Source organism: Amycolatopsis sp. NPDC004772 (genome assembly GCF_053601215.1).
On record NZ_JBSGBK010000024.1, the window covers coordinates 1 to 55,339 of the forward strand.

The window sequence follows — 55,339 nt, forward strand, 5'->3', positions numbered from 1 at the left end:
CGCCCGCGCCCGCGCCCGCGCCCGCGCCCGCGCCCGCGCCCGCGCCCGCGCCCGCGCCCGCGCCCGCGCCCGCGCCCGCGCCCGCGCCCGCGCCCCAGCGCCGCGCGGCCTCGCCTCGCTTCCGGGCAACATCGCCCAGTGCCGTGCAGCCTCGCGCATCGCCGCGCAACTTCGCCCCATCGCCGCGCAGCCTCGCCCGTCGCCGCGCGGCCCCGTCGCCTCCGGGGCCGCCCCGGCCCTCAACCTCGCAGCAAGACCCCCGATGTCCGCTCCCGCTCGAAGAACGTCTCCGGCCACTCGATCGAATCCGGCGGCGCATCGATCGCCGCGGCTCGGCGGCGGAGTTCCGCCAAGTACTCCGTGTCCAGCACCGCGCGGGCCGACAACGGCTCGCGCAGCAACAGATCCGCCGGGCCCTCGTACAAATACGCGTCCACCCCCGGATACCCCCGCGTTCCCGGCGGATACTCCCGATTGACCGGGAAGTACGTCGTCTCCAGTGCACCCAGCCACGAACCCTTCACCGGCACCAAAGCCGGCCACGCACCCAGCTGCCGCTCCAGTCGAGCGTTGTCCGTCGTGAACCCACGGTGGTCCGCAATGACATACGCCGCCCCCGGGTAGGCGCGTTCCAGTTGGGCTACCGCTGCGCTGCCTCCGTCGTGGGTCAGGTGACCCAAGCCGAACAGCATCAAGGCCTTTCGGTTCTTCTGCAACACCTGGGTTTTCACCACCGACACGATCGACGCGTCGCGGTCCAGGAACGGGTCGAGGTCCGCCGGTGACCGCACTCGGCTCCAGTCGATCGGGGGATCGGTGGCCAGCACCCGGATCTTGCGGGCCGCCGGCAACGTCGTGTTGACCTGGCGGACCAACGCGAACAGCTGCTCGTAGAACGTCGAGAAGCCGCAGCTCGGCTGCGTCGTGTCGCGCCACACCTGGCTGATCTCCGGGACCTCGGCTCCGAAGATGTACGCGTCCAGCATCGGCTGGAGACGCGCGTTGCCGCACTCCACCGCTATGTCGTTCACCCGGCCCGGAAGCCTGGGGTCGCGGATCAGGTCGAACGCGAACGTTCCGACGTCGGGGCTGGACTTTGCCACGATCGGGTGGCTGTCGAACGCTGCCAGCAGCCCTGTCGCCGGGTCGGGGCGCTGCTGGCCCGCGTCCGCCGGGGCAGCCAGCAGAACGCCGGCCAGGAGAACGGCGGCCGTCAGCACGGCCAAGAAGAGTCGCATGCGGGTTCCTCGGGTAGTTCCCCCACTGTCTTACGACTGTAAGACAACTCGGCCAGCATCCCGGCGCCCACGTCCCCTGTCAAGGGTGGGTCAGTGGCGGAACGCCTCCGCCAGCCACCAGGATCCGCCGTCGTCGGCGATCTTGGCGTCGATCACCAACGGACCCGGCCGCGGCCCCGCGAGCCAGTCGCGCACCGGGGACAGGTCCTCCGCCGCCCGGACCGTGATACCCGTGCAGCCGAAGCCGCGGGCGAGGGCCGCCAGGTCGGAATCCGGGAAGCGGACCGTCGCCATGTCCGCGTCGCCGAAGTGGTGGACCTCCGCTCCGTACGCCGCGTCGTTGTAGACGATCACCACCAGCGGCAGGCCCAGGCGGACCGCCGTGTCCAATTCGGACAGTGCCATGTGGAACCCGCCGTCGCCCGTGCCCAGGACCGGCAGGCGGTCCGGGCGGGCCAGCGCCGCTCCGATGGCCGTTCCCAGACCCAGGCCGATGCTCTGGAACGCCTGCGTGAAGCAGAACCCCTGCTCATCGGGCACCGACAGGTACGCGCTCGGGTAGCCCATGAAATTGCCCGAGTCGATCGAGACGATCCGCTCGGCGGGCAGCAGCTCGTCCAGGAGCCTGCTCAACGTCCGGGGGTCGATGCGGCCGTCGCCGGACAGGTCCTCGTGCACGACGTCGTTCCAGCGGCCCGCCGCGATCCGGGCCGCCACCTCGTCCGTGCGGTAGCCCGGGCTCGAACAGGCCAGGGCGAGGACGTCCGACGCCGTGCACCCGACGTCGCCGACGACGCCCAGGTCGATCGGGCGGTGCGCGCCGAGCGCCGCCTGCTCGAGGTCGACCTGCGCCAGCTTCGCGTGCGGGCTCAGCAGCTTGCCGTGGCGGGTGGTCCACATGTTCAGCGCGCAGCCCCAGCCGACGACCAGGTCGGCACCCACGATCAGCTCGGCCGCCGCCGGGGAGGCGAAGCCGCCCGAGATGCCCAAGGCGAACGGGTCGTCGTGGAACAGGCCGTGCGCCACGGCCGACGTCGCCAGCAGCGCGCCGCACCGCGCGGCCAGTTCCCGCAGCACGTCCCCGCTCGAACGGGCGCCGCGGCCGGCGATGAACACCGGGCGCTCGGCCGCCGCCAGGAGGTTCGCCAGCGCCGCCACCGCGGCGGCGTCCGGCCGCACCGGCGCGGGGCCGGTCGGCACCGGCGGTGGGGGCGACTCCGGCGCCGGCTGGGCCTGGACGTCGAGGGGCAGGTTCAGCACCACCGTCCGGCGCTGCTGCCGGGCCGTCCGAAACGCCCGCACCGTGTCGGCCACCGCGCTCTCGGGTGAGTGCACGCGCTCCGGCACCGCGCCGACCGCCGCGGCCAGGCCGTCCTGGTCGATGCGGAAGTTCGACAGCACCGACGCGCCCGCGGAGCCCGCCGTGAGCACGAGCATCGGCGTCCGGCTCTTGGCCGCCTCCGTGATGCCGGTGACCGCGTTGGTCAGGCCGCAGCCCTGGTGCAGCGACAGCACCGACACCTCGCCGCTCATCCGGGCGTACGCGTCGGCCATGCTCGCCGCGCCGCCCTCGTGGCGGGCGGCGACGAACCGGACGCCGCCCGCCCGCAGCGCGTTGGTCACCTCGAAGTTCCCGCTGCCCACCACCCCGAACGCCGTGCCGACGCCGAGGCCGGCCAGGGTCCGGCCGACCAGTTCGGCGACGTTCACCGCTCCACCAGGGCCAGCACGCGGGCCGGGCTGCCCGAGCCGCCGACGATCGGCAGCGGGGAGACCAGCAGCAGCACGCCGGTCGGCGGCAGCGTCGCGAGGTTCTGCAGCTGGGTCAGGCCGTGCTTGCCCGCGCCCAGCAGCAGCTCGTGGCAGGGGAACATCGGCTCGAGGCCGGGCGCCTGGCCCGCGTCGGTGCCGACCGTCTCCACGCCGAGGCCGGTGATCGGTGCTTCCTCGGCGAGCCACCGCGCGCACTCGGGGGAGACGCCGGGGGTGTGCGAACCGGCCTCGTCGGCGTTGAGGAACTCCTCCTGGTCGCCGCTGCGGGTGTCCCAGCCCGTGCGGTAGAGCAGCCAGCCGCCGTCCGGCAGCGGCCCGTGCTCCGCCGTCCACGCGCGGACGTCGTCGATCGACAGCAGGAAGTCCGGATTTTCTGCGGCCCGCGCGGAGAAGTCGAGCACGACCGCGGGCGCCACCAGCGTCTTCAGCGGCACCTGCGAGACGTCATGACCGTCCTTTCCGGACACCCAGTGCACCGGGACGTCCAGGTGGGTGCCGGTGTGCTCGCCGGTGTGGATGTCGTTCCAGTACCACCGCGGCCCGCGCTCGTCGTAGCGGCTGATCTCCTCCAGCCGGAACGGGATCGTGTTGGCGAACGGCTCGGGCAACCGCAGAATCGGCGTGCTGGAGCTCAGGGGAGCGGTCAGGTCGACGATCTCGACCCCTCCGCCCGCGATCGCCTTGCCGAGCTCGTCCAACAACGACATGCCTGCCTCCCGGTGCCGGTGTGCGCGTCCGATCGAGACCCTATGCCTTGACAGCCGTGCACCGGGAGGTGTTGTCTTAATGTCGTAAGACAATAGGAGGGTGGGCAGGTGATCGAGTTCGTGCTCGACGGCCGTTCCCGGGTCGCCACGTACATGCAGCTCGTCGTCCAGGCGAAGCAGGCGCTGCGCGTCGGCCTCCTGCGGCCCGGCGACCAGCTGCCGAAGGTGCGGGACGTGGCCGAGGCGCTGGCGATCAACCCGAACACCGTGCTCAAGGCCTATCGCGAACTGGTCCTGGAAGGCCTGGCCGAAGGCCGCCCGGGGGTGGGCACGTTCATCACCGGCAGCCTGGCCGGACCGTCGCTGGGGAGCCAGGGGCAGCTGCGTGACGAGCTGGTGGCCTGGCTGGATCGCGCCGAAGCCGCCGGGATGTCGCCGGACGACATCGCCGCCCTCATCGAGACCACGATCCGCGGCACCCGGGTGCCGCACGACCTGTCGTAGGGAGTCCGGAATGGAACTGGCGGTGGAAGCCGCGGCGCTGGGCAAGCGCTACGGCCGCTCCTGGGCGTTGCGCGACTGCGCGCTGGAGGTGCCTGCCGGGCGGATCGCCGCGCTGGTCGGCCCGAACGGCGCGGGCAAGACGACACTGCTGCACCTGGTCGTCGGCCTCCTGAAACCCGACGCAGGCGAGGTGCGCGTCTTCGGTCGGGCTCCCCACGAGGCACTGACGGACATCGGGTTCGTCGCGCAGGACACCCCGCTCTACCGCGACTTCACCGCGGCGGAGCTGGTCACCATGGGCGGCAAGCTCAACCGCCGCCGCTGGGACGCCGCGCTGGCCCGCGACCGGCTCGCCATGCTCGGCATCCCGCCGCACCAGGCCGTGGGGAAGCTCTCCGGCGGCCAGCGCGCCCAGGTCGCCCTGGCCCTGGCACTGGCCAAACGCCCCCGGCTGCTGCTGCTCGACGAGCCCATCGCCAGCCTCGACCCCCTGGCCCGCCGCGAATTCATGCAGACGCTGATGGGCGCGGTGGCCGAGAGCGAGACGACCGTGCTGCTGTCTTCGCACCTGCTCGCCGACCTGGAACGCAGCTGCGACCACCTGATCGTCCTGCAGCGGTCCCACGTCCGGCTGGCGGGTCCGGTCGACGAGCTGCTCGCCGGCCACTGCACGCTCACCGGCCCGCGGGCCGGCAGCGAATCCATCGCCGGGGTCGCCGAGGTGGTCCGCGCGAGCCACACCGAACGCCAGTCGACCATGCTCGTCCGCCGGGGCGACGGCCCGATCGATCCACTGTGGACGGAGCACGAAGTGACCCTGGAAGACGTGGTGCTCGCGCACCTCGCCGAGGCGGAGACCCGCGTTCCGGCGTCCGCGTGGGAGGTGCCGGCGTGATCTGGCTGGTCTGGCGGCAACACCGCAAGCAGGCGTTGTTCACCCTCGCCGCGCTGGCCGCGCTCGGCGCGCTGATGGTGCCCACGGGCCTGGCGATGCACGCGAAGTACGACAACCTCGGCCTGGGTGCCTGCCGCGCCGCGCTCGGCAGCGCGTCGCTGATCACGCAGACCGAAGCCGTTTCGCGGTGCGAAAGCCTCGGCCACCAGTTCCAGCAGGAGTTCGGCGGCATGGTGTTCATCGCCGTGCTGTTCGTGGTCCTGCCGGTGCTCGTCGGCGTGTTCTTCGGCGCACCGCTGGTGGCCCGCGAGGTCGAGCAGGGCACCCACCGTCTGGTGTGGACGCAGGGGGTGACCCGCCTGCAGTGGGCGCTGGCCAAGTTCGGCCTGGTCGGGGCGATGACCACCGTGCTGTCCGTCGGGTACGCGCTGGGCGTGTCGTGGTGGTTCCGGCCGCTGGTCAGCGCGAGCACCGGCCGGCTGAACTACCTTTCGTTCGACGTGCAGGGGATCGTCCCGATCGCGTACACGCTGTTCGCGCTGGCGCTGGGCGTCTTCGCCGGGACACAGTGGCGAAAGGTCCTGCCCGCCATGGGGATCGCGCTGGTCGGGTTCGCGGCGGTCCGCGTCGCGATCGAGGTCCTCGCCCGGCCGCGGTACCTGCCCGCCCCAAGCCTCACCTTCTCGCCGACCGGCGGGCAGACGCCGAACCCGGCGTCCGGCAACTGGGTGATGGACGTCGGGGTCCGCAACGCGGCCGGGGACCTGGTCCTGCCGAACGCCCAGCTCGGCCCGTGCCCGCCCGGCGGCTGCGGCGACGACTCGGTCGGCCCCGGCGCGATGAACTGGCTGCAGTACCAGCCGGGGGACCGGTTCTGGCTCTTCCAGGGCATCGAGACCGGGATCTTCGTGCTCCTGGCGGCCGCGCTGGTGTTCTTCGCCCTCCGCCGGCTGCGCACGATCGCCTGAGATCACGCACCGGCCGCCGGCGCGGGTTCGTGAGTTTTCCACGGCCACCCGGCGTTCGGCGGCCGATCGGGTGATCTGCGGGGGTAAGCGGGCGAACCCGCCCCGGACTGTCGGTGCGGGGTCGTAAGGTCGCACCCGGTGAGGGAGCACAACGGTTCTGCCGAGGGGCGCGCGGGGGATCCGGAACCGTGGCGAGTGTGCTTGGTGAACTCGTCGGGCCGGGCACTGGGCGCCGGCATGCTGCTGGGCGAATCCACGGTGCTCACCTGCGCGCACGTCGTGCAGGCCGCGGGGGAGGAAGCGCTTTCGGGGGCGTCCGTGCTGGTGCGGTTCGTCGGGCTCGACGGTATGCCGGAGACGCTCGCCGCGGTGCGGCCCGGCTGCTGGGTGCCGCCGTCGGAAGACGGCCGCGGCGACATCGCGCTGCTGGACCTCGCCGAAGCGTTCCCGCACGTGCCGGGCGCGCCCTTGGTCCGGCTCGGCGCGGTGCGTGACCGGGTGGTCCACACCTACGGCTTTCCGGCGCCGCACCGCTACGGCGTGTGGGTGAACAACGCCCAGCTGGCCGGCCCGGCCGGCGCCGCGGGAGAGTGGATCCAGCTCAATTCGCCGTTGCCCGGCGAGCGCGTGCGGCGCGGGTTCAGCGGCGCCGGCGTGATCGACAAGGCCACCGGTGCGGTGCTCGGCATGGTGGTCACCGAATACACCGACGAACGCGCGGGGCTCGCCTACCTGATCCCGGTCGAGGTGATCGTCCGGCACGTGCCCGACGTCGCTCGGTGGGTGGGCGAGCCGCCGCGGCCGTCGGCCGGCCCGCTGATCGTCGTCATCGGGGACCGCGACTCCGCCGTCCGGGACGGTTTCCTGGCCCAGGTGCGGCGCGAGCGCCGGGGCTCCGGCGAGCGGCTCGCCGCGATCGTGGACGCGACCGGCAAGACCACCGGAGAGGTGGCCGAACACGTCAGCGCCGGCATCAGCACCGGCGAGGTGCTCACCGTGCTGGAGACCAATCCCGAGGACGTCGCGGTGGCGGTGACCGGCGTCGAAGACGCGCGGGCGCCGGAGGAAGTGCTCACCGACGTGGTGCGGCCGCTGGTCGACAAGGGCGCCACCGTGCTGGTCCAGTTCAGCGGGCCCGACTCGCCCGGCGTGCGCCTGGCCCGGCGCTGGGAGAACGAGCGCAACGCGCGACGCCTGGCTCGGCTGGCGCTGCTGGTCGAAATGGTGGAGCACGAGGAGGACCGCACGCGGGAGCGAGCCGCCCGGATCGGTGCGCGCACGGCGGTGCCCGGCAGCTCCGCGGATCTGCGGCTGCGGCTGGCGGCGCTGCGCTCGGCGGGCGAGCGGATCGAACCGGGCCGGGTGCGGCGAGCGCTGGCGGCGACCGAACGCGACGCGGAAGCGGCCCGGTGGGCGCTGGTCCGGTTGTACGCCGAGCTCGACGCGCTGGCCGCCCGGCACGACGAACTGCACGGACGGCTGCGCGGCTACAACGCCAAGGCGACCGACGCGGGCCTGATGGAGGACGAGGAACTGGCCGAGCTGTACCGGCCGGCCATGGCGGCGCTGACCCTGCGGCCCGGCGAGCCGGAAGCCGCCGCCAGGCTGGTCGAACGGTACGTACGGGCGGTCCGCCGCCGGCTGGAGGGCGCGTGACGACCGAAACCGCGTGGTGCCACGGCCGTCCGGTCGGCCCGATCGGGTTCTGCGAGGTGTGCGGCCGCCGCCGGGTGCCGGCCGAGCCGCCGCCGACGTCGGTGCCGGCCCCGGAAAGCACCCGCCGCAGTGTCGAGCTCTGGAGCGGCGAGGCGGACTTCCAGTCGCTGCCCGCGATCGAGGTGCCGGACCCGGAGAAACTCGTCCTCGCCGACCCGGAATACCCCGAGCAGCACCGGTTCTGCGGGCACTGCGGGGAACCCGTCGGCCGCGCGTACGCCGGCGAACCCGCGTTCGCCGAAGGGTACTGCGAAAACTGCGGTGAGCGCTTTTCCTTCCTGCCCAAGCTGAACCGCGGCGAGCGGGTCGGCGACCGCTACGACGTCCTCGGCTGCTTCGCCCGGGGCGGGCTCGGCTGGGTGTACCTGGCCGCCGACACCGCGCTGGCCGGTCAGCACGTCGCGCTCAAGGGCGTGATCAACAGCGGCAACGCCGTGCTGAAGGCGATGGCGCGGGTCGAACGCGACGTGCTGGTCCGGCTCGACCACCCGAACATCGTGCGGATCAGCGACTTCGTCGAACACCCCGCGCCCGGCGGTGGCGAACCGGACACCTACCTGGTGATGGAGTACGTCGGCGGGCGGTCGCTGCGGGACCTGCTCAAGCAGGGGCCGCCGCCGCGGGTGGAGCACGTGATCGTCTACGGCCGGGCGATCCTCGGCGCGCTCGACTACCTCCACGGCGAAGGCCTGCTGTACTGCGACATGAAGCCGGAGAACGTGATCCACGGCGACAAGCGGGTCAAGGTCATCGACCTCGGCGCGGCCCGCGCGCTCGACGACCCGGCCGGGCCGAGCGTCGGCACCGAAGGGTTCCAGGCGCCGGCGCACGAGCTCGCGCGGCACGGCCTGACCGTGCGTTCGGACCTGCACACCGTCGGCCGGACGCTGCAGGTGCTGCTCGAAGCCGCGAGCGAAGACATCGACCCGGACCGGGTCGCCGGCGGCCTGGACTCGCTGCACCGGGTGCTCGAACGGGCCGTCGCGCCGTTCGAGCGGCGGTTCGCCACGGCGGCGGAAATGGCCGAGCAGCTCGACGGCGTGCGCCGGGAAATCCTTTCGCTGCGCGACGAACGGCCGCGGCCGGTGCCGTCGGCGCTGTTCGAGGACACCGCGGAACTGCTCGACGACGGCCTCGGCGCGGTACCCGGCCTCGACCACTGGGCCGGCGGCGAACGCGGCGACGGCCCGCTGGACCTCGGCCTGCCGAGCGCCGCCGACGGGGCCGGCCGGCTGCCGATCCCGCGGGTCGCCCCCGAAGACGCCGCGGCCGAGTTCATCGCCATCGCGGGCGCGCCGGGGCCGCACCGCTGGCTGGGCAAGCTCGCGATGTTCGGCGAGCCCTCGGCCGAAATCGCGTTCGCCCAGACGCGCGCGCAGGTCGCGCTGAGGGATTCCGACGCCGCGGCCGCGGCGCTGTCCCGAGCCGAACAGCTGCTCGGCGCCGAAGCCGCCCGCGACTGGCGGGCGGCCTGGCACCACGGCCTGCTCGCGCTGGCCCGCGACGACGCCGAGCAGGCGGCGGCCGCGTTCGACCGGGTGCACCGCAGCTGGCCCGGTGAGATCGCCCCGAAGCTGGCGCTCGGGTTCTGCGCCGAGCTGCGCCGCGACACCGAGCAGGCCGAGCGCTGCTACCGCTCGGTGTGGCACCGCGACCACGGCCAGGTCAGCGCCGCCTTCGGCCTGGCCCGCTGCGCCCTGCGCAGCCACGGCCGCGACACCGCGGTCGCCCTGCTCGACGCCGTGCCGCCGATCTCGCGCCACTACGACGCCGCGCGGATCGCCGCCGTGCGGATCCGGGCCGGGCGCCTGCCGTCCGGGCCGCCGGGCCGGGACGACTTCGCCGACGCGGCGCGGCGGCTGCCCGAGCTCTACCTCGACCGGGAGGCCCACGACCGGCTGGAGGCACTGGTCCGCACCGCCGCGCTGAGGGGGCTGGACGGCGGCGAGGGCTGGAACGGTGGCGCACTCCTCGGCGAGCGCGTCACCGAACGCGGCCTGCGGTCGCTGCTGGAGCTGTCCCTGCGCCGGCTCGCCGAGCGGGCGCGCGACCGGAACGAACACGGCGTCCTGGTCGATCTCGCGAACTCCGTCCGGCCGAAGACGAGAAGGTGACCCGATGCCCGACCCGTCGTTCACCCTCCAGCTGAGCCAGAACAAGTACCTGGCGCCGAGCGACGACCGGATGGACGTCGTGCTCACCGTGCGGGTGGGCGAGGCCGGCGTCCCCGCGGCCGGGCCGCCGGCGACCGCCGAGCTGCTGCTGGTGGACTGCTCCAGCTCGATGGACTGGCCGCCGACGAAGATCGAGGCCGCGCGGCACGCCTGCCGGGCGGCCGTCGGCTCGCTGCGGGACGGCGTGCTGTTCGGGGTCGTCGAATGCACCGGACGCGCCCGGCTCGTCTACCCGGCCGAGCCGCCGCTGGCGGTGGCGAACGAGCGGACCCGCCACGAGGCGAAGGCGGCGGCGTCCGAACTCATCGCCGGCGGCGGCACGGCGATGAGCACGTGGCTGGACCTGGCCCGGGACCTGTTCGCGAAGACCCCGGCCGCCATCCGGCACGCGGTGCTGCTCACCGACGGCAAGAACGAGTCCGACCGCGCGGGGGCCCTCGAAGCCGCCCTCGACCGCTCCAAGGGCCGGTTCGCCTGCGACGCCCGGGGCATCGGCGACGACTGGGAACCGCGGGACCTGCAGCGCATCGCGTCGGTCCTGCGCGGCAGCGCGGACGCCGTCCTGGAGGACGCCGAACTCGCCGGGGACTTCCGGCGCCTGGTCGAACGGGCGATGGGCCGGACCGTGCCGGACGTCCGGCTGCGGCTGACCACGATGCCCTACAGCCGGTTGCGGTTCGTCAAGCAGGTCTTCCCGACCGAGGTCGAGCTCACCGCGCAGTGCCATCCCCAGGAGGGGAACGCGATCGAGCTGCCGACGGGCGCGTGGGGCGACGAGCTGCGCGAGTACCACCTCTGCCTCGACGTCGAGACCGGAGAGCTGACGCGGTACGAAGATCGGTTGCTGGGCACGGTCACGCTCCTCGCCGGCGCGGATCAGGCCGTCGGCGAACAACAGGCCGTCGTCGGCTACCTGACCGACGACCTGGCGCTGTCCAGCGTGCCGGACGACAACGTCGCTCGCGTCACGGGCCAGGCCGAGCTGGGCCGCGCGGTCCGGGCGGGCTGGGACGCCTTCGAGCGCGAAGACCGGGTGGCGGCGGCGCGCGAATGGGGGACCGCGGTCCGGCTGGCGACCGAGCTGGGCAACGCGGAGATCCTCAAGCGCCTGGGCCGGTTGATCGACGTGCGCGACGACGGCACGGTCGCGATCAAGGACGGCGTGCGCCCGCGGGACGGCTTTTCCCTGGTGCTCGGGTCGACGATCTCCACCTACACCGGTGCGGCGGAACCCGTCGCCGTCGCGCCCGAAGCCGGCGGCGCCCCGCGCGAATGCGTCCACTGTGGACACAAGGCGCGGCCGACCGCGAAGCGGTGCGGGCACTGTGGCGAACCGTTCGCGGCGGGAGCGCCGTCGTGACGGCGATCAGCACCACCCGGCAGACCCTGTGGTGGCTGCGGCTCGGGCTCGTCGCCGGCAGCGTGCTGGTGCTGGGGACGGCGCTGGCGACCTTCCTCGGCGTGCGGGCCAGCCTCGCCGAGGTGCGGGAGCGGACCGCGCCCGCGGTGCTCGAAGTGTCGCTCGCCAAGGGGGCGCTCGTGGCCGCGCACCGCGCCGCGATGTCGGCCTTCGAACGCAACCAGGTGCAGCTCACCGGGCCCAGCGAGCAGTACGAGGACGGGATCGCCCTGGCCAGCCAGCAGCTCGCCCGGGTCGCCGAGCACAACGCGGCCGGGGACCAGGGCAGCCAGACGCTCCGGCTGATCGAAGGGCTGCTGCCGGCCTACAACAGCGTCATCGGCCAGGCCGACGCCCACTACCGGCAGGACGGCGGTGGCGCGCTCGCCGCGAGCGACCTGCTGTCGGCGTCCGATCTGCTGACCGCACCGGAGAACGGCATCCTCGCGCGGCTCGACACGCTCGAAGCCGCCCAGCGGGCCGCGCTCGACCGCCAGCTGGACACCGAATGGCTGGACCCGGCGATCACGCTGCTGTGGGCGCTCCCGCTGGTCGTCCTGCTCGGCACGCTCGGGTGGGCCCAGCGGTTCCTCGCCCGGCGGTTCCGGCGCACGGTGAACACCGCCCTGCTGGCGGCCACGGCGGCGTGCGTGCTGCTGGGAGCGGGAACCGCGCTCCTGCTGGGGGTCCAGTCGGCCGCGCGGGACAGCGGTGCCGCGCTGGAACGGACCGTGGACACCCAGTCCGCCGGCACCACGGCGGCGGCCGCCGGGGCCCGGGCGGCGCTCGTCCGGGTGGTGGTCGCCCAGTGCGGGCCGGGCGGGGCGGCCGCGTGCGGCGACACCGTGGCCGCGCTGGCCGCCACGACGACCACCCCGCCCGGCGCCGCGGTCGCGCCGCCGGACGAGGTCGACGAGGCCGCGCTGCTCGGGCCGGGGCTCACCGAACCGGGCTGGACCGGCGCGCTCGGCTACGGGATTCCCGTGCTGGCCGCCGGGATCGGCGTTCTGGCGGTGAGCGGCCTGCAACCCCGGCTCGACGAATACCGGTTCCGCGCGAGGAGGGCGTCGTGAAGCGCTGCGCCGCTCTGGTGCTGGCCGTCGTCCTGCTGCTGTCCGGGTGCTCCGCCGGGAGCGGCCCGGAGCCGGTGACGGTGCTGGGGCCGTGGACCGGCGACGAGCAGAAGGCGTTCCGGCAGGTGCTCGACGGGTTCACCCAGGCGACCGGGATCCCGGTGGACTACCAGGGCACCCGCGCGCAGAACCAGGTCCTGCGCGGCGACCTGCAGCAGGGCACCCCGCCCCACGTGGCGGTGCTGTCGAACCCGGCCGAGCTCGCCGGGTACGTGCGCTCCGGGGACGTGAAGCCGCTCGACGCCGTCCTCGGTGCGGAGGCGGCCGCCGCGTACAGCCCGCAGTGGCGGAAGCTGCAACAGCTCGGCGAGAACGCCGTGTACGCGGTCGTGGTGAAGGCCGACCTGAAGAGCATCGTCTGGTACACGCCGAAGTCGTTCCCCGGGCCGATACCGTCCACATGGGACGAACTCGTCACGACGTCCCGGCGGCTGGCCGCGGCCGGGCAGCGGCCGTGGTGCCTCGGCATGGGCGCCCCGCCGAACTCCGGGTTCCCCGGCACGGACTGGCTGGAGGACATCCTGCTGCACCGCGCCGGACCGGACGTCTACCGCAGCTGGACCGCGGGCCGGCTGCCCTGGACCGACGCGGCGATGGTGGACGCCTGGCGCAGCTGGGGCACGCTGGTCCTCGCGCCGGGCGCGGTCCGCGGCGGCAGCACGGCGGCGCTGCTGACGTCGTTCGCCGACGCCGGCCGCGCGATGTTCGCCGACCCGCCCGGGTGCGCGCTGGAGCACCTCGGCTCGTTCGCGATCGGCGGGTACACCGCGATCCGGCGCGCGAGCGGGCCGCCGGTCCCCGACCGGGACTTCCGGTTCTTCCCGTTCCCCGGCGCCGGCCCGTCCGAGGTCTCGGCCGACCTCGCCGGGATGTTCCGCGACACCCCGGCGGCGCGCCGGCTCATGGCCTACCTGGCCGGGGCGGAGGGCCAGCGGATCTGGCCGTCCGGCGGGACGACGTTCTCGGTGCACCAGCACCTGGCCGGGCCGGACGTCTACCGCAGCGAGGTGAGCCGGCGGATCGCGGCGACCCTCGCCGGCGACGGCGACCTGTGCTTCGACGCGTCGGACCTGATGCCCTCGGCGATGACCAGCGCGTTCTACCAGGCGGTGCTGGAGTACCTGGCCCGTCCCGACCGGCTGCCCTTCCTGCTCGACAAGCTCGAGCAGGTGCGCCAGGGCATCGGTGAGGACCAGTGGCTCGACCTGCCGTGCTAGTCCGTTGAGGAGAAGGAGATCCGGTGCAGGAGTTCGTGCGGTTCCCGCTGGACGGCGGCGGTTCGGTGGTCGTCGAGGTCGAAGGGGAGCCGGGCCTGGAACAGGCGTCGGTGCCGTCGGGGGTGCTCCGCAAGGCGACCACGACCTTCGAGCACGCGCTGAGCGAGGTCCGCGCGGCCGCGTCCGCCGCGCTGGCGCAGTTCCGCGACCTGGGCCCGGACGAGGTCGAGCTCAAGTTCGGCGTCAAGCTGGACGCCCAGGCCGGGGCCGTGATCGCGCGGACCGGGCTGCAGGGCCAGTTCGAGGTCAAGCTGAAGTGGGTGCGCGGCGAGGCGGCCCCGGCCGAAGAGCCGGCCGAGGAGGGGTGAGGCGCTACCGCTTGTAGCCGACGATCCCGGCGACGCACTTGGCCGAGTCGCTCAGCGGCGTGAGCCGGGGGCCGTCCGGCCACCACTCGTCGCAGACCGCCATGCCCGGCGCGGACGTCGCGTTCGGCTGCACGATCTCGAGGCCGGCCAGCATCGCTTCGATCTCCGCGCGGGTGCGGAAGCGCCCGGCGCCGAGCGGGCCCTGCACGAGGATCTGCTCGATCCGCTTCGCGATCTCGGTCAGCTCCGGCACTTCGGGGTCGAAGAAGTGCGACAGCACCACGTACGAGCCGGGTGCCAGCGCGTCGATGTACTCGCGCATGATGTCGAAGACGCCGTCGCCTTCGTAGTGGTGCATCGTGCCCACCTGCAGCAGGGCGACCGGCTCGGAGAAGTCGACGTGCGCCAGGACTTCCTTGTGGCCCAGCACTTCCTGCGGCTGGAAGATGTCCGCCTCGACCATGTGCGTGAAGTCGTTCTCGACGAGCAGCGCGCGGCCGTGGGCGAGGACCACCGGGTCGTTGTCGATGTAGACGACCGTGTTGTCCTTGTCGATGCGCTGCACGATCTGGTGGGTGTTCTCGGCCGTCGGCAGCCCGGAGCCGCAGTCGACGAACTGGCTGATCTTCGTCTGGCCGGCCAGCATTCGCAGCGCGCGGTTGTGGAACCCGCGGTTGCCGCGGGCGATGTCGACCGCTTCCGGGACCGCCGTGCGGATCTTCTCCATCACCATGCGGTCGACTTCGTAGAAGTTGTTGCCGCCGAGGAACCCGTCGTAGATCCGCGCGATGCTCGGCCGGGCCGGGTCGACGCCCACCGGCGTCTGGCTCGGGGACAGCGCGGACGGCGTGTCGGACATGGCGACCTCGCAGGACTGTGGGGTGCGGCGTGGCGTGCGGCGTTGGGCCACCCAGCGTAGTAGGTCGCGTCCGCGGGGTGAACCCGAGGTGACTCCCTCAGCCGCTCGGACGGAGTCGCTGGCCGGGGATGTCCGCGGCGCGCTGGGCGCGTTCGCGGCGCAGCCGCTCGAGGTGCTGCTCTATCCGCCGGTCGAGGTCGCGCGCGGCTTCGGACAGGTCCGTCAGGTCGCGACGGGACGACGGGCGCCCGACGGCGGCCGCGGTGTCCCTTTCGTCCCCTGCCCTGTCCACTTGCCGGCACCTCCCGGGATCGACCTGGCTTCCTGCTCTCGGCGTTACTGCCCCATCGGGCGCTTGCCAAAACCCCGTCCGGCGTGAGCCGCCGCACGCGGCCGTCCGGTTGACAGCCCCTGGTGGCAATTTTGACCAGGTGGTAGAAATTGAGAAGCCGTGGCGGACGGCCGCCACGGGGAAGTGGAGGAGCCGGTGATGAGCGAGCCTTCCGTGCAGCTGTATTCGGTCCGAGACGCGTTCGCGGCCGATCCCGCCGACACCCTGCGGCGGCTCGCCGCGATCGGCTTCACGCAGGTGGAGCCGTACGGCGTCCTCGAAAACGCCGAGGCCCTGCGGGCCGGGCTGCCCGCCAACGGCCTGACCGCCCCGACCGCCCACGCGCAGCTGCTCGGCGCCGACCAGCACGCCGTCTTCGCCGCCGCGGCCGAGCTGGGCATCGGCCTGGTGATCGACCCCTTCGTGCCGGCCGAGCGGTGGCAGGAGCCCGCCGACATCGCGGCCACGGCGGAGGGGCTCAACGCCGCCGCGAAGCTCGCGGCCGAGCACGGCGTCGCCGTCGGCTACCACAACCACTGGTGGGAACTGGAATCCCGGATCGACGGCCGCAGCGCCTTCGAGGTGTTCGCCGAGCAGCTCGACCCGGCGGTCGCCCTCGAGGTCGACACCTACTGGGCCACCGCGGGCGGCGAGGACGCGCCCGCCCTGCTGCGGCGCCTCGGCGACCGGGTGCGGGCCATCCACGTCAAGGACGGCGGCCTCGCCACCGACGCCACCGGCCAGGTCCCGGCCGGCCAGGGCCGGGTGCCGGTCGCCGACGTGCTCGCCGCCGCGCCGGACGCGCTGCGCGTGGTCGAGTTCGACGCCTACAGTGGCCCGGCCGGCGACCTCTTCGAGGCCATCGCGGCCAGCCACGCCTTCCTGAGCGGCGCGGACCGGTGACCGGCGGGCCGGTCGGTGTCGGGATCATCGGCACCGGCGTCATCAGCGGCACCTACCTCGAAAACCTCACCGCCTTCCCGGACGTCCGCGTGGTGCGGGTCGCCGACCTCGACACCGCCCGCGCGGCGGCGCGCGCGGCCGAACACGGCGTGCCGCGCGCGGGCACGGTGGCGGAACTGCTGGCCGACCCGGACGTCGAACTGGTCGTCAACCTGACCGTCCCGGCCGCGCACGTCGAGGTCGGGCTCGCCGCGCTGGAAGCGGGCAAGCACGTGTGGACGGAGAAACCCCTGGCGCTGGACCGCCAGACCGGCCGCAAGCTCCTCGATCGCGCGCGGGAGAAGAACCTGCGCCTGGCGAGCGCGCCCGACACCGTGCTCGGCGCCGCGCTGCAGACCGCGCGCCACGCCGTCGACGCGGGCCGGATCGGCCGTCCCCTCACCGCGCTGGCGTTGTTCCAGGTGCCGGGGCCGGAGCTGTGGCACCCGGCGCCGGAGTTCTACTTCCAGCCCGGCGGCGGCCCGCTGCTCGACATGGGCCCGTACTACCTGACGATGCTGGTGCACCTGCTCGGCCCGATCCGGCGCGTCACCGGGGCCGGCGGGCGGGCGCGGGACACCCGGGTCGTCGGATCCGGGCCGCGGGCCGGCACCGAGTTCCCGGTGCTGGTGCCGACGACGGTCACCGCGCTCGTCGAGTTCGAAAGCGCTTCCGCGCAGCTGGTCCTGAGCTTTGATTCGGCGCTCAAGCGGCCCGCGCTGGCCGAGCTGACCGGCACGCTCGGCACGGCCGTGCTGCCGGACCCCAACCGGTTCGACGAGCCGACCCGGCTGCACCTGCTCGACCGCGACGAGCCGGAAGAGCTGGCGCCGCAGGGACACGCGGCTTCGCGCGGCACCGGCGCGCTGGAACTGGCCCGGGCCATCCGCGCGGGCGTGCCGGAACGCGCGTCCGGCGAACTGGCCTACCACGTGCTCGACGCGATGCTGGCCATCGACGAATCCATGACGCGCGGGCAGAGCGTGGAGGTCGAGAGCACCATCGAGGTCCCGCCGCTGCTGCCGGCGGGGTGGGACCCGTACGCGAAGACCCTCTAGAGCGGGACGGTGAGCAGGTTCTGCAGGTAGAAACGCAGCGAGCCGACCAGGTCGACGTCGCCGGGCACGGTCAGCCACTGCACCTGCAGGCCGTCCATCAGGGCGATGAAGGTCAGCGCCGCCGGCCCGGGCTCGACGCCGTCCCGCAGCTCGCCGCGGGCGGCGAGGGCCTCGAACGACTCGTGCACGCCGTCGCGGGCGGCCCGGTAGTGCCGCACGAAGTACTCGTGCGCCGGGTGGTCCGGGGCGACCGCTTCGGCGGCGAGCCGCGAGTAGAGGTCGACGATCCCGGGGTGGCGGACGTTGTGCTCGGCGAGCGCGACGAAGTGGCGCAGGACCTCGAGCCCGGGCGGCACGGTGAGCCGTTCGCGCTCGGAGTCGTCGGCGTCCCGGCGTTCGAGCACCGCGGCGAGCAGGGCTTCCTTGGTGGGGAAGTAGTAGAGGAGGCCGGCGTGCGAGATCCCGACGCGCTTGGCGATCTCCCGCAGCGACGAGCCGTGGTAGCCGAGCTCGCCGTACGCCGCGGCCGCCGCCGTGATGATGTCTTCGCGGCGGATCCGGCCCTTCAGGTAGCCCCCGGTCACGGGGTCGCGGTGGTCTCGGCGGCGTGCACGCCGACCATCATGCCCCAGTGGTGGTTCGCACATGCACGGTGAGCGAGTGAACAAACCGGTTGTGCGAGCGTGCCCGGATTGCGAATATCGCGAGGTGAAGAGCGCGGAGCGGCAGCAGGTGATCGTGGAGCGCCTGCGCGGCGCTGCTCAGGTGGGCGTCGCCGAGCTGGCCGAAGCGACCGGGGCGTCGGAGATGACCGTCCGCCGCGATCTTGACCACCTGGCGTCCCGGGGCGTGCTGCGCCGGGTGCACGGTGGCGCGGTGCCGGCGGCGCCGTCGGGGACGGAGCCGCCGTTCGCGGCCCGCGCGACGGCCGGGCTCGCGGCGAAGCGCGCCATCGCCACCGCGGCGGCCGAGCTGATCCGCGACGGCGAGACCGTCGTCCTCGACCGCGGCACGACGGCCTTCGAGCTCGCGCGGCTGCTGCGCGGGCGTCCGATCACCGTGATGCCGCTGTCGCTGCACGCCGCCCGCGAGCTGGCCGAGGTGCCCGGCGTCCGGCTGCTGCTGCCCGGTGGCGAAGCGCGGCCGGGGGAGCAGGCCCTGGTCGGCCCGCTGACGCTGGCGTCGCTGCGGGCCCTGCGGTTCGACGTCGCTGTGCTGAGCCCCTGCGCGCTCGGCGTCGATGCCGGGCTCACCGCCTTCGACCTGGACGACGCCGAGGTCAAGCGGACCGCGCTCGAGGTCGCGGCCCGGACGATCGTGCTCGCCGACAGCGCCAAATGGGGCCGCCGCGCGCTCGCCTGCATCTGCCCCGCCGACCGCGCCGGCGTGGTGATCACCGACCCCGGCGCGCCCGAAGACCAGCGTGCCGCGCTGACCGAGCGCGGCGTGCTCGTGCACGTAGCCGTCCCCTTGGAGAACCGATGACCGTCCCGCCCCGCCCGCGCGCCGCCCGGTTCGCGACCTTCATGTTCTTCGGCCTCAACGGGTTCGCGATGGGCATGTGGGTGGTGCACATCCCGAACGTCGAGCGCGCGACCGGCATTTCGCACAGCACGCTGGGTGCGCTGCTGCTGGTGCTCGGCGGCGCCGCGTTCGCCGGCATGCAGGTGGCCGGGCCGCTCGTCGACCGGCTCGGGCACCGGCGGCTGGTCCCGGCCGCCGGGATCCTGATGGGCCTCGCGGTGTGCGCGCCCGGGTTCGCGAACTCGTGGTGGGCACTGGGTCTGTCGCTGGCCTTCTTCGGCTTCGGCAACGGCTCGATCGACGTCGGGATGAACTCCCACGCGGTCGTGGTGGAACGCGCCTACCCGCGCCCGATCATGGCGGCGTTCCACGCGATGTGGTCGATCGGCGGCGCGATCGCCGCGGTCATCGGCGCGGCGACGCTCGGCGCGGGCGTGCCCACCGGCGTGACGCTCACCGGCACCGGCCTGGTCTGCGTGCTGCTTTCCGTGCTGTCGGCGCGGTTCCTGATGGAGCCGGCCGACGCGCCCGCCGCCGCCTCTCCCGAGGTGGCCGGGCCGGTCGTCACGCGCCGGACGCCGGGCCGCACGGTCTGGCTGCTCGGCCTGCTGGCGCTCGCGCTGATGCTCTCGGAGGGCGTCGCGAACGACTGGGCCGCGCTCCACATGGAGAAGGTGCTCGGCACGTCGGCATCCACGGCGGCCCTGGCGTACGGCGCGTTCGCGGTGGCGATGACGACCGGCCGCTTCCTGACCGACCGCGTCGCGGCTTGGGCCGGCCCGGCGGCGATCGTCCGCTACGGAGCCACGTTGGCGGCGGTCGGCCTGACGATCGCCGCGGCGGCCCCGTGGGTGCCGGTGTCCCTGGTGGGCTGGGCGCTGTTCGGTCTGGGCCTCTCGGGAGGTGTCCCGCAGCTGTTCACCGCGGCGGGCAACCTGGACACGCGGGCATCGGGCGCGCTGATGGCCCGCGTGGTCGGCCTCGGGTACGTCGGCCTGCTGGCCGGCCCGGCACTCATCGGCGGGCTGACGCGCTGGATGCCGCTGAACGTGACGTTCGCGGTGCCGGTGGTCCTGTGCGTGCTGGCGGCGGTGTTCGCCGGGGTGCTGAGCCCGAAGCCTCAGCCGGCGGAGCAGCCCGTCGGGTGCTAGCGGTGGTGGGCGACGGTCTCGTGCGCCCGGTCCGCGCCGGTGGCCGGTTCGGTGTGGACCACGACCGCGGTCAGGCGCGGGATCGTGTGCAGCAGCCGGTGTTCCACCTCGTGCGCGAGCCGGTGGGCGGCCTCGACGGTCAGGTCCGCCGCCACCCTCACGGCGAGCTCGGCCCGCAATTGGTGCCCGATCCAGCGCATCCGGAGCTCCCAGGCGCCGAGCACGCCCTCGACGTCCCGTGCCGTCCGTTCGGCCAGCTCGACCGATGCGGGGTCGACGGCGTCCAGGAGCCGCCGGAAGACCTCCTTCGCGGCGTCGCGCAGGACGAACAGAATCGCGACGGTGATGACGAGCCCGACGATCGGATCCGCGGCGAGGAAGCCGAAGCCGACGCCGGCCGCCCCGGCGACGACGGCCAGTGACGTGAACCCGTCGGTGCGCCCGTGCAGCCCGTCGGCGACCAGGGCGGCCGAACCGATTGCCCGGCCGATCTTGATCCGGTACCGGGCCACGAGTTCGTTGCCGGCGAAGCCGATCACCCCGGCCGCGGCGACCACCCAGGGGTGGGCGATCGGCCGGGGATCGAGCAGCCGCGCCACCGATTCGTACCCGGCGACCGCGGCCGAAGCCGCGACGACGAGCACGACGACCACACCGGCGAGGTCTTCGGCGCGTCCGAATCCGTAGGTGTAGCGGCGGGTCGCGGCGCGCCGGCCGAGCAAGAACGCCACGCCGAGCGGGACGGCGGTCAACGCGTCGGCGAAGTTGTGCACGGTGTCGCCGAGAAGCGCCACCGATCCGGTGACGAGCACGAGCGCAAGCTGCGCGACGGCGGTGACGGACAGCGCAGCGAACGACCACCCCAGCGCGCGCACCCCGCGCCGGCTGGTCTCGAGGGCATGGTCGACGCGGTCGGCGCTGTCGTGGCGGTGCGGTCGCCACTTCGAGTGTCCGTGCATGATCCTACTCTATCTGCGCAAGCACGCAGATACGCAAGTAGTAAGGTTACGGTCATGCACGCGTCGCTGCCGGAGTTCGACATGCCCACCGAAGAGCAGGTCCACCTGGCCGCGGAGTCGTTTCGCCTGCTGGCCGACCCGACCCGGATCAAGGTGCTGTGGGCGTTGCTGCAGGGCGAATCCTCGGTGGCCTGCCTGGCCGAACTGGCCGGCGCCGCCCCCACGGCGGTGAGCCAGCACTTGGCCAAGTTGCGGCTGGCGGGCCTGGTGAAGGGCCGCCGGGAGGGAACGTTCGTGTACTACTCGGCGGCGGACAACCACGTCCGCGGCCTCCTGGCCCAGGCCCTGCACCACGCGGACCACGTGGACCGCGACATCCCCTCGGGCGACCACGCCCACCGCCCGCGGCCGAGCTGATCACCGCTTGAGGGCGACGACGAGCCGGGCGGCCAGCTCCTCGGCGACGTCCTGGGCCGAGCTTCGAAGTTCCTCGACGAGGAAGGCCTCTTCGGTGTCGACCCTGATGCGCTCGCGACCAACGAAGGGCAGTGATGCGCTGCGCGCGTCGGCTTCGGAAAGGTGCCCGAGCCGAGTCGTGCTCACCGGGTCCAACGCGATCGCCGGCGCGAAGCTGTCCGGAAGTGGAAGGCTGATCTGCAAGAGCAATTCCAGCACCTCGGTAAGCTTCCCAGTCAGATCGGCTCGGTCGAGGATCCAGCCGACCTTCGCGCTCGGCAGAGCGAACCAGCACATGCGCTGGCCGCCGCGGAGCACCCCGAGCGCGGAACACCGGTCCGAGGAAACCGCCCACGCCGCGTCGGCCGTGGAGCCGGCGGACATGTGCCGTGACTGCGAAAAGAGCCGCGCGGCGCGCCCCGAGGTTGCCAGCTCGTCGCCGATCCTTTCGAGCTGGAGCACGCCGTAGCGCGGGAAGGGCGAAGCCGGGACGAGGTGCAGTTCGACCAGCGGCGGTTCCTGCGGCACCTGGAGTAGCTCCGAACGCCAAACGACCGGAAGTCCGCGCGCGACCGTGGTCCGGGCCGGTGCGGAACCGGACCGCGGCGGCAGGATCGGCCGAGGTCCGAGCGCGGGTGGGACATCCCGCGGCTGCCGGGTGAGCACGCGCAGCAGGGACTCCGCCGCCTCCGGGGTGTTGGCCGGCACCTCGTACCAGTCCGCCGCGTTGGGCAGGAGGAAGTGCGGGATCTCGTGTTTTCCGTGGCCGGGCAGGAGCACCGGGAGGATCTTGGCCGTCCAGGTCGCGCGGTCGCCCTGGAGGCGGTCGCGCAGCAGCGCGGCTTCCGCCTGGCCGCCCAGGTTCAGGTGGTTCGGCCCGATCCCGTCGCCCATCCGCCGGTAGCCCTCGGACGCGATGACCAGGACGTAGTCCGACTCGGTGATGTTCCGGGTCATCCAGGCCTGCCAGTCCCGCCGCCGGTCGGTGGCCCAGCGGTCCAGCACCACGTCGATTCCGTTGCGCACCAGGAAATCGGCGAACGCCAGCACGGCTTCCCGGTGTTTTTCGCTGTCGTGGGTGTAGGAGACGAAGACCTTGGGGTGGTCGCCGGGCTGGTGGCTGTCGTACCGGTTCGCCATCGGAAGTCCTCAGCGGGAAAACAGGACAAATATCGGACAGTTACCGCGTTCGGCTCTGCCCCGTTCGCGATCATGAGAGGGTACAAGCCGCCGTGATCTTGCGGGGGGAAGGGTCAGAAGTGGGGACAGCCGGCACTTCGCCGCGGATCTACGTGTCCTACGCCCACGATTCGGCCGAACACGATCGCGCGGTCCGGGAGTTCGCGACCTTCCTGCGCGAAAAAGCCGGCGTCGATGCGCAGCTGGACGTCTGGTACACCGATCGGCGGCGGGACTGGACGGCGTGGACCATCGGCCAGCTCCGGCAGGCCGAGTTCGTGCTGGCCATCGCTTCCCCGCAGTACAAACACATCGTGGACGGCCGCGTGCCGTCGGCGGCCGGGAGCGCGAAAGTGCTCGAAGCCGCGATGCTCCGCGACAACCTCGCCCGTGATCTGCCCGGGGAGACGCGCCGGATTCTGCCGGTCGTGCTGCCCGGGCACGACGCCGGCGAAATCCCGGAGTGCCTGTGCGCCCATTCGACGACCCATTACGCGGTCGAGGAACTGACGCTTCCCGGCGTCCGGAATCTGCTGGCGGCACTGGCGGGCACCCCGCTCTACGAAATGCCGCCGCTCGTTCCCTTCGTCGTACCGGAACACGGCGTCGACCCGGTCGTCGTGGGCGTCCGGCCCGCGCCGAGCCGGCCGGCCGGGCTCCTGACCGCGGCGGCGGAGGTCGAGATCGGCGGGGTGCGGTACCTCGTCCACGGTGACCCGCTCGAAGACGGGGCCGTCCGCCAGGCGCGGGCGCTGCGGCTGGGGCCGCCGCACGAGGACGTCTGGCTGCGGCAGGTCGACGTCCGGCGGGAGACGCCGGCCGCGCTGGCGGCGTCGGCGGCGCTGACCCGCGAGCGCGACCTCCTGACCGCCCTTCGCGGCCACGGTTTCCCGGCGGTCCGGGAGCTGGTCCGGGAGAACGGCGTGGTGACGCTCGTGACCGCGTGGCCCGGCTCGAAGTCCGCCACCTTGGCCGACTTCGTCCCGCAGCCCGGCGAGGTGATCGACGCCTGGCGCAGCCGCCGGACGCTGTCCGGACTGGCCGGCCTCGGCCGCACATTGACGCTCCTGCACGCCCGGGGCGCCACCCACCGGCTGCTCACCCCGGCGGGGCTCGTCCGCTTCGACGACGGGCGAGTCGTGCCGCGGGACCTCGGCCTCGCCGGGACGGACTTCCGGCCCGGCGAGGGAACACCGCCCTACCAGGCTCCCGAACAGCGGGTCCGCAGCGCCGGCCGGGTGGGGCCGTGGACCGACGTCCGCCAGCTCGCGGCCGTCGCCTACCACGTCGTCACCGGGTTCGCGCCGGACCCGGCCGTCCCCGTCCCCGTCCGTCAGTTCGCCACCGCGCTGCCCGAACGCGCGGCCGTCGCCATCGACGCCGCCCTGGCCGCCGACCCGGCGAGCCGCCCCGCCATGCGGTTCCTGGCGGCCGCGCTCGATCACCGCCGATGAGGAGTTCCGGTTGCTGGAGATTGTCGATCTTCCCCGCTGGGTCGTGCTCGTCCCGGCGAAGTCGCTGGACGGGCGGCTGGAGCGGCAGCGCCGGGACCACCCCGACCTGCCCGCGGGGATCGGCCGGGTCGCGGCGGATCTGGCCGCCCGGTCCGAGGGCGTGCCGGCCACGCTGAGCCCGCCGCAGCGCCCGGATGGCGACCCGAGCCTGCTGCTGCACACCCACACCTACCTGGTGCGGCTCTTCGTCACCCAGTACGGCGACGCCTACACGATCGCGGGGATCACCCCGATCCGGCTGCAGGACCACGATCGGCTGGCTCGGGGCTGCCTGCTCCTGCGCACGGCGTGGCACACCGTCTTCGAACGCCGCGAGATCCCGCCCGGGTCGTCCGCGCACTGGCCGCGGATCGAACAGGCCTGGGCCGGGCTGCACCTGAACCGGGAGCGGCCGGTCCGGGAGGTGCCCGAGCACACGCGGTTCCTCGACCGGCTGGACGAGGTGATCGACACCGACCAGCAGCTGGCCGCGAACCGGACCCGTTCGGCGCCGGCCTACCCGTACCGGGCCGTGGAAACGGTGGGGGAGCGGCGGTACACCGGTTCGTCGGTCTACGTCTTCCGGGTCGTCGGCGGCCGGGTTCCGGACCGCGACAGGTTCGTGCAGGTGCGCGGCGAACCGGAACAGCGCGGCCAGGTCACCCGGACCGCCGGCGACCGGGTGACGGTCCGCTTCGACCAGCCGATCAGCTGGGAACGACTGGCGCAGCAGGGAGAACTGGAACTCAGCTCCAGCGACGTCGTCTACGCCAAGCAGCGCGAGGCGGTCGCCCTCCTGCGGACCGGGCGGACCCGCAACCGGTCCCTGCTCCCGGTGCTCGTCGACCACCGGGTGCAGCCGTACCGGCCGGTTCCGGCGCAGCCGGGCGAAGAACTCGACGAAGACCAGCTCGCCGCGTTCCGGAACGCGCTCGGCGTGCCCGACCTGCTGGTGGTCCTCGGGCCACCGGGCACGGGCAAGACGCGGACGATCAGCCAGATCGCGCGGGCGTGCGCGCTGGCTCCCGAGCGAGGACCCGTGCTCGTGGCCTCCCACACGAACCGGGCGGTGGACAACGTCCTGGCCAAGCTGCCCGCGGACGTCGTGGTCGTCCGGGTCGGCAACGAGGGCAAGGTCGATGCGTCCGGCCGCCCGTTCCTGCTGGAACGGCTGGCCGCCGAGCTGCGGGCCGAGGTGCTGGCCACCACCGCGGCGGCCCGCCCGAAGTACGCGGGCCTGCCGAACGCCGGACGCTGGGCCCAGGAGCTCGGCCGCCGGATCGGGGAACTCGGCAAGACGCTCGGTGCGCTCCGCGCCGCCGCGGACCACCTGGGACAGGTGCGACGCCACTTCGGCGGACCGGCCCAGGAGCAGTTCGCGGCCGCGGTCGCCTCGCTCACCCGCCGGCAGGCGAAGGCCGCCAAGCGGCAGGACAAGGTGAACCGTCTCGCGCAGCGCGATCAGCAGGCGCGCGCCCGGCCGCCGTGGCCCGGCTTTCTCGCCAGGGCCCTGGCTCAGCGGCGAGCACGTCTGCTGGCCGCCGGGAACACCGAACTCGCCGGGCTCCGGCAGGCCGCCGACCGGCTGCGCAGTGCCGTGGACGCGGCCGGGCACGCGCTCGACCTGGCCACCAGGGACGTCCCCGAGGTCCAGCTCGCCCGGCAGGCCCTCGGAGAAGCCGGTCGCCGGACCGACGAACGCCGAGCGGAGGCGATGGCGGCCGCGCACGCCGTCCGGGCCGCCGTGGGGCCGGCGGACGCCTTGCCGGTGCTCCACGACGACGGCGACGCCGAAGCGGCCATGGCCGGGCTCATCCGGTTCCACCAGTGGCTCGGTCCGCGGCTGGCGTTGCTGGAAGCCCGGGCGAAGCTGCTCGACGAATGGCACGAGGAGGCCTCCGGTGCGGTCGAGCAGCTCTACCCGGAGCTGATCCGCTACGCCGACGTGATCGGTGCGACGTGCATCGGCGCGGCGTCGCGTTCGGAGATCGCCGAGGTGGAGTTCGACCTCGCCATCGTCGACGAAGCCGGCCAGATCAGCGTCAACAACCTGCTGGTGCCGCTCGTGCGGGCCGAGCGGACGGTGCTGGTGGGCGACGACCGTCAGTTGCCGCCGTTCGTCGACGACGAGGTCGAAGCCTGGGCGGACCGCAGCGGTGACCCCGCCGTCCGCGACCTCGTCACGAAGAGCGCTTTGGAGGTGCTCGTCGGGCACCTGCCGGAGAGCCACGTCGTCCAGCTGCGTCAGCAGCGCCGGATGCCGAAGGTCATCGCCGACTTCATCTCGGAGACGTTCTACCGCAACACGCTCAAGACGATGGTGGAGCGCGACCACGACGACCCGCTGTTCGCCAGCCCGCTGGCGTTCGTGGACACCTCGGGCCTTTCGGTGGCCCAGCGCGCCGAAACCCCGGCCCGTGACTGGGATCCGCGGCTGCCGGGCGGCACGGTCAACCTCGCGGAGGCCCGCCTGCTCGGCGAGCTCGCGGCCTTCTACCACCGGCGGCACGAGGAGTGGGCGCTCATCGTTCCCTATGCGGCGCAAGTGAAACTCGTCAAGGAGCTGCTCCGCGCGCAGATCCCGGAGCAGGACACGATCGACACCAACGTGGGGACCGTGGACTCGTTCCAGGGCGGCGAACGGGACGTGATCCTCTACGGGTTCACCCGCAGCAACCGGTCGAAGAACGTCGGGTTCCTGCGCGAGCTGCGCCGGGCGAACGTCGCGTTCACCCGCGCCAAGCAGCAGCTGGTGCTGATCGGCGACCTCGCCATGCTCCGGCTGGCGCGTGACGGCGACTTCCGCGAGCTGGCCCGCTCGCTGGGCGAGCACGCCGCCGCGGCCGGGGACGTCCGGTCGTACCAGGACATCGCGCGCCTGCTGGACGACCTGCGGGACGCGTCATGACCGGCCGGCTGCTGCGATACCCGGAGGAACGCGCTCTCGAAGACGCGGCCTTCGGCCAGGGCCTGACCCCGACCCGGATCTTCGCGATCCTGCTGCCGGTCTGGCAGGTCGAAGTGCGGGCGACGACCACCGACGGCCGGCCGTACGAGCTGATCGACCGGTACCTCGAGCGCGGGATCGCCGAGGCCGGCCTGGGCACCGTGGCGGAACTGGCCGGGTTCTTCGCGCTGGACCACGCGCTGGTCGACCGGGCGCTGCGGGTCCTCGGCCGGATCGGCCACCTCCGGTGGGTCGGCGGGCGCGTCGAACTGACCGACCTCGGGCGGCAGTCCCACCGGGACCAGGTGTGTTACGTCGCCCGGCGCGAGGACCGCCGGAAGCTGTACTTCGACGGGTTCCGGTCGGTCCCGCTGAGCCGCCCGTACTACGACGCCGGGGTGGTCACCTTCCTGGCCGTCGACGAAATCCCGGCGGCTACGGCCAAGGAGGGCGCGCGCACCTACCGGATGCTCCACACCAGCCACGGCTTCCGCCGGGAGGCCCTCGCGGAGCTGGCCGGACGCGCGGATCGCGACCACTACAACCTGCCGACCCGGATCGAGCACCCGGAGAGCCTCGGCGAAGAGTGCGTGTACCTGCCGATGTTCGTCGTGCGCGCGACCGGCTCGGCCGGCCGGACCCGGCAGCTGGTCTACACCCAGGCGAGCGACGTCGCCGACCCGGAGCTCGGCGCGCTCTGCGAATCGACTCCCGAAATCCTGGGGGTCCTCGAGTCGGACGCCCGTGCGGTGAGCGCCGAGCAGACGGAGGCCAGGATCAAGGCCTGGCTCACCGGCAAGGGGATCGCCGATCATCCCCCGACCCGCACGGCGCAGGGCGGGTGGCGGGTGACCCTGCCCGCGAAGAGCTTCCAGCCGGACGGACCCGTACCCCTGGCCAAGATGGGCTCGTTCGCCGTCTTGGGCACCGACCTGGTGCACCTGTGGTGCGCCGACCGAGGCGCCCGGGAACGCGCCTTCCTGGAACGGCTCGACGCCTACCTCGGCCGGGCCGTCCGCGGGGACGTGGAGCAGGTGAAGAGCCGGGTGACCCGGATCGTCCGCCAGTTCAGCCTCGGTGACCTCGGGTTGGGCGAGATCCGGGACCTGGCCGTGCGGGCGGGCAGCAGGAGGCTCGCGGACCGGCTCGCCGCGCTCAGCTGATCGGCTCCTGCAGTTCCGTCACCCAGCCTGCCGGGTCCTCCGGGCAATCGAGGTAGACCTCCCGCTGCGGCCCGGCCGACCGGCGGCCGTGGTCGTCGATCCACCGCACCACCGCCTGCCACGCGGGCAGGACGTCGTCGATCGGGCCGCGGTGGACGAGCGTCGCCGCGCGGGTGGCCGGCAGGTCCGCCACCGTCAGGCCGTCGAGGTCACCGCCGCCGACCGCCGCCGGGATCGCGGCGTGCACCACGACCTCGTCCTCCGCGCGCTGCTCGTAGTAGCAGGTCAGCCGCCCCGCCGGCGTGACGTCCGCCTGCGGGAGCCGCCGGCCGAGCTCCGCGCACAGCGGGTGCACCACCGGCCCGATCGCCTCCGGGGCGAAGCCCGCCGCGATCCCGGTCAGCTCCACCACCCGCATTCCGGGCAGCTCCTTGACGACGACGTCGTCGGCGAGCAGGCGGCCTTCCGCCTCGATCGTCCGCAGCCGGGCTTCGACCCGCGCCAGCCGGGCCGCTCCCTCGGCCAGCGCGGCTTCCAGCTCCGCGCGCCGCAGCGTCAGCATGCCGCGGACCTGCTCGACCGTGACCTCGTCCGCCAGCAGCGTCGCCACCTGCTCCAGGGTGAAGCCGAGGTCCTTCAGCGCGACGATCCGGTTGAGCCGCGCCAGCTGGGCCGCCGTGTAGCTACGGTAGCCGGTCGCCGGGTCGACGCGGGCCGGGCGCAGCAGCCCGAGTGCGTCGTAGTGGCGCAGCATCCGGACCGAAACCCGGCCGTGGCGGGCGAAGTCACCGATCGAGAACACGGCCCGATCCTGCCCCAGGCGGGACGAACCCGCCGACGACGTCCTCGGCGAGTTCCGCGAACGTGATCGCGGTGTCGTCCTCGTGCGCGGGCCCGACGACCTGCAGCCCGGCCGGCCCCACCGGGGCCGTGACCGCCGGCAGCCCGGGCAGCGACGCCTGGGCGATCCAGAACACCTGGTCGTCGTAGCGGTGCCGGTCGTCGTGGGCGGGCGCGGTGGTGAACACCGTCGGGCAGAGGAAGACGTCGATGCCGGCGAAGTACCGGTCCCAGGCCGCCCCGGCCGCGAACCGCCGCTGCTCCTGCTCGGCGGTGCCGGCCGGCGCACGTCCTTCCTGGCTCGCGAAGAACAGTTCCACCTGGAAGCCGAACGCCTCGGCCTGGGCGCTCGGGTCGACGTCCGCCGGCCAGCCCTCGCGGACCCGCACCCCGGCGCGGGCCAGCGCGTCGACGGCGTCCGACAGCGCCGCGCCGACCTCGCCGGTCACCGGGCAGGCCGGATCGTCGAGCACGACACCGACGCGGAAGTCGTCGAGCCGGGATCGGCGGGCCGGCCGCAACGGACCGCCGGTGACGTGCAGCGCCAGCCGCAGATCGGCCGCCGACCGGGCCAGAGGGCCGACCACCGAGGGGAATTCCCGGACGAGCGGCGCGGGCGGTCCCGGTGGCTGGAAGCCGCGCAGCGGCACCGTGCCCGGGGTGGGCTTGAGGCCGTGGACACCGCAGTAGGCGGCCGGGATCCGGATCGACCCGGCCAGGTCGGAGCCGTATTCGAGGTAGGTCAGGCCGTCGGCGAGCGCGGCCGCGGCACCGCCGCTCGACCCGCCCGGCGTCCGGCTGGGGTCCCTCGGGTTGAGCGTCCGCCCGTGGAGCGGGTTCTCGGTCCGGCCGAAGTCCGCGAGCAGGTGGTGGACGTTCGACTTGCCGGCGACGATCGCGCCCGCGGCCCGCAGCCGTTCGACGACCGCCGCGTCTTCGTCCGCGACGCAGTCTTCGAACGCCGGCTCGCCCCACGTGGTGGGCAGGCCTTGCACGGCGAAGGCGTCCTTGATCGTCATCGGGACACCGTGCAGCGGCCCGACGTCGTCACCGCGCGCCATCGCCCGATCGGCTTGCTCCGCGGCTTCGAGCGCGGAGGCGCGGCAGGTCGCGATCACGGCGTTGACGGTGGAGGCGTCGATGCGCGCGAGGAGCTGTTCGGTCAGGTCACGCGCCGAGAGCTCGCCGCGGCGGATCCCGGCGGCCACCCCGGTCGCGGTGCGGAAAGGTGTCATGGCGTCCGGGATAGCGCCTGACACGGTGTCAGAGTCAACCGCAGCGGGTAGCCCACCAGGTGATGGCCGCCCGGACCGCGGGCGGCGCGTGGCGGAGGGAAAACCGATGACCGCACCGCCGATACCGCCCGACCCCGTCGTCCCGGAGACGGACCCGCCGCCGGACCGGCCGCTTCCGGAACCCGGCAGTGTGCCCGTGCCGGATCCGCTGCCGCCGGAGCCGGAGCCCGGTCCCGAGCGAAAGTAAATACGAATTTCGGATCATACGAGTTCCGTATGAGTTGGTGTACCGTCGAGGCATGACAACAGCGCAGAGCTACCGCCGGATGGTCAACGCCGGCAACAAGATCGTGGTCGGGCTGCAGCGGCTCGGCGTCGCCTTCGGCCCGATGCAGCTGCTCACCGTGCCGGGCCGCCGCACCGGCGTCCCGCGCACGTTCCCGATCGCGGTCAACCCCATCGGCGGGCAGCACTACATCGTCCAGGCGTATCCGAAGGCGGCCTGGGTGGCGAACGTGCGGGCCGCGGGCGAGGTGACGCTCACCCGCGGCCGCCGTTCGTCGATCGCGCGGCTGGCCGAACTGCCGGTCGAAGAGCGGCGGCCGGTCCTGCGCCGGCTCGTCGAAACGAGCCCGTCGAGCGTGGGGAAGCGGTTCGTGACGACCGGCCTGGCGGCCGCGCCGACGCCGGACGCGGTCGCGGCGGCCGCGGAGCGCATCGCGGTCTTCCGCGTCGAACGGCCCTGAATCAGCGGCTTTCGAGAGCGCTCAGCACCTGTCGCGCGGCGCGTCGCGCGGCCGGGCCGGGGTGGATCGTGCGCTCGCCGGCGGGCTGGGGAGCCGGGGCGCCGCCGAGCAGTTCCACCAGCGCGACGGCGAGTTCGCGCGCCTTGACGTTGAACTCCTGGCTCGCCCGTCGCAGCGTGTTCCAGGCTTCGTCGGGGTCGCAGCGGCGGAGGGCGATGACGATGCCCTTGGCTTCCTCCAGCGCTGCTCGCGACTGCAGGAGGTCCAGCATCTGCTCGGTCCGGTCCGGCTGGGTCGCTTCGGCGACGACCAGCGCCATCGCGGCGAGCCGCTCGTGGCGCCGGAGCACGTTCACGGTCTCGTCGGTGGCGGGGCGATCGAGGGCGACCGACAGGACCAGTGTCCCTTCGGTCTCCCACACCGAGGGCAGGGCCGCGACCCCGCGCACTCGTGGCCAGTCCGCCGCGAGCGCGGGGTGGTGTTCCAGCAGTCCGCTCAGCGTCAGGGACGGCCAGCGGTCGTCGGCGTAGACGTCCGCGGTCACCACCGGCTCGCCGGTGCGGCCGGCGGCCGGGACGGGGCCGTCGAACCCGTTCAGCTGCGCCGGGACGAACGCCGCGGAGAGGCCGTGCGCGGCCGCCACGTGCAGGGGGCCGCCGCGGTGGTGCACGGACACCGCCGCGCCGAGGGCGCCCGGCACGTCGGCCGCGATCCGGGCGAGCAGTTCCTCGAGCAGGGGTGTCACGCTGTGGGTCGTCGGAATTCCGGTCACCGCACGCCCTCCTCGGCGCGGTGGAGGCGGGGGCGCCAAGGCCCCCGCCTCGATCGAACGTCAGGCTTCGAGCCGCGTGCGGTCGCCGGCGGCGTCGATCTCGATGCGCCGCGGCTTCGCCTTCTCGACGATGGGGATGCGGACGGTCAGCACCCCGGCGTCGTAGTTCGCGGTGATGTGCTCGGTGTCCAGGGTGTCGCCGAGGAACAGCTGGCGGGAGAACACGCCGAGCCGCCGTTCGGAGACGTGCATCCGGACGTCGTCACCGCTGGGCAGGGGCCGTCGTTCGGCCTTGACGGTGAGGACATTCCGTTCGACGTCCAGCTCGACAGCGCCGGGATCGACGCCGGGGAGGTCGAAGCACACCACGAACTCGTCGCCGGCGCGGTAGGCGTCCATCGGCATCGCGGCCGGTTTCGACCAGGTGCCGGCGCCGAAGACCTGCTGGGCGAACCGGTCGAGGTCGCGGAACGGGTCGGTGCGCATCAACATCGGGACCCACCTCCTGGAATCTGACAACTCTGGTGTCAACACGCGGCTCTGTTCTAGCATGTCGTCAAAACGATGACAAGATGTGGGTCGTCGAAAGGATGACGTGATGGACGGAACCGATCCCACCGGCGCCCTGCGCCGGATCGAGGAGGTGGTCGCGGCCGCCCGCGCGGGCGTGGGTGACCAGGACGAGGTCCTGGCCGCGTTGTCCGGCCTCCGGCTGCTGCGGGAGCACCTGGCGAGCTGGGAACCGGAGCTGATCACCGCGGCCCGGGCGGCGGGCGCCAGCTGGGTGGCCCTCGCGCCGGCTTTGGGTGTCGCGAGCCGCCAGGCCGCGGAACGGCGGTACTTGAGGCTGCAGCCGTCGCACACGGGGGAGAAGACGGGCGAGGCCCGGGTGGACGCGGAACGCGACCGCCGCGCGGGCGACCGGGCGGTCGCGGACTGGGCCCGCCGCAATTCGGCGATCCTGCGCCAGCTGGCCGGCCGCGTCAGCGCTTTGGACGGCCTCGGCCCGGCAGCCCAGGAGAGCGCGGACCGCCTCGGAGCAGCCCTCGGCGACGACGACCCGGCGACGCTGCTCCCCCCGCTGGCCGCAGCCCAGCCACACCTGAGGGGCGCGCACGCCGGCCTGGCCGAGCAGCTCGGCGAGATCTCGGCTCAGACGGACCAGCTGCGCCGGGATGCGGCTGGTAGCCGGCGTTCGCGGGAGTGAGGCGGGGGTTGTCGGGGGCGGCCCGGCCGGGTTGCGCCGAAACACGGCCGGCAACCGCCGCCCGCGGGAGGGAGCCGGGGTTTGCCCGGCCCCCGGCCGGGCACCCGCCGCGGAAGCGACGGAAGGACGTACCCCATGACCGCCCAACCGCCGGATCCGGACCCCCGCCGGACCCCGGACCTGGAACCCGGGGGCGGCGTGCCCCCGGGCAGCACCCCGCCCGACTCCGCGCAGACGTCCGGCCTGTCACACCCGCAGCCGATGCCGTCCAAAGCGATGCCGGTGCTGTGGCTGGTCCTCACCGGCGTGCTCGTGCTGATGGTCGCCGGCCTGGTCATCGCGCTCGCCGTCGGCTGGCTGAGTGTCTGAGACCGGTCCGGACCGGGTACCCGTCGACCATGGACGACACGCCCGACCGCACCGAAACCCGCGCCGAACTGCTGCCCGAAGAACAGGCCGTCGAGAGCGCGGACCCCGAGGGCCAGGCCCGCGAGGTCCTGCGCGACTCCGACCGCCGCACCGAGCACCCGGAGGCGACGCTGGGGCGCCGCCGTCCGGAGGACACGGTCTAGTCGCCGCCGCGGAAGTTCTCCTGCGTGGCCGGATGTCCCGGCCGCGCCTTCGCGTCTTCGTCTTCCAGCGGCCCGTCGGGCTCTGCGCGGCGAGGTGGCTCCTCGACCGGATTCCCGCTCGAGTCCACTTCGCCGGTTTCGTCGTGGGGCTGCGACATCGTTCCTCCTCGGGTGGCCGATCCTCGGCGGTTACCCGGCGGAGATCGGCGTCAACCGTTCCTCGGCCGGCGTTCCCCCGCGCAGCAGCACCATCGCGCCCAGCCCCAGAACGGCCACGACGGCGAAGAAGTAGAAGCCCCACGGATACGCGATCCCGGCCGTGACCAGCGCCCCGGTGACGAACGGCCCGAGGATCGAGCCCAGCCGGCCGACCGCCGACGTCAGCCCCAGCGCGGTACCCCGGACGTGCGCCGGGAACGCCTGCGCGACGTAGCCGTAGATCAGCACCTGCGCGGAGAACACGAACACGCCGGTCAGCAGCACGACCGCGTTGAGCACGAACGCATTGCCGATCCGCAGGCTCAGCGCCGCCAGGAGCACCGCTCCGGCGCCGAACCAGATCCGGGCGATCGGGCGGATCCCGAACCGGTCGGCGATCGTGCCGGCCAGCACCAGCCCGAGCACCGCGCCGATGTTGAGCACCAGCAGCAGCGTGATCGACGTCGAAATCGGGTAGCCCGCCGTGCGCATCAGCTGCGGCAGCCAGGTGTTGAGCCCGTAGACCAGCAGCAGGCCCATGAACGAACCGGTCCACACGGCGATGCTGATCCGCCGGAACCGGCCGCCGAGCAGGTCGCGCAGCCCCACGCGCTCGGCCGTCTCGCGCGCCGCGAGGTAGGCCGCGGACTCCGGCAGCTTCCACCACATCAGCGGCACGGCGAGCAGGCCGACGATCCCGCCGCCGTAGAACAGCAGGTGCCAGTCCTCCTTCGCGGACAGCGCGAGCACCGACGTCAGCACCGCGCCGACGTGGTAGCCGGTCATGGTGAACGTGCTCGCGCTGGCGCGCCGCCGGGCCGGCAGGTTCTCCGACATCACGGTCAGCGCCACCGGCATGCACGCGCCGAGCCCGAGCCCGGCGACGAACCGGAAGATCCCGAACGTCGCGACGTTCGGCGCGAGCGGCGTCAGCAGGGTGAACAGCGAGAACAACAGCACCGAGCCGATGAGCAGCACGCGGCGGCCGAACCGGTCGGTGAGCGGGCCGAGGCCGGCGGCGCCGACGGCCACGCCGATCAGCGACACCGTCGCGACCACCGTCGCGCCGGCCGCGGTGAAGCCGAGGTAGCCGCTTTTGAGCAGGGTCGGGATGGTGGCGCCGAGCGCGACCAGGTCGTACCCCTCGAGCAGGACGGTCAGCCAGCAGAGGACCGCCGTCCACGGGCCACGGGACGTCGTCATGGTCGTCTCCTCAGAACGGGTAGGGCGCGATGTCCGCACGGACGGTCAGCCACTGGGTCTCGGTGAAGGCTTCGATGTTGGCTTTCGCCCCGCCGAAGCGGGAGCCGTTGCCGGAGTCGCCGACGCCGCCGAAGGGCGCGGTCGGCTCGTCGCCGACGGTCTGCTCGTTGATGTGCACCTTGCCGGAGCGGACCTCCTCGGCCAGCTGCATCGCCGTGCCGACGTCGCCGAGGATGCCGACCGACAGGCCGTACTCCGAGTCGTTGACCAGCCGGGCGGCCTCGTCGAGGTCGCGGTAGGCGCGCACCGGCGCGACCGGGCCGAAGATCTCCTCGCGCCAGGCCGGGCTCGCGTCGTCGAGTCCGAAGAGGACGGTCGGCGGGTAGAACGGCGCGTCGGGCTTTCCGCCCGCGAGCACCCGCGCGCCCGCCGCGACGCTGCGGTCGACGACGTCGGTGACGTGCGCGAGCTGGCGGTCGTCGATGATCGGGCCGAGCGCGACGTCGCCCTCGGCCGGGTTCCCGACCGGCAGCCGGCGCGCCTTCTCGGCGAGGGCTTCGACGTATTCGTCCACCTGGGACTCGTGCACGAGGTGCCGGCCGGTGGTCATGCAGATCTGGCCCTGGTGCAGGAACGAGCCGAACGCGCCGGCGGAGGCGGCCTTGGCGACGTCGGCGCCCGGCAGCACGACGAGCGCGTTGTTGCCGCCGAGTTCGAGGTGCACGCGCTTGAGCGAGCGCGCGGCGGCTTCGCCGACCTTCCGCCCGGCCGCGGTCGAGCCGGTGAACGACACCACCGACACCTCCGGCGCGTCGACCACCGCGGCGCCGACGCCGGCGTCCCCGGGCAGCAGGTGCAGCAGGCCCTCGGGCAGCCCGGCTTCCTCGAAGACGCGCACGATGCTCACCCCGCCGCACACCGCCGTGCGCAGGTCGGGCTTGAGCAGCACGGCGTTGCCGAGCGCGAGCGCGGGCGCCACCGAGCGGATGGCCAGGATCAGCGGGAAGTTGAACGGCGAAATCACCGAAACCACGCCGGCCGGGACGCGGCGGGCCAGCGACCAGCGGGGTTCGCCGGTGCTGAGCACCTCGCCGAGCGGGTGCGTCGGCAGAGCGGCGGCCTCGAAGCAGATCCCGGCCGCCATCTCGGTCTCGATCCCGGCCTTGGGCCGCGTCGAACCGGCTTCGCGGACGATCCAGTCCTGCACCTCGGCGGCGTGCGTCTCCCACAGCTCGCCGGCGCGGCGCAGCACCGCGGCGCGTTCGGCGGGCTTGCGCCGGGCCCAGTCGCGCTGGGCCTTCGCGGCCGCCGTGGCGGCCTCCGCGGCGTCCGCCGGCGTCGCGACGCCCACCCGGCCCAGGATCGCCCCGGTGGCGGGTTCGACGACCGGCCGGGTGCCGCCGGTGCCGCGGACGAAGTACTCATCGAGCAGAGTCATGATCACTCCGGTGTGGTCGGTTCGGTGTCGACCTGGATCAGCCGCGGGCCGTCCGGGGTCGTCTTGAGCTGGGCACGCAAGTCGTCTTCGTCGCGGGCGATGGCGGCTTCGACGCCGTAACCGGCCGCGATGGCCGTGAAGTCGAGCCCGGGGATTTCCGTGCCGGGCACGTCCGGCGTCCCGAGCAGCTCGCCGAACCACCGCAGGGCGCCGTAGACGCCGTTGCGCAGGATCACGAAGGTGACCGGCACGCGGTAGTGCGCGGCCGACCACAACGCCGTGATGCCGTAGTTGGCCGAGCCGTCGCCGATGACGCCGACGACCGGGCGGTCCGGGCTGCCCATCGCGACGCCGACCGCGGCGGGCAGACCGAAGCCGAGCCCACCGGCGGCGGGGAAGAAGTAGGACCCTTCGCGGCGCAGGTCCATCTGCCGCCACCAGGCCGAGTTCGTCGACGTCGACTCGACGACGTAGCGCGTGTCGTCGGCCTGGGTGGCGCGCAGGGCGGCGAACACCTGCTCCGGGTGCAGCGCCTTCCCGCCGGTCTTCGGCTCCGGGTTCCCGACGTAGCCGAGTTGGGCCTCCCTGGCGGGAATCTTCGCCAGCAACGCTTCGATCACCGGCGCGGGGTCGGCGACCAGCGCCTCGCCCATCGGCGCGCGGGCCGCGGCGCCGAAGTCGTCGGTGACCTGGATCAGCCGGGTGCCCTCGGGCAGGTACGCGCCGGGAACGTGCTGGTGGTAGCGGAACACCGGCGCGCCGAGCACCAGCACGAGGTCGTGCCCGGTCAGCGCGGCCGACACCGGCGCGATGCCGGCGGGCAGCACGCCGCGGAAGAGCCGGTGCCGGTGGGGGAACGGCAGCCGGTGCGGCGACGGCGCCACCCAGGTCGGCAGCCCGAGGTGCTCGGCCAGCGCGACGGCCCGGTCGAAGAGCCCGGTGGCGTCGATGTCACCGCCCAGCACCAGCGCCGGGTTCTTCGCCCCGGCAACGCTCCCGACGAGGTCGTCCAGCTGGGCTTCGCTCGGTGCCAGACCTTTGTGGACCTGCCGGTCGAGCGTCGCGGTCTCGGTCAGTTCGACGGCCCAGTCGTCGTAGGGCACCGAGAGGTAGCTCGGCCGCCGGTGCAGCTCGGCCTCGAACACCGCCTGGGCGAGCGAACGCGGGACGTCGGCGGCGCAGCTCGGCTCACCCGACCAGGCGACCAGCGGCCGCATCAGCTGCGTCGCCTCGACGTTGGCGAGCATCGCCTCCAGCCCGATCGCCGTCCGGACCTGCTGGCCGGCGGTGAGCACCAGGGGAGAACGGGAGTAGACGGCGTTGGTGAGCGCGCCCATCGCGTTGCCGGAGCCGGCGGCGGCGTGCAGGTTGACCAGCACCGGGCGGCCGGTCGCCTGGGCGTAGCCGTCGGCCATCCCGACGACGGCGCCTTCGTGCAGGCCGAGGACGTACCGGAAGTGCTCCGGCAGCTCGGCGAGGAACGGCAGCTCGTTGGACCCGGGGTTGCCGAAGATGGTCGTCAGGCCTCGGCGGTCCAGGAACTCGTGGGCGAGCCGGCGGGCGGTGGGCATCGGTGCCTCCTTGAAGTCGGACCGACCCTATGGAGCGCCGCGGCCGTGTTCCAATAGATGTTGGCTCGTTGCTTCATCGATGGGATCGATATGCCGGACTTCGACCTGAACCTGGTGCGCACGTTCGTGCTGCTGTACGAGACCCGCAGCGTGACGGCGACGGCCGAGTCGCTGCACGTCACGCAGCCGACGATCAGCTACAGCCTGCAGAAGCTGCGGCGCCGGTTCTCCGACGAGCTGTTCCGCCGCACCGGCGGCGGCCTGGTGCCCACGACGACCGCCCGCGCGCTCTACGAGCCGTTGCACAGCGCGCTGTCGGAGATCGAGACGGCGGTCAGCGGCGCGAAGTCGTTCTCGCCGTCGACGGCCCGGGCGGCGTTCACGCTGTGCCTGTCGGACCTGGGGGAGATCTCGCTGCTGCCGCGCCTGATGGCGGCGCTGCCGTCTCGCGCGCCCGGCGTGACGCTGACGGTCCGGCCGTTGGACGTCGACCGCGCGGCCGACCAGCTCGGCCGCGGCGAGATCGACGCGTTCATCGCGTCCCCGCTGATCAGCTCCCAGCGCGTCGCCCGGATCCCGCTGTTTTCCGAGGGCTACCTGGGCATGGTGGCACTCGACCACCCGCGGCTTGCGTCGGAAGTCTCGTTCGACCAGCTCGCGGCGGAGCGCCACGTGACGGTGTTCGGCCCGACGGGCCACAACGGCCCGCGCCGCGCGCTCGAGGCATCCGGCCTGCTGGACCGCGTGGTGCTCGAGGTGACCCGGTTCGCGGCCCTGCCGTACCTGGTCCAGGACGGCGAGCTGGTGGCGATGGTCCCCCGGCTGGTGGCGGAGGTGTTCGCGGCCGAGCACCGCGTCCGCCTGTTCGAGCTGCCGCTGGAGGTCGAGCCGGCCCAGGTGTCGGTGTACACGCGGCACACGCACGCCCGCAGCCCGGCCCAGCATTGGCTGGTGGAGTTCATGCGCGAGGTGCTCGCCTAGGTCGTCTGGCAGCGGGCGCCGTTGAGCGTGAAGCCGACGGCCTTGGGGTTGTCGCGGCCGAAAGAGCCGTTGAAGCCGATGTTGACGGTCGCGCCCGGGGTCAGCGTCAGGTTGTAGGAAACCGCTTTCATGGTGACCCGCGAGCCGCTCTGCGAGTAGTCGCCGTTCCAGCTGTGCGTGACCTGCTGCCCGGCGGTGAAGTTCCAGGTGGAGGTCCACGGGGCGAGCGTCTGGTTGCCGGTGTTGGTGACGTAGACGTTGGCGGTGAAGCCGTTGGGCCACTGGTCGGTGATGTCGTACCGCACGGAGCACGAGGCAACCGGAGCGGGCGGCGGGGGAGGAGGGGCAGCCTGGGACGGGCTGGAGGCGGTGGTCTTCGGCGCCGTGGTGGTCGGAGACGCGGAGGTCTGCCGGATCACGGTGGGCACCGGCGAGGGTCTTGCCGCCTCGGCGGTGGCGGTGGTGCGCGGAGTGGTGGCGGGAGCGAGCGGATCGGGAGCCATGGCGGCCTGCCGCCCGGGAGAGCTCTCCGAGGTGACGGCGATGATGACCAGGCTCCCGAGGACGACAACGCCCCCGCAGACGGCGGAGACCCACCGAATCCGCCGCCCCGCACGCTGCTGACCGGCGGCGGCCTCCCGAGCCCGTTCCTCGAGCCGTTCGCGGTACCCATCCCCGGTATCGGCTTCCCGAACCCGCGTGATGGGGACGTAGGCCCCGAGGGACCGAGGCATGGCCCCAGTCTCCCGAAGAAGCTCGTCAACGGAAAACTCATCATCAGACCGGCCGGCGCGCGCCATACCGCAACCTCCACTCGGCGAGGGCGCTCGAACGCGCTGTCTTGCCCGGCGAATCCTAGGAAGCCGAAGCGGTCTTGTAAACCATGTGTTCGCCGCTCGCGACCCACCCACCTGCGCAGCTCCAGGGCGACTGGATCGATGCAGCCCGTCGAAAACCGCCGATCATGCCAGACGAGGGTGAGAGGTGGATCGACACCCCCCTGAACGAGGGGGCGGAGTGGCCGTATACTCTTTCTTCAGCAGGTCCGAGTGGCGGAATGGCAGACGCGCTAGCTTGAGGTGCTAGTGCCCTTAACGGGCGTGGGGGTTCAAGTCCCCCCTCGGACACAGTATTACCCCACGGATCGCGGAACGCGATCTTGAAGCTCGGGCGATCGTAGCCTAGCTTGAATCAATCTTCTCCAGTTGCCATCCGGCGTCGTCGTAGACGACGAACTGTCCCGAGCCTCGTAGCGCTGTCGCGACGCGGCTGCTCCGTGTCCGAACTGACTCCAGCGTGGCGTGGCCGTCACCGTCTTGAACGCCGAGCCGGACGTGGATCTCGTCCACGAGGTGATCTTCGCGAATGTAGAGCGTCTTCGGCCGCGGTTGGCCCGCGCGTTGGCTGCTGGTGTGGCCATGGCGGCAGCGGTACGTCGGTCGCCCGTGGTTCCAGTGGGAGTCCAGCCGCCGGTTGCAAACGCCGCAGTGGATGAGCCCGGCGAGGGCGAATCGGCGAGCCTGACCGTCGCCAGCGGGGCGCGCCGCACGGACTTGCTGCGCGGCGACGAAGTCCTGCTCCGTGATCAGCGCCGGATGGGCAGCCTTCGCCGACAGCGCGGGCGTTGAGGATGGGCCTTCGGTGCCGGTGGCGCGGCGGTTCCAGGTCTGGCGGCCGGTGTAGCGCGGGTTCGCCAGGATGACGGCGACGGTGCGTAGGGTCCAGGCACTGCGGGTTCGATGCCGGTTGCGGTCTGGATCGGCGCTGGACGGGCAGGGGATATCGCGTTCGTTGAGGTGTCGGGCGATGCTGGCGATGCTGTGCCCGGCGAGACGCTGGCGGAACATCCAGGCGACGTGGGGTGCGGTTCGTGGGTCGGGTGCGAGGCGCTGGAGGCGTCGGCCCCAGCGGGCGTCGGCGGGGTTGGGGTGGGGGCCAGCGTCGACGAGCTGGTAGCCGTAGGGTGGCCGTCCTCCGAGGTAGCGGCCTTGTCGGGTGGCCTGGTTGTGCATCGCCGCCAGCACCCGGTGGCGGGCGCGGAGCACTTCGCGCTGCGACTGGGTCGCGAGAAGCGCCATCAGCGCCCGGTGATCGCGGTTGGTGAGATCGACGGGGCCGCCGGTTTCGGGCAGCCACAACTGGATGCCGTGGCGGGTGCACCATGTATACAGGGTGGTGAACTGCGAGCCGGTGAACGCGCGCTCGTACTCACCGACCACGATTGCATCGATAGTCTTGTCTGGCGCGCCAATCTCGGCCATGAGCCGTGCAGTGTGCGGTCGTTGTGTCCATGGGACGCGGTGGGAGGTGCCGGCGTCGAAGTACGCGGCAACGATCCGGCCGTGGCTCGCGATGAGGTCGTTGGCCATGTTCCGTTGCCAGCCCTGCGATGACACGCGGTCTTGATGGCGGGTGGTCGAGGTGCGGCCGTAGAAGGCGAACCGAAGTCCGCCGCGGTGGTCGGAGGGGGAGAAGTGCGGGTGGGCTTGTCGGTGGCCACCCATTGCGCTAGCAGGTCCACGGTCCCGGTTGTAGGCGGCGCCGGTTCTGCGAGTGGTCGATGCGAGATCACGATGACAGGATGCGTCGTCGGAGGACGTATGACGGTGAGCTCGGGAGCATTCGCTTGATCAACGCAACGGCCCGCTCGCAGAGTGCGCGGTGTATAACGTCCTATTCAGAGACACTCAGGGTGCAGCCTGCAGCTTCCTTGCGGTAGCTCTATCGCCGGTGAGTGATGAGGGGGTGCTGTACTGGACCGCGTCGCCGCCAAAATCTACGCCGAGTGGTTCCGGACGCTCGCCGACCCGACGCGGGTGCAGGTCCTGGATCTGCTTGCCGAGACCGGCCGCCCGATGGCGGTGGGGGGATCGTTGGTCGAGCGGCGGGGACGCCTGGTTCTACCGGGTCAGCGAAGTGTGCGTCTCCTGCTTCCCGAGTGCCGCGGACGTCGTGATGGGTGCGGGGTCCGGTCATTCGCCGCGACAGTCGATGAGGGGGCCTGACGAACCCTGGCCGCGATGCCGTCCACGACCGCTACGCCACCGCCGCCCGCCGAGCCGTGGCCGGAAAAGGGAACGGCCTGCTGGTCGGTGAAGGAGACGCTGACCGGCTTCGTCCGCTCCGCCGGCGCAGAGGTTCCGGTCGAGGCGACCGCGACCGGTCTCAGCTGCGGCAACCCGCTCGCCGTCGCCGAATTGAAGCCCGGTGAGACGGTCCGGCAGGAGGCCGCGACGCTCGTCGTACAGCAACGTCTGCACGTTTACGTCGGCCGCCGCGGCCGTAAGCGTTGCTTCGGCCGCTCGGCTCGCTTGACCCGGCCCGGCAGCAGGTCCTGACGTGCCGAACCCCTTCCCTTGTAAGGGTGTCAGTTCGGGGCGATCGCGGGAAAGTCCTCGCGCTCGTCGCCGCCGGCCGCGCGCAGGTCCGGCTCCCGTTCGCGGATCGCCGCGGCGTGCAGGATGTGGTCGCTGGTGAGTTCCGCGGCCCTGGCCGCGTCGCCGCGGATGACGGCGTCGAGGATCTGCCGGTGATCGCGCTGCAGGGCGTGGGCGTGGTCTTCGGTCCAGATGGTGGCGGAGGGGATGAAGCGCACCCACAGTGCCTCGACGTACTGCAGGACCAGGGGAGAGGACTGCTGGTACAGCGCGAAGTGGAACTCCTTGTTGAGTACCGAGAGTTCCGCGGCGGAGGCCGTGCCGGAGCCGACGGCTTCGTCGAGCCGGTCGTACTTCTCCTGGACGGCGGCGAGGCCGGCCGGGGTCATGCGTTCCACGGCCATCGCGGCGGCGACCGCTTCGGTGGCGGCGCGCAGCCGGTAGAGGTCCTGGGCGCTGTCCGGCGTCATCTCCCGCACCGAGGCGCCGCGGTGCGGGGAATAGGTGACCACGCCGTCCGCTTCGAGCAACCGCAGGGCTTCCCGGACGGGGGTCGGGCTCACGCCGTAGCGTTTGGCGAGCACCGTCTGCTTGATGAGCTCGCCCGGGCGCAGCTCACCGGAAGCGACGTCCTGGCGGATCCGGTCGGCCACGTAGGCCGTCCGGCTCTGGGGTGGTGCCGTCGCGCCCTCGGTCATGGGATCCCCCTGCTGTCGTGCGCATCAAGCGCCGAAGACTAGTCGGTCGGACACTCAACAGTCTATAGGAAAGTGTTTACGCAGGTAGAAGACGCACTCAGAACCGCTAGACAACACTCTATAGAGTATGTAGTCTCCGGCGAACGGTCAGCACGCAGCGCATCGCGGCGCTGAAGATCGAGCTCAGGAGGGTGCATGGACGCACGGAACGGACTCACCCGGCGGGTGGCCGAGTGGATCGCCGAGCAGGGCCGCCTGCCGTTGCCCGAGGCGCTGGACCACCACGTCCGCCGGATGGTGCTGGACCACCTGGCCGGAGTGGTGGCGAGCTCGGTCGGCCCGGTGTCCCGCGCCGTCGGCACGCACGTCGCGCGGACCTACCCGGGCAGCGAGGCGACGGCCATCGGGCACGGCCGGTCGTCGGTCCTCGGCGCGGCCGTCCTGAACGGGACCAACGGCCACGGGATCGAGGCGGACGAGGGCTACACGCCGGGCAGCATGCACCCGACGTCGGTGGTCCTGCCCGCGGTTTTCGCGGTGGCGCAGCAGAGCGGCGCCGCACCCGAGCGCGTGCTGCGGGCCGCGGCCGTGGGCATGGAGCTGGCGTGCCGGATCGCGGCCGCCGGGCACCCCGCGACCCGGCAGCGCGGTTTCCACAACACGCCGGTCGGCGGGGTCTTCGGCGCCGCGGCCGCCGTGTGCGTGCTCAAGGACCAGCCCGTCGACGAGGTCGCGAACGCGCTCGGCATCGCCGGTTCGCACGCGGGCGGCCTGTTCGAGTTCCTCAACGGCTCGGCCGAGGTCAAGCGGTTCCACCCGGGCAAGGCCGCGCGCGACGGCATCGTGTCGGCCGATCTCGCCGCGGCCGGGCTCACCGGCCCGGGAACCGTGCTGGAAGGCCGCGACGGCTACTTCGCCGCCTTCGCCGGCGGCGACTGGGTGCCCGAGCGGGTCTCGGCCGGGCTCGGCGTGGACTGGGTGCTGCTGAACACCTACGTCAAGCCCTACCCGTGCTGCCGCCACCTGCACGGAGCCATCGACGCCGCGCTGGAACTGCGGCGCGCACCCGCATTCGACCCCGACGCCATCACGAGTGTGCGGATCGGGACGTTCGGCATCGCCGTCAACCACGCCGGCACGAAGCTCGACACCGTCCTCGAGGCGCAGCTCAGCCTGCCGTACACGGTGGCGGTCGCCCTGCGGCGCGGGGCGGTCACCCTCACCGACTTCGGCGAGGAAAGCCGGTCCGACCCGGCCGTCGGCAAGCTGATGGACGCGATCGTGGTCGAACTCGACGCCGAAGCGGATGCTGCCTACCCCCGCAACGGCCGCCCGGCGGACGTCACGATCACCCTGACCGACGGGACGGTCCTGCGGCACCGCGTCCAGCACCCGTACGGCGAACCGGCCAACCCGCTGTCCGACGTCGCGCTCGAAGACAAGGTGCGCGGCCTGTGCGAACCCGTGCTCGGGGCCGCCGGCACCGCCGACCTGATCGCGTCGGCCTGGCGGTTCGACGACCTCGGCTTCCTCGACGCCGCCGACGCCGGCGTCCGGTCCGGGCTCGTCACCGCGGGCTGAGCAAGCCCCTTTTCCCGACCACCACAGCGAGGAGCCATCCAATGAGGGTTGGTGTTCACGAACTCGAACTCGCCTACGGCGACCACCGCGCCATCAAGAAGCTCGACCTGACCATCGAAGACGGCCGGTCGGTGGTCCTGCTCGGCCAGTCCGGCTGCGGCAAGACCAGCACCATGCGGTGCATCGCCGGGCTGGAGTCACCCACCGGTGGCACTATCACCATCGGCGAGCGCACCGTCTTCGACGCCGCGCGCGGCAAGGTCGTCCCGCCGTTCAAGCGCAACGTCGGGATGGTCTTCCAGTCCTACGCGGTCTGGCCGCACAAGACCGTCCTCGAGAACGTCGCCTTCCCCCTGCGGATGCAGGGCGTCGCGGCGGGGGAGCGGCGGCGGCGCGCGATGGAGGTGCTCGACGTCGTCGGCCTGGCGCACCTGGCCGACCGCGGCGCGAGCAAGCTCTCGGGTGGCCAGATGCAGCGGGTCGCGCTCGCCCGGTCGATGGCGATGCGGCCGAGCGTGCTGCTGCTGGACGAGCCACTGTCCAACCTGGACGCCCGGTTGCGCGACGAGCTGCGCGTCGAGTTGCGCCGCATCCAGCAGGAAGGCGGGCTGACCAGCCTCTACGTCACCCACGACCAGCAGGAGGCGCTCGCGCTGGCCGACCGGATCGCGATCATGCAGGACGGGCGGATCACCCAGCTCGGCACGCCCGAGGAGATCTACCGCGAACCGGCGAGCGCGTCGATCGCGGAGTTCCTCGGCGTGAGCAACATCTTCCCCGTCGAATCCGCGGCCGGGCCGCAGTGCGTCAAGCTCGAGGGCACCGACGTCGTGCTCGCCACCGACGGGATGCTGCCGGACGGGCCGTCGAGCGTGTGCATCCGGCCCGGTGACGTCGAGATCGTGACCGGTGTCGCCGCCGACCCGGCTCCGGGGACGAACACCTTCGCATGCACGGTGGACGTCGCCGTCTTCCAGGGGACGTCGATCCGGTGCAAGCTCACCACCGGGTCGGGCCTGCGGCTCGAAGCCGTCTGCCCGCCGCCGCCGACCGGCGGGCTCGCACCCGGCGCGCAGGTGACCGCCCGGGTCGCGGCCCAAGACGTCCTGGTCCTGCCCCGCACGGCGGCGGAACGCCCGGCCGCCGCGGTGATCGCGGCATGAGCGCGACGCTGCTGCGCGAGCCTCCGGCGGCTCCGGCCACGCGCCGGCGGGGACGGCCCGGGCGGCGGGCCCGGCTCCTGGGCCTGCCTCTGCTGCTGGTGCTGGCGTTCCTCATCCTGGTTCCGGCCGGGTTCATCCTGCTGGCGGCATTCAGCGACGACGTACCGCGCCCGGGCAGCATCCGGCTGTCGCTCACCCTCGGCAACTTCGGCGTGCTGGTCGAGGAAGGCGTGCTCGGCGCGGCCGTGAACTCCGTGCTCATCGCCGTCCTGGCTACCGCGCTTGCACTGCTCATCGGTGGCTCGCTGGCGTTCGTCGCGGCGCGCACCAACGTCCGGGCCAAGGCCTTCGTGTTCCTGATCGGCCTGATGCCGCTGTTCCTGCCCTCCTACGTCGGGGCGCTGGCCTGGTCGATCCTCGGCAGCCCGGGTGCGGGCCTGATCAACGTCGGGTTCCGCGACCTCGGGCTGACCGGCCCGGTCGACATGTACTCGATCGGCGGGGTCGTCACGGTGATGGCGATGTACTACGCGCCGTACGCCTTCCTGATGATCCACAGCTCGATGGCGTTGATGAACCCGGACCTGGAGGACGCCGCCGGGGTGCACGGCGGTTCGCCGCTGCGGACCGTCCGCTCGGTGACGCTGCCGCTGTCGCTGCCCGCGATCCTCGGCTCCGGCCTGCTGATCTTCATCCTGGTCTTCGAGAACTTCCCGGTGGCGCAGGTGCTGGCCACCCCCGGCGGGGTCGACACGCTGCCGACGTTCATCTACAAGCTGATGAACACCACGCCCTCGCGCGGCAACGAGGCATCCGTGCTGGCGGTGGTCCTGGTGGCCGTCGTCGTCGTGGTCACGCTGGCGCAGCGGCGGTTCCTCGGCAAGCGGTCGTTCACCACGGTGTCCGGCAAGGGCGTGAAGCCGCGGACGTTGTCCCTCGGTCGCTGGCGGACGCCGGTGCTGCTCGCGGCGATCCTGTACTTCGTGCTGTCGATCGTGCTGCCGCTGGCCGGGTTGTTCCTCACCGCCGTGCGGGTGTCGCCGTACATGCGCTCCTTCGGCAGCCTCGCCGAACCCGGCGCGCTGGACATCAGTTCGTTCGTCAGCGCGATCACCTCGGACGCGTTCACCGGCGCCGCCTTCAACAGCGTCTCCGTCGCGGTGCTGGCCGCCGGGGGTGGCACGGTGCTGGCCTTCGCCGCGGCCTACGCGGTGTACCGGACCAGCTCGTACGCGCGGGCCGCCATCGAGGCGGTGGCCATGGTGCCGCTGGCCATCCCGGCCGTCGTGCTCGGCATCGGGCTGCTCTGGACGTGGCTGGTCATGCCGGTCCCGGTCTACGGCACGCTCTGGGTGATGGTCATCGGCTTCGTCGCCGTGCAGATGCCGCAGGGGTTCCGCGGGATCGCCTCGGCCATCCAGGCGACCGACCGCGACCTCGAGGACAGCGCGGTGCTGCTCGGCGCCCGCCGGACGCGGGCCATCACCTTCGTCACCGTGCCGCTGATGCGGGTGTCGATCTTCTCCACCTTCCTGCTGCTGCTCATGCTGAGCATGCGCGAGCTGACGGTGCCGCTGTTCCTCTACACCAGCGACACGGAAATCCTGTCCATCGCCATCTACGACCAGTTCGAGAACGGCGGCGCGCTCCGCGAAGCGGCAGCGACCGCGCTCGTCTACTGCCTGATCATGTTCCTGCTCACCTACCTGCCCCGGCGCATCGGCGCGCGGAACGGAGCACCCGGTGCCTGACTCCACGAAGAAGCTGGTGGCAGTGGCCGCCGCCGTCACGCTGATCCTGTCCGGCTGCGGCCGTCCACCGTCCAAAACGGACCAGGCCGCCCGGCTGCTGCCGCCCGCTCAGGTCGACACCACCGACGGCCTGCGGATCGACGGCGAACTGGTCGCCGACCGGCAGCTCTACGCCGCGGCCAAGAAGAGCAAGGTTGTCTTCTACTCGGCCGCGGGCAAGGAAGCCGAAGACCTCACCGTCGCCCGGTTCACCGCGGAGACGGGGATCAAGGTCGAGCTGACCCGGCTGCCGAACAACAAGCTTGCCGAGCGCGCGCTGTCCGAGAACGGCGCGGGCAAGCTGACCGCGGACGCGATCCGGCTCACCGACCCGCGGGTGGCGCGGAAGTTCGAGCAGGCGGGCGTCTACGCGCCCTACCGGACGCCGTTCCACGACCTTCTCGAGAAGCAGGGCGCGTTGACCAGCGGCGCCTTCTTCACCGGCTACTACTTCGTCAACGCCGTCGGCTACAACTCCGCCCTCGTCACCGACCCGCCGACGAAGTGGACCGACCTGCTGGACCCCCGGTTCCACGGCGAGCTCGGCATGGTCGCCATCACGACCGGCGGCACGCTCAACGCGCTGACCCGGTTCCAGCTGGAGACCTTCGGGCGGGAGTTCCTCCAGCGCGAGGCGCAGCAGAAGCCGCGGATCTTCAACTCGACGTCCACCCACGTCGACGCGCTCGCCCGCGGCGAGATCTCGATCGGGCCGGTGAGCTTCAACAACGCCTTCGCCGCCGAGGTCGCCGGCGCCCCGATCAAGCTGCTGGTGCCGGACGACGGCGTGTCGGCCTCGCAGGGCCCCTTCGGCCTGACGAAGAAGGGCACCGCAAACCCCGCCGCCGAGGTGTTCGCCAACTGGTCGCTGTCGCGCTCGGGACAGCGGTTCGTCGGTGCCCAGGGGTTCGTGCCGGTCCGCACCGACATCGGCCCGGTCAAGACCGGCGACTACCAGCTGCCCCCGGCGAACTCCCCGAAGTTCCACCTGCTCACCGAGGCCGGGTTCGCGCAGTACGCCCGCAGCGACGAAAAGCTGTGGAAGGACACCTTCGGCTTCATCGGCTGAGGCCCACCAGAAAGCGAGTTTCTTTTGACCGCAGTCATGACGGACCGGGCAGCCCTGCTCGACTCGGTCCACGGCTTCGCCCGCAAGCACCTGGCCGACGGCGCGCTCGACCGGGCCCACGACCCCCGCTACTCCTGGGAGCTGGCGGAACTGCTGGGACAGCAGGGCCTGCTCGGGCTCACCATCTCCGAAGCCGATGGCGGGCAGGGCGCCGGGCTCGGCACCGCCGTCGCGGTGATCCAGGCCATCGCCCAGCACTGCCCGAAGAGCGCCGACATCGTGCAGGCGGGCAACTTCGGCGCCATCCGCACCTTCGCCCAGTTCGGGACGGCGGAACAGAAGGCGAAGTACCTGCCGGACCTGCTGGCCGGGCGGGCGCTGCTGTCGCTGGGCATGAGCGAGCCGGAAGCCGGTTCGGCGGCCACCGAGCTGACCACGACCGCCACCGAGGACGGCGAGCACGTCGTCGTCGACGGCAGCAAGATCTGGTCGACGCACAGCGTCGACGCCACCCTGTTCCTCGTTTACGTCCGGTTCGGGCCGGGCACCGGCAACATCGGCTCCGTGCTGGTCGAACGCGGCACCCCGGGCTTCACCCTCGGCAAGCCGTCGGCGTACATGAGCGGCGAGATGTGGGCGCCGCTGTACTTCGGGAACTGCCGGATCCCGCGCGAGAACGTGCTGCTCGGCCCGGGCGGGTTCAAGAAGCAGATGAGCGGGTTCAACGTCGAGCGCATCGGCAATGCGGCGCGCTCCTTGGCGCTGGGGCGCCTGGCGTTCACCCTCGCCCGCGACCACGTCGGAACGCGCACGCAGTTCGGCCGTCCCCTCAACGAGTTCCAGGGCATCCAGTGGAGCTTCGCCGAGGTCGCCGTCGCCCTCGACGCTGCCGAGGCGCTGCTGGACCGTGCCGTGCGCAATGCGGAGGACGGCCTGCCGTCGGCCTACGAGACGTCGGTGGCGAAGCTGGCCGCCAACGAAGCGGGGTTCAAGGCAGCCGACGCCGCGATGCAGGCGATGGGCGCGCTCGGCTACAGCACCGAAACGCTCGTCGAGTACTGCATGCGCCGGACCCGGGGCTGGATGATCGCCGGCGGGTCGACCGAGATGCTCAAGAACCGCATCGCCGAAGAGATCTTCGGCCGCCGGTTCAGCCAGCGGGCGCCGCGATGACCGTCCACCTCCAGCGCGAGCGCGAGGTCGCGCTCCTGGTCATCGACAATCCGCCCGTCAACACCAGCACCGCGGCTTTGCGGGCCGACCTGGTCAAGGCCCTCGCCGAAGCCGCGGCTGACGACTCCGTCCGCGCGGTCGTGCTGATCGGCGCGGACCGGCACTTCGTCTCCGGCTCGGACCTGCGGGAGTTCGAAGGCGACCTGCCCCGCCCGGAGCTGCCCGAGGTGATCGCCGCGATCGACGCCTGCCCGAAACCCGTCGTCGCGGCCCTCTCCGGGACGGCGCTGGGCGGCGGGTTCGAGCTGGCCCTCGGCTGTGACGCCCGGATCGCCGTGGCCGGGACCCGGATCGGCCTGCCGGAAGTGACGCTCGGGATGATCCCGGGCGCCGGGGGGACCCAGCGCACCCTGCGCCTGGCCCGGCCCTCGCGAGTGCTCGACCTGGTCACCTCGGGCAAGGCCGTCGAGGCCGAGCAGGCGCGCGATGACGGGTTGATCGACGAGGTCGTTCCCGGGGCTTTGCGCGACGAGGCGATCGCCTACGCGCGGCGCGTCGAGAGGAAGCGGAACCTGCTGGAAGAGCCGGTTTGCTCCGAGGAACCGGGTGCGCTGGAGGACGCCGCCCGGCGGGCGGTCGCCCGGTACGGCGCCCGGCCCGCCGTGCTCGCGGCGATCGGTGCGGTGTTCACGGGGCTGGCCCTGCCCGCCGCCACGGCGTTGCGCCACGAACGCGCCGAGTTCCACCGGCTGCGCACCGGCCGGGAAGCCGCGGCGCGGCGGCACCTGTTCTTCGCCCGCACCGCCACCCGCAAGGCGACGCGTCCGGCCGGGGCCTCGCCGGCCGCGGTCGGCGTCGTCGGGGCGGGCACGATGGGCGCCGGGATCGCCCGCGCGTTCCTCGAAGCGGGGGTCGCGGTCACTCTGGTCGACCGGAACCGGTCCACCCTGGACGCGGCGAAGGCCGGGCTGGAGCGGGCCTGCGCCCATCAGGTCGTGCAGGGACTTCTCACCACCGGCGACGCCACCGGGGACCTGGCCGCGGCCGGGCTCGTGATCGAGGCGGTGTTCGAAGACCACACCGTCAAGGCGGACGTGCTCGCCGAACTGGAGAAGGTCACCGCGGACGGAACCCCGCTGGCCACCAACACGTCCTATTTGGACATCGACGTCCTCGCCGCGGAACTGAGCGACCCCGCGCGGCTGGTGGGCCTGCACTTCTTCAGCCCGGCGCATCGCAGCGAGGTCGTGGAGGTCGTTCGCGGGAAGCAGACCTCGGACGCGTCGATGGACGCCGCCTTCGCGGCCGCGCACGCCCTCCGGAAGGTCCCGGTCGTCGCGGGTGTCTGCGAAGGCTTCATCGGCAACCGGATCTTCCACGCCTACCGCCGTCAGTGCGAGCTGCTCGTGGAAGACGGTGCCCACCCCGCCGATGTCGACGCCGCGTTGACCGGGTTCGGCTTCGCGATGGGGCCGTTCGCCGTCGCCGACCTCGCCGGCCTGGACATCGCCTGGCGCAACCGCCGCCGTCACGACGCGGGCCGGGACCCTCGGGAGCGTTATCCCGATGTCGCGGACCGGCTCGTCGACCTGGGCAGGCTCGGGCAGAAGACGTCGGCCGGGTGGTACCGGTACGAGCCGGGTTCCCGCACGCCGCTGCCCGATCCGGTCGTCGACGAGCTCATCGAGCTGTCCCGCACGGAGAAAGGGATGACGCCCCGGCACATCGGATCCGGAGAGATCGTCGAGCGCGCGCTTCTGGCGATGGCCAACGAAGCCGCGCTGGTGCTCGCCGACGGCATCGCCGCCGCACCCGGCGACATCGACCTGCTGCTGACCCTCGGCTACGGGTTCCCCGGCCACGAGGGCGGCATCGCCTTCTGGGCGGCGGGCCAGGAGCCGGCGTGGCTGGAGCGGGCGCAGCAGCGGCTGGCTCAGGCCGCCGGCTGGGGTTTCCGCGCCGGCGACCTCGCCCTGCTTGCCTGAATTCAGGAGAAGACGCCTTGCTGAGCGACCGAGGCGACGACGACGCCGTCGGAGTCGTGGATCAGTCCGCGGGCCAGCCCGGTCCCGGCCGTGCTGGCCGGGCTGTCCTGCGAGTACAACAGCCACTCGCCGGCCCGGACGTCGGCGTGGAACCACAGCGCGTGGTCGAGGCTGGCGACCCGGCGCCCGGACGCGCCGAGTTCGCCCCGGGCCAGGTCGATCACGGGCAGCAGGGACCGGTCCGAGGCGAACGCCAGCACCGCGCGGTGCTCGTTCCGGCCGGCGGTTTCGGCGGGACCCGAACGGAACCAGAAGCACCGGTGGTGCGGGTCGTCGACGTACCGGATGTCCAGTGGCCGCGACGCGGTGAGCCAGTCGCGCCGCGGGGGCCGGTTGATCCCGTCGGCGGGGAGTCCCCGTGCACGGCGTTCGTGCAGCGCGGGCAGGCGTTCCGGCGGCGGGACCACCGGCATGGCCCCGGACACCGCGGCGACGGGTGGCCGGCTTTCGGCGAACGTCAGGCCGATCAGGGCCAGCTGCGCGCCGTTCTGGGTGACCGACACCGACCGCACCGAGAAGGAACCGCCGTCGCGCACCCGCGTCACGGCGTACCGGAGCTCGCCACCGGCCACGCCCGGACGCAGGAAGTACGCGTGCAGCGAGTTGACGATCCGGCCGGGGGACACCGTGTGCGCGCCGCTCAGCACGGCCTGGCCGAGCAGGTGGCCGCCGAAGACCCGTTGCGCGAATCCTCGCGGCGGGAAACCCGAGAACCCGTCGCCGTCGAGAGGGTGCACGGCCAGCCGATCGAGCAGGGAAGTGTCGTTGACCTGTCCGGCTGTCGAGGACTCGTCGCCCATCGTGAGATCGGCCGCAGAAGATGTCATGACATAGAATATACTCTATAGAGTTAGTGGAACGGGTGCCGTCCGGTGCCCTTCGACGTCAAGGAGCCGCACGATGAGCGACACCGCGAAGACCGGCCTGCTGCACCCGCTGCTCTACCCGGACAGCGTGGCCATCGTCGGTGCTTCCGACGATCCGGCGAAGACCACCGGACGGCCGCAGCAGTTCCTCGCCCGCTCGGGGTACCGGGGCCGGGCCTACTTCGTCAACCCGAGGCGGGAGACCGTCCAGGGCGAGCAGGCGTGGCCGAGCCTGGCCGCCCTGCCCGAGGTGCCCGACCACGTCTACGTCATGACCGGCGCGGAAGCGGCGATCGACGCCGTCCGCCAGTGCGCCCGGCTGGGTGTGCGGGTCGCGACGGTCCTGTCGTCGGGATTCGCCGAGGAAGGTCCGGAAGGGCGTGCGCGCGAGGACCGGCTGCGGGCGGCCGCGGCCGAGGGGAACGTGCGGGTCGTCGGGCCCAGCAGCCTCGGCGTGGTGAACCCGGGCGCCGGGGTGATGCTGACCGGGAACGCCGCCTTCGGGGAGCCGGACCCGCCGTGCGGCGGGGTGTTCGTCGCCTCGCAGTCCGGCAGCGTCATCGGGGCCCTGGTCAGCCGGGCTCGCGGCCGCGGCGTCGGGTTCGCCGGCCTGGTCTCGACCGGCGGGGAGGCGGACCTGTCCCTCGGCGAGATCTGCCTGTCCACAGTGGAGGATCCGGCGGTCACGTCCTACGCGCTGTTCCTCGAGTCGCTGCGGCACTCCGAGGACCTCGCCGCGTTCGCGCGGGCCGCGCACGAGGCCGGGAAGCCCGTCGCCGTCTACAAGCTGGGCCGCTCCGACGAGGCTGCCGCGCTGACCGTGTCGCACACCGGCGCGCTGGCCGGTGAAGACGCCGAGTCCGAAGCCTTCTTCCGCGCCTGCGGGTTCGCGCGGGTGTCCCACTTCGAAGGGCTCGTCGAAGCGCCCGCGCTGCTGGAGCGGATCGCCACCGGAAAGGCCCGCGAACCGCGGATCGGCGTGGTCACCACGACCGGCGGGGGAGCGGCGATCATGGTCGACCAGCTCGCCCTGCGGGGCCTCACCATCGCCGGGCCCAGTGCCGACCTGGTCACGGCCATGAACACCGCCGGCGCGCCGGTCCCGCACAGCCTCATCGCCGACCTCGGTCTCGCTGGCGCGCGCCACGACGTGGTCACCGCCGCCCTGCGGCTCATGCAGGACAGCGGCGAGTTCGACCTCATCGTGTTCGTGATCGGGTCTTCGGCGCGGCTCAACCCGGAGCTGGCCGTGCAGGCCATCGCCGAGCAGGGGGACCACGCGGTGCCGGTGGTCGCGTTCGCCCTGCCCGAAGCACCCGACGCCGCCGCATTGCTCACCGCGTCCGGCGTGCCCGCGTTCCGCACGCCCGAGTCGTGCGCGGATGTGGTCGCCGCAGCGTTCGGCCGTCGTGAGTGCAGCATCGGCGCCACTTTCGCGCCCGTGTCCGCCGGGACGTCCGAGGTCCTCGACGAACGGGCGTCGGCGGCGCTGCTCCCGATCACCACTCCGCCATCGGCTGTCCTCGAGGTCGCCGCCCTCGACGAGCCGATCGACGTCCCGTTCGCGTTTCCGGTCGTGGTCAAGGCACTCTCGGCGGAACTGCCGCACAAGACCGACGCCGGAGGCGTGGCACTGGGCGTCGAAGACGGTGCCGGAATCCGCGCGGCGGCCAAGCAGATCGTCGCCGCGGTGGCCGAGCACGGGGTTTCCCTCGACCGGGTGCTGGTGCAGCAGATGGCCACGGGCGGGGTCGCGGAGGCGCTGGTGGGCTACCGGGTGAGCGAGGACGTCGGGCCGCTGGTGGTGCTGTCCACCGGCGGGATCATGGCCGAGCTGTTCGCCGACAGCGCGGTCCGGATCGCGCCGGTCACCGCGGAGACGGCACACGAGATGATCCGCGAGGTGAAGGGCCTCACCCCGGTGTTCGGGTATCGCGGCGCCCCGGAGGGTGACGTCGAGGCCTTGGCGCAGGCGATCGTCGCGATGTCCGAGCTGGCGGTCCGTGAGCCGGACGTGGTCGAGGCGGAGGTGAACCCGCTGCTGGTCGGTGCGCGCGGCCGGGGTGTTGCGGCACTGGACGCGCTGGTCCGGCGCCGCTGAATCCACCCGTGCCAACCGGGCCCGGCAAAGTAGGCACCGCTCCGCGGTGGATCGTGGCGGGGCGGATGTCCGGGCCGGCCGCCGACGCCGGCCAGCCGGCCGCTGCTGAAGACCGCCTACCGGGACTGGCAGCCGGTCCGGCGGGTGCTGCCGGAGGCCGGTGGTGCCGCGGTGCTCTCCGGATCGCCAGAGCGGTCCTGGATGTCGGCATCCCTCGACTCTCCGGCTATTCGAAAGGTGCGGACGCCAGAGCCATCAGGGACCCGAACCCGAACCCGCTGGTCAAGAACTGGGAACAGTGTTGACACCACTGGTTCGCGCTGTTTCACTGTCTCCATGAACGGGACGGGAACAGGTGTGGAAGAACGCCCGGTGCTGGGGCTGGACGTCGACGGCGTCCTGGCGCTGGCCGAGCCGGCCGCCACGCCTGCGACCGAGCACCGGGTCAGTGCGTGGGGCCGGTGGAGCCGGACCATCCGGGTTCCGGTCTCCGCGTCGGCGACCGTTCGACGACTTGCCGGCGAGTTCGAGATCGTCTGGGTGAGCGCGTGGGGGCACA

The 55,339-nt window shown here is 72.7% G+C and carries 52 protein-coding genes and 1 tRNA gene (1 of these 53 cut by a window edge); 33 read left to right on the forward strand and 20 right to left on the reverse strand.

Going from position 1 to position 55,339, the window contains the following annotated elements:
• Window positions 1–239 precede the first annotated feature (239 nt).
• The 3 genes from ACWEF6_RS16820 to ACWEF6_RS16830 all read right to left on the reverse strand — a co-directional run bounded on the left by ACWEF6_RS16820 (window position 240) and on the right by ACWEF6_RS16830 (window position 3,718).
• Entirely contained in the window at window positions 240–1,238 is a 999-nt protein-coding gene (locus ACWEF6_RS16820; RefSeq protein WP_449683755.1) for a hypothetical protein, read from the reverse strand.
• Between the two features lie 90 nt (window positions 1,239–1,328).
• Complete coding sequence (locus tag ACWEF6_RS16825) at window positions 1,329–2,948, reverse strand: thiamine pyrophosphate-binding protein (RefSeq protein WP_449683756.1); 1,620 nt, start codon at window positions 2,946–2,948, stop codon at window positions 1,329–1,331.
• Window positions 2,945–3,718, reverse strand: a complete 774-nt coding sequence (locus ACWEF6_RS16830; protein WP_449683757.1) for a cyclase family protein — start codon at window positions 3,716–3,718, stop codon at window positions 2,945–2,947. The genes ACWEF6_RS16825 and ACWEF6_RS16830 overlap by 4 nt, the downstream gene beginning before the upstream one ends.
• 108 nt (window positions 3,719–3,826) lie before the next feature.
• Between ACWEF6_RS16830 and ACWEF6_RS16835 the strand changes: the two genes are divergently transcribed.
• The 9 genes from ACWEF6_RS16835 to ACWEF6_RS16875 all read left to right on the forward strand — a co-directional run bounded on the left by ACWEF6_RS16835 (window position 3,827) and on the right by ACWEF6_RS16875 (window position 14,092).
• A complete protein-coding gene (locus ACWEF6_RS16835) occupies window positions 3,827–4,222 on the forward strand; it encodes a GntR family transcriptional regulator (RefSeq protein WP_449683758.1) in 396 nt (131 codons plus the stop codon).
• A 10-nt stretch (window positions 4,223–4,232) separates the two neighbouring features.
• Window positions 4,233–5,117: an ABC transporter ATP-binding protein gene (locus ACWEF6_RS16840; protein WP_449683759.1), complete on the forward strand. Its 885-nt coding sequence runs from the start codon at window positions 4,233–4,235 to the stop codon at window positions 5,115–5,117.
• The gene (locus ACWEF6_RS16845) at window positions 5,114–6,085 is read left to right on the forward strand and encodes an ABC transporter permease (RefSeq protein WP_449683761.1); all 972 of its coding nucleotides are present in this window, start codon (window positions 5,114–5,116) and stop codon (window positions 6,083–6,085) included. Before ACWEF6_RS16840 ends, ACWEF6_RS16845 begins: the two co-directional genes overlap by 4 nt.
• Before the next feature lie 204 nt (window positions 6,086–6,289).
• Window positions 6,290–7,741 (forward strand): trypsin-like peptidase domain-containing protein, encoded by a 1,452-nt coding sequence (locus ACWEF6_RS16850; protein ID WP_449683844.1) that lies wholly within the window; start codon window positions 6,290–6,292, stop codon window positions 7,739–7,741.
• Window positions 7,738–9,915: a tetratricopeptide repeat protein gene (locus tag ACWEF6_RS16855; RefSeq protein WP_449683762.1), complete on the forward strand. Its 2,178-nt coding sequence runs from the start codon at window positions 7,738–7,740 to the stop codon at window positions 9,913–9,915. The genes ACWEF6_RS16850 and ACWEF6_RS16855 overlap by 4 nt, the downstream gene beginning before the upstream one ends.
• Before the next feature lie 4 nt (window positions 9,916–9,919).
• On the forward strand, window positions 9,920–11,335 hold the full coding sequence (locus tag ACWEF6_RS16860; protein WP_449683763.1) for a VWA domain-containing protein: 1,416 nt from the start codon (window positions 9,920–9,922) through the stop codon (window positions 11,333–11,335).
• Window positions 11,332–12,447, forward strand: a complete 1,116-nt coding sequence (locus ACWEF6_RS16865; protein WP_449683764.1) for a hypothetical protein — start codon at window positions 11,332–11,334, stop codon at window positions 12,445–12,447. Before ACWEF6_RS16860 ends, ACWEF6_RS16865 begins: the two co-directional genes overlap by 4 nt.
• The gene (locus tag ACWEF6_RS16870; RefSeq protein WP_449683765.1) at window positions 12,444–13,724 is read left to right on the forward strand and encodes an ABC transporter substrate-binding protein; all 1,281 of its coding nucleotides are present in this window, start codon (window positions 12,444–12,446) and stop codon (window positions 13,722–13,724) included. Before ACWEF6_RS16865 ends, ACWEF6_RS16870 begins: the two co-directional genes overlap by 4 nt.
• 23 nt (window positions 13,725–13,747) lie before the next feature.
• Window positions 13,748–14,092, forward strand: coding sequence for a CU044_2847 family protein (locus ACWEF6_RS16875; RefSeq protein WP_449683766.1), 345 nt, complete (start codon window positions 13,748–13,750; stop codon window positions 14,090–14,092).
• A 4-nt stretch (window positions 14,093–14,096) separates the two neighbouring features.
• On the opposite strand, the gene ACWEF6_RS16880 is transcribed toward ACWEF6_RS16875, so the two are convergent.
• Both ACWEF6_RS16880 and ACWEF6_RS16885 read right to left on the reverse strand, forming a co-directional pair.
• A complete protein-coding gene (locus ACWEF6_RS16880; protein ID WP_449683767.1) occupies window positions 14,097–14,951 on the reverse strand; it encodes an SAM-dependent methyltransferase in 855 nt (284 codons plus the stop codon).
• Window positions 14,952–15,048: 97 nt separating this feature from the next.
• Entirely contained in the window at window positions 15,049–15,243 is a 195-nt protein-coding gene (locus tag ACWEF6_RS16885; protein ID WP_449683769.1) for a hypothetical protein, read from the reverse strand.
• A gap of 198 nt (window positions 15,244–15,441) precedes the next feature.
• Between ACWEF6_RS16885 and ACWEF6_RS16890 the strand changes: the two genes are divergently transcribed.
• On the forward strand, window positions 15,442–16,185 hold the full coding sequence (locus ACWEF6_RS16890) for a sugar phosphate isomerase/epimerase family protein (protein WP_449683770.1): 744 nt from the start codon (window positions 15,442–15,444) through the stop codon (window positions 16,183–16,185).
• Window positions 16,182–17,282 carry a Gfo/Idh/MocA family protein gene (locus ACWEF6_RS16895; protein WP_449683771.1) on the forward strand — a complete coding sequence of 367 codons (1,101 nt, stop codon included), beginning with the start codon at window positions 16,182–16,184 and terminating at the stop codon, window positions 17,280–17,282. The genes ACWEF6_RS16890 and ACWEF6_RS16895 overlap by 4 nt, the downstream gene beginning before the upstream one ends.
• On the opposite strand, the gene ACWEF6_RS16900 is transcribed toward ACWEF6_RS16895, so the two are convergent.
• On the reverse strand, window positions 17,279–17,866 hold the full coding sequence (locus ACWEF6_RS16900) for a TetR/AcrR family transcriptional regulator (RefSeq protein WP_449683772.1): 588 nt from the start codon (window positions 17,864–17,866) through the stop codon (window positions 17,279–17,281). The two genes, ACWEF6_RS16895 and ACWEF6_RS16900, sit on opposite strands and share 4 nt — an antisense overlap.
• Window positions 17,867–17,990: 124 nt before the next feature.
• Here ACWEF6_RS16900 and ACWEF6_RS16905 point away from each other — a divergent pair, with 124 nt between their 5' ends.
• The gene (locus tag ACWEF6_RS16905; RefSeq protein ID WP_449683773.1) at window positions 17,991–18,767 is read left to right on the forward strand and encodes a DeoR/GlpR family DNA-binding transcription regulator; all 777 of its coding nucleotides are present in this window, start codon (window positions 17,991–17,993) and stop codon (window positions 18,765–18,767) included.
• Window positions 18,764–19,957 carry an MFS transporter gene (locus tag ACWEF6_RS16910; RefSeq protein ID WP_449683774.1) on the forward strand — a complete coding sequence of 398 codons (1,194 nt, stop codon included), beginning with the start codon at window positions 18,764–18,766 and terminating at the stop codon, window positions 19,955–19,957. Before ACWEF6_RS16905 ends, ACWEF6_RS16910 begins: the two co-directional genes overlap by 4 nt.
• On the opposite strand, the gene ACWEF6_RS16915 is transcribed toward ACWEF6_RS16910, so the two are convergent.
• Window positions 19,954–20,916, reverse strand: coding sequence for a cation diffusion facilitator family transporter (locus ACWEF6_RS16915; protein ID WP_449683775.1), 963 nt, complete (start codon window positions 20,914–20,916; stop codon window positions 19,954–19,956). The genes ACWEF6_RS16910 and ACWEF6_RS16915 overlap by 4 nt on opposite strands.
• A 54-nt stretch (window positions 20,917–20,970) precedes the next feature.
• Between ACWEF6_RS16915 and ACWEF6_RS16920 the strand changes: the two genes are divergently transcribed.
• A complete protein-coding gene (locus ACWEF6_RS16920; protein WP_449683776.1) occupies window positions 20,971–21,333 on the forward strand; it encodes an ArsR/SmtB family transcription factor in 363 nt (120 codons plus the stop codon).
• Here ACWEF6_RS16920 and ACWEF6_RS16925 read toward each other — a convergent pair whose 3' ends face one another.
• Window positions 21,334–22,512 (reverse strand): SEFIR domain-containing protein, encoded by a 1,179-nt coding sequence (locus ACWEF6_RS16925; protein ID WP_449683777.1) that lies wholly within the window; start codon window positions 22,510–22,512, stop codon window positions 21,334–21,336. It lies immediately after the preceding gene.
• Between the two features lie 119 nt (window positions 22,513–22,631).
• Here ACWEF6_RS16925 and ACWEF6_RS16930 point away from each other — a divergent pair, with 119 nt between their 5' ends.
• From ACWEF6_RS16930 to ACWEF6_RS16940, 3 genes are read left to right on the forward strand one after another with little or no spacing between them, the layout of a single operon-like run.
• Complete coding sequence (locus ACWEF6_RS16930) at window positions 22,632–24,005, forward strand: SEFIR domain-containing protein (RefSeq protein ID WP_449683778.1); 1,374 nt, start codon at window positions 22,632–22,634, stop codon at window positions 24,003–24,005.
• A gap of 10 nt (window positions 24,006–24,015) precedes the next feature.
• Complete coding sequence (locus ACWEF6_RS16935; RefSeq protein WP_449683779.1) at window positions 24,016–26,952, forward strand: DEAD/DEAH box helicase; 2,937 nt, start codon at window positions 24,016–24,018, stop codon at window positions 26,950–26,952.
• Window positions 26,949–28,154, forward strand: coding sequence for a hypothetical protein (locus ACWEF6_RS16940; protein ID WP_449683780.1), 1,206 nt, complete (start codon window positions 26,949–26,951; stop codon window positions 28,152–28,154). The genes ACWEF6_RS16935 and ACWEF6_RS16940 overlap by 4 nt, the downstream gene beginning before the upstream one ends.
• Here ACWEF6_RS16940 and ACWEF6_RS16945 read toward each other — a convergent pair.
• On the reverse strand, window positions 28,147–28,956 hold the full coding sequence (locus tag ACWEF6_RS16945; protein ID WP_449683781.1) for a MerR family transcriptional regulator: 810 nt from the start codon (window positions 28,954–28,956) through the stop codon (window positions 28,147–28,149). The genes ACWEF6_RS16940 and ACWEF6_RS16945 overlap by 8 nt on opposite strands.
• Window positions 28,940–30,229: an amidase family protein gene (locus tag ACWEF6_RS16950; protein ID WP_449683782.1), complete on the reverse strand. Its 1,290-nt coding sequence runs from the start codon at window positions 30,227–30,229 to the stop codon at window positions 28,940–28,942. The genes ACWEF6_RS16945 and ACWEF6_RS16950 overlap by 17 nt, the downstream gene beginning before the upstream one ends.
• 299 nt (window positions 30,230–30,528) lie before the next feature.
• Here ACWEF6_RS16950 and ACWEF6_RS16955 point away from each other — a divergent pair, with 299 nt between their 5' ends.
• Window positions 30,529–30,975 carry a nitroreductase family deazaflavin-dependent oxidoreductase gene (locus ACWEF6_RS16955; protein ID WP_449683783.1) on the forward strand — a complete coding sequence of 149 codons (447 nt, stop codon included), beginning with the start codon at window positions 30,529–30,531 and terminating at the stop codon, window positions 30,973–30,975.
• 1 nt (window position 30,976) lies between these two features.
• On the opposite strand, the gene ACWEF6_RS16960 is transcribed toward ACWEF6_RS16955, so the two are convergent.
• Together ACWEF6_RS16960 and ACWEF6_RS16965 are read right to left on the reverse strand one after the other, a co-directional pair.
• On the reverse strand, window positions 30,977–31,747 hold the full coding sequence (locus ACWEF6_RS16960; protein ID WP_449683784.1) for an ANTAR domain-containing protein: 771 nt from the start codon (window positions 31,745–31,747) through the stop codon (window positions 30,977–30,979).
• A gap of 60 nt (window positions 31,748–31,807) precedes the next feature.
• Window positions 31,808–32,239, reverse strand: coding sequence for an Hsp20/alpha crystallin family protein (locus ACWEF6_RS16965; protein ID WP_449683785.1), 432 nt, complete (start codon window positions 32,237–32,239; stop codon window positions 31,808–31,810).
• Window positions 32,240–32,345: 106 nt separating this feature from the next.
• Between ACWEF6_RS16965 and ACWEF6_RS16970 the strand changes: the two genes are divergently transcribed.
• The 3 genes from ACWEF6_RS16970 to ACWEF6_RS16980 all read left to right on the forward strand — a co-directional run bounded on the left by ACWEF6_RS16970 (window position 32,346) and on the right by ACWEF6_RS16980 (window position 33,526).
• The gene (locus tag ACWEF6_RS16970) at window positions 32,346–32,954 is read left to right on the forward strand and encodes an HSP18 transcriptional regulator (RefSeq protein WP_449683786.1); all 609 of its coding nucleotides are present in this window, start codon (window positions 32,346–32,348) and stop codon (window positions 32,952–32,954) included.
• A 135-nt stretch (window positions 32,955–33,089) separates the two neighbouring features.
• Window positions 33,090–33,323: a DUF6480 family protein gene (locus ACWEF6_RS16975; RefSeq protein ID WP_449683787.1), complete on the forward strand. Its 234-nt coding sequence runs from the start codon at window positions 33,090–33,092 to the stop codon at window positions 33,321–33,323.
• Window positions 33,324–33,352: 29 nt separating this feature from the next.
• Window positions 33,353–33,526: a hypothetical protein gene (locus ACWEF6_RS16980; RefSeq protein WP_310971569.1), complete on the forward strand. Its 174-nt coding sequence runs from the start codon at window positions 33,353–33,355 to the stop codon at window positions 33,524–33,526.
• Here the strand turns inward: ACWEF6_RS16980 and ACWEF6_RS16985 are convergent.
• From ACWEF6_RS16985 to mdlC, 4 genes are read right to left on the reverse strand one after another with little or no spacing between them, the layout of a single operon-like run.
• The gene (locus ACWEF6_RS16985) at window positions 33,523–33,684 is read right to left on the reverse strand and encodes a hypothetical protein (RefSeq protein ID WP_449683788.1); all 162 of its coding nucleotides are present in this window, start codon (window positions 33,682–33,684) and stop codon (window positions 33,523–33,525) included. The two genes, ACWEF6_RS16980 and ACWEF6_RS16985, sit on opposite strands and share 4 nt — an antisense overlap.
• A gap of 31 nt (window positions 33,685–33,715) precedes the next feature.
• Complete coding sequence (locus tag ACWEF6_RS16990; RefSeq protein WP_449683789.1) at window positions 33,716–34,927, reverse strand: MFS transporter; 1,212 nt, start codon at window positions 34,925–34,927, stop codon at window positions 33,716–33,718.
• A 10-nt stretch (window positions 34,928–34,937) separates the two neighbouring features.
• On the reverse strand, window positions 34,938–36,365 hold the full coding sequence (locus ACWEF6_RS16995) for a benzaldehyde dehydrogenase (protein ID WP_449683790.1): 1,428 nt from the start codon (window positions 36,363–36,365) through the stop codon (window positions 34,938–34,940).
• A 2-nt stretch (window positions 36,366–36,367) separates the two neighbouring features.
• Complete coding sequence (gene mdlC, locus ACWEF6_RS17000; protein WP_449683791.1) at window positions 36,368–37,936, reverse strand: benzoylformate decarboxylase; 1,569 nt, start codon at window positions 37,934–37,936, stop codon at window positions 36,368–36,370.
• Window positions 37,937–38,026: 90 nt separating this feature from the next.
• Between mdlC and ACWEF6_RS17005 the strand changes: the two genes are divergently transcribed.
• The gene (locus tag ACWEF6_RS17005) at window positions 38,027–38,917 is read left to right on the forward strand and encodes a LysR family transcriptional regulator (RefSeq protein ID WP_449683792.1); all 891 of its coding nucleotides are present in this window, start codon (window positions 38,027–38,029) and stop codon (window positions 38,915–38,917) included.
• Here the strand turns inward: ACWEF6_RS17005 and ACWEF6_RS17010 are convergent.
• Window positions 38,914–39,222 carry a cellulose binding domain-containing protein gene (locus ACWEF6_RS17010; protein ID WP_449683793.1) on the reverse strand — a complete coding sequence of 103 codons (309 nt, stop codon included), beginning with the start codon at window positions 39,220–39,222 and terminating at the stop codon, window positions 38,914–38,916. The two genes, ACWEF6_RS17005 and ACWEF6_RS17010, sit on opposite strands and share 4 nt — an antisense overlap.
• Here ACWEF6_RS17010 and ACWEF6_RS17015 point away from each other — a divergent pair.
• Together ACWEF6_RS17015 and ACWEF6_RS17020 are read left to right on the forward strand one after the other, a co-directional pair.
• Window positions 39,209–39,541, forward strand: coding sequence for a hypothetical protein (locus tag ACWEF6_RS17015; protein ID WP_449683794.1), 333 nt, complete (start codon window positions 39,209–39,211; stop codon window positions 39,539–39,541). The two genes, ACWEF6_RS17010 and ACWEF6_RS17015, sit on opposite strands and share 14 nt — an antisense overlap.
• 419 nt (window positions 39,542–39,960) lie before the next feature.
• Window positions 39,961–40,044: transfer RNA gene (locus ACWEF6_RS17020), tRNA-Leu, on the forward strand.
• 54 nt (window positions 40,045–40,098) lie between these two features.
• On the opposite strand, the gene ACWEF6_RS17025 is transcribed toward ACWEF6_RS17020, so the two are convergent.
• Window positions 40,099–41,421, reverse strand: coding sequence for a recombinase family protein (locus ACWEF6_RS17025; protein WP_449683795.1), 1,323 nt, complete (start codon window positions 41,419–41,421; stop codon window positions 40,099–40,101).
• A 516-nt stretch (window positions 41,422–41,937) separates the two neighbouring features.
• Here ACWEF6_RS17025 and ACWEF6_RS17030 point away from each other — a divergent pair.
• Window positions 41,938–42,255: a hypothetical protein gene (locus tag ACWEF6_RS17030; protein ID WP_449683796.1), complete on the forward strand. Its 318-nt coding sequence runs from the start codon at window positions 41,938–41,940 to the stop codon at window positions 42,253–42,255.
• Window positions 42,256–42,284: 29 nt separating this feature from the next.
• On the opposite strand, the gene ACWEF6_RS17035 is transcribed toward ACWEF6_RS17030, so the two are convergent.
• Entirely contained in the window at window positions 42,285–42,992 is a 708-nt protein-coding gene (locus tag ACWEF6_RS17035) for a GntR family transcriptional regulator (protein WP_449683797.1), read from the reverse strand.
• A gap of 195 nt (window positions 42,993–43,187) precedes the next feature.
• On the opposite strand from ACWEF6_RS17035, the gene ACWEF6_RS17040 reads away from it, so the two are divergent.
• Genes ACWEF6_RS17040 through ACWEF6_RS17065 form a run of 6 tightly spaced genes read left to right on the forward strand, consistent with a single transcriptional unit; the run spans window position 43,188 to window position 51,753 of the window.
• Window positions 43,188–44,573, forward strand: a complete 1,386-nt coding sequence (locus ACWEF6_RS17040) for an MmgE/PrpD family protein (RefSeq protein WP_449683798.1) — start codon at window positions 43,188–43,190, stop codon at window positions 44,571–44,573.
• Window positions 44,574–44,614: 41 nt separating this feature from the next.
• Window positions 44,615–45,736 (forward strand): ABC transporter ATP-binding protein, encoded by a 1,122-nt coding sequence (locus tag ACWEF6_RS17045; RefSeq protein ID WP_449683799.1) that lies wholly within the window; start codon window positions 44,615–44,617, stop codon window positions 45,734–45,736.
• Window positions 45,733–47,487 (forward strand): ABC transporter permease, encoded by a 1,755-nt coding sequence (locus ACWEF6_RS17050; protein ID WP_449683800.1) that lies wholly within the window; start codon window positions 45,733–45,735, stop codon window positions 47,485–47,487. Before ACWEF6_RS17045 ends, ACWEF6_RS17050 begins: the two co-directional genes overlap by 4 nt.
• The gene (locus ACWEF6_RS17055) at window positions 47,480–48,595 is read left to right on the forward strand and encodes an ABC transporter substrate-binding protein (RefSeq protein ID WP_449683801.1); all 1,116 of its coding nucleotides are present in this window, start codon (window positions 47,480–47,482) and stop codon (window positions 48,593–48,595) included. The genes ACWEF6_RS17050 and ACWEF6_RS17055 overlap by 8 nt, the downstream gene beginning before the upstream one ends.
• Window positions 48,596–48,631: 36 nt before the next feature.
• On the forward strand, window positions 48,632–49,768 hold the full coding sequence (locus ACWEF6_RS17060) for an acyl-CoA dehydrogenase family protein (RefSeq protein ID WP_449683802.1): 1,137 nt from the start codon (window positions 48,632–48,634) through the stop codon (window positions 49,766–49,768).
• Window positions 49,765–51,753, forward strand: a complete 1,989-nt coding sequence (locus ACWEF6_RS17065; RefSeq protein WP_449683803.1) for a 3-hydroxyacyl-CoA dehydrogenase NAD-binding domain-containing protein — start codon at window positions 49,765–49,767, stop codon at window positions 51,751–51,753. Before ACWEF6_RS17060 ends, ACWEF6_RS17065 begins: the two co-directional genes overlap by 4 nt.
• A 2-nt stretch (window positions 51,754–51,755) precedes the next feature.
• Here ACWEF6_RS17065 and ACWEF6_RS17070 read toward each other — a convergent pair whose 3' ends face one another.
• The gene (locus ACWEF6_RS17070) at window positions 51,756–52,640 is read right to left on the reverse strand and encodes an acyl-CoA thioesterase (protein WP_449683804.1); all 885 of its coding nucleotides are present in this window, start codon (window positions 52,638–52,640) and stop codon (window positions 51,756–51,758) included.
• Between the two features lie 73 nt (window positions 52,641–52,713).
• Between ACWEF6_RS17070 and ACWEF6_RS17075 the strand changes: the two genes are divergently transcribed.
• On the forward strand, window positions 52,714–54,780 hold the full coding sequence (locus tag ACWEF6_RS17075; RefSeq protein WP_449683805.1) for an acetate--CoA ligase family protein: 2,067 nt from the start codon (window positions 52,714–52,716) through the stop codon (window positions 54,778–54,780).
• 336 nt (window positions 54,781–55,116) lie between these two features.
• Window positions 55,117–55,339, forward strand: the beginning of a protein-coding gene (locus ACWEF6_RS17080) for a hypothetical protein (RefSeq protein WP_449683806.1). It continues 293 nt past the right edge of the window; only the first 223 of its 516 coding nucleotides appear in the window; it begins with the start codon at window positions 55,117–55,119; its stop codon lies beyond the right edge, outside the window.

Excerpts from the sequence above, each read along its gene's own strand:
- mdlC (WP_449683791.1), bottom strand. The coding sequence starts at position 37,936 with ATGCCCACCGCCCGCCGGCTCGCCCACGAGTTCCTGGACCGCCGAGGC.
- ACWEF6_RS16920 (WP_449683776.1), top strand. The coding sequence starts at position 20,971 with ATGCACGCGTCGCTGCCGGAGTTCGACATGCCCACCGAAGAGCAGGTC.
- ACWEF6_RS16995 (WP_449683790.1), bottom strand. The coding sequence starts at position 36,365 with ATGACTCTGCTCGATGAGTACTTCGTCCGCGGCACCGGCGGCACCCGG.
- ACWEF6_RS16950 (WP_449683782.1), bottom strand. The coding sequence starts at position 30,229 with ATGACACCTTTCCGCACCGCGACCGGGGTGGCCGCCGGGATCCGCCGC.
- ACWEF6_RS16860 (WP_449683763.1), top strand. The coding sequence starts at position 9,920 with ATGCCCGACCCGTCGTTCACCCTCCAGCTGAGCCAGAACAAGTACCTG.
- ACWEF6_RS16840 (WP_449683759.1), top strand. The coding sequence starts at position 4,233 with ATGGAACTGGCGGTGGAAGCCGCGGCGCTGGGCAAGCGCTACGGCCGC.
- ACWEF6_RS17030 (WP_449683796.1), top strand. The coding sequence starts at position 41,938 with ATGCCGTCCACGACCGCTACGCCACCGCCGCCCGCCGAGCCGTGGCCG.
- ACWEF6_RS16915 (WP_449683775.1), bottom strand. The coding sequence starts at position 20,916 with ATGCACGGACACTCGAAGTGGCGACCGCACCGCCACGACAGCGCCGAC.
- ACWEF6_RS16985 (WP_449683788.1), bottom strand. The coding sequence starts at position 33,684 with ATGTCGCAGCCCCACGACGAAACCGGCGAAGTGGACTCGAGCGGGAAT.
- ACWEF6_RS16910 (WP_449683774.1), top strand. The coding sequence starts at position 18,764 with ATGACCGTCCCGCCCCGCCCGCGCGCCGCCCGGTTCGCGACCTTCATG.
- ACWEF6_RS16830 (WP_449683757.1), bottom strand. The coding sequence starts at position 3,718 with ATGTCGTTGTTGGACGAGCTCGGCAAGGCGATCGCGGGCGGAGGGGTC.
- ACWEF6_RS17025 (WP_449683795.1), bottom strand. The coding sequence starts at position 41,421 with ATGGGTGGCCACCGACAAGCCCACCCGCACTTCTCCCCCTCCGACCAC.
- ACWEF6_RS17015 (WP_449683794.1), top strand. The coding sequence starts at position 39,209 with ATGTCGTACCGCACGGAGCACGAGGCAACCGGAGCGGGCGGCGGGGGA.
- ACWEF6_RS16955 (WP_449683783.1), top strand. The coding sequence starts at position 30,529 with ATGACAACAGCGCAGAGCTACCGCCGGATGGTCAACGCCGGCAACAAG.
- ACWEF6_RS17070 (WP_449683804.1), bottom strand. The coding sequence starts at position 52,640 with ATGACATCTTCTGCGGCCGATCTCACGATGGGCGACGAGTCCTCGACA.
- ACWEF6_RS17060 (WP_449683802.1), top strand. The coding sequence starts at position 48,632 with ATGACGGACCGGGCAGCCCTGCTCGACTCGGTCCACGGCTTCGCCCGC.
- ACWEF6_RS17050 (WP_449683800.1), top strand. The coding sequence starts at position 45,733 with ATGAGCGCGACGCTGCTGCGCGAGCCTCCGGCGGCTCCGGCCACGCGC.
- ACWEF6_RS16940 (WP_449683780.1), top strand. The coding sequence starts at position 26,949 with ATGACCGGCCGGCTGCTGCGATACCCGGAGGAACGCGCTCTCGAAGAC.
- ACWEF6_RS17075 (WP_449683805.1), top strand. The coding sequence starts at position 52,714 with ATGAGCGACACCGCGAAGACCGGCCTGCTGCACCCGCTGCTCTACCCG.
- ACWEF6_RS16980 (WP_310971569.1), top strand. The coding sequence starts at position 33,353 with ATGGACGACACGCCCGACCGCACCGAAACCCGCGCCGAACTGCTGCCC.
- ACWEF6_RS17040 (WP_449683798.1), top strand. The coding sequence starts at position 43,188 with ATGGACGCACGGAACGGACTCACCCGGCGGGTGGCCGAGTGGATCGCC.
- ACWEF6_RS16890 (WP_449683770.1), top strand. The coding sequence starts at position 15,442 with ATGAGCGAGCCTTCCGTGCAGCTGTATTCGGTCCGAGACGCGTTCGCG.
- ACWEF6_RS16990 (WP_449683789.1), bottom strand. The coding sequence starts at position 34,927 with ATGACGACGTCCCGTGGCCCGTGGACGGCGGTCCTCTGCTGGCTGACC.
- ACWEF6_RS16880 (WP_449683767.1), bottom strand. The coding sequence starts at position 14,951 with ATGTCCGACACGCCGTCCGCGCTGTCCCCGAGCCAGACGCCGGTGGGC.
- ACWEF6_RS17005 (WP_449683792.1), top strand. The coding sequence starts at position 38,027 with ATGCCGGACTTCGACCTGAACCTGGTGCGCACGTTCGTGCTGCTGTAC.
- ACWEF6_RS17065 (WP_449683803.1), top strand. The coding sequence starts at position 49,765 with ATGACCGTCCACCTCCAGCGCGAGCGCGAGGTCGCGCTCCTGGTCATC.
- ACWEF6_RS17035 (WP_449683797.1), bottom strand. The coding sequence starts at position 42,992 with ATGACCGAGGGCGCGACGGCACCACCCCAGAGCCGGACGGCCTACGTG.
- ACWEF6_RS16970 (WP_449683786.1), top strand. The coding sequence starts at position 32,346 with ATGGACGGAACCGATCCCACCGGCGCCCTGCGCCGGATCGAGGAGGTG.
- ACWEF6_RS16965 (WP_449683785.1), bottom strand. The coding sequence starts at position 32,239 with ATGTTGATGCGCACCGACCCGTTCCGCGACCTCGACCGGTTCGCCCAG.
- ACWEF6_RS17045 (WP_449683799.1), top strand. The coding sequence starts at position 44,615 with ATGAGGGTTGGTGTTCACGAACTCGAACTCGCCTACGGCGACCACCGC.
- ACWEF6_RS16820 (WP_449683755.1), bottom strand. The coding sequence starts at position 1,238 with ATGCGACTCTTCTTGGCCGTGCTGACGGCCGCCGTTCTCCTGGCCGGC.
- ACWEF6_RS16975 (WP_449683787.1), top strand. The coding sequence starts at position 33,090 with ATGACCGCCCAACCGCCGGATCCGGACCCCCGCCGGACCCCGGACCTG.
- ACWEF6_RS16925 (WP_449683777.1), bottom strand. The coding sequence starts at position 22,512 with ATGGCGAACCGGTACGACAGCCACCAGCCCGGCGACCACCCCAAGGTC.